The organism is Luteibacter sp. 329MFSha (assembly GCF_900111665.1).
GTDB lineage: Bacteria > Pseudomonadota > Gammaproteobacteria > Xanthomonadales > Rhodanobacteraceae > Luteibacter.
This window is the reverse complement of sequence record NZ_FOJE01000001.1, coordinates 2,337,091-2,394,761: the sequence shown is the minus strand read 5'-3', so window position 1 is coordinate 2,394,761 and position 57,671 is coordinate 2,337,091. Positions and strand designations below refer to the sequence as shown.

At 67.2% G+C, this 57,671-nt stretch carries 45 protein-coding genes and 1 pseudogene (1 of these 46 running past the window's edge); 30 read left to right on the top strand and 16 right to left on the bottom strand.

Annotated features, from left to right (window positions below):
• On the bottom strand, positions 1 to 87 hold the 5' end (the start) of the coding sequence (locus BMW54_RS10800; protein WP_090055283.1) for a hypothetical protein. Its footprint begins 186 nt before the window's first position; only the first 87 of its 273 coding nucleotides appear in the window; its start codon is at positions 85 to 87; its stop codon lies off the left edge, out of view.
• A gap of 105 nt (positions 88 to 192) precedes the next feature.
• Here BMW54_RS10800 and wrbA point away from each other — a divergent pair, with 105 nt between their 5' ends.
• Entirely contained in the window at positions 193 to 792 is a 600-nt protein-coding gene (gene wrbA, locus BMW54_RS10795) for an NAD(P)H:quinone oxidoreductase (RefSeq protein WP_090055281.1), read from the top strand.
• Between the two features lie 4 nt (positions 793 to 796).
• On the opposite strand, the gene BMW54_RS10790 is transcribed toward wrbA, so the two are convergent.
• Positions 797 to 1,327, bottom strand: coding sequence for a helix-turn-helix domain-containing protein (locus BMW54_RS10790; RefSeq protein ID WP_217642625.1), 531 nt, complete (start codon positions 1,325 to 1,327; stop codon positions 797 to 799).
• Between the two features lie 244 nt (positions 1,328 to 1,571).
• On the opposite strand from BMW54_RS10790, the gene BMW54_RS10785 reads away from it, so the two are divergent.
• From BMW54_RS10785 to BMW54_RS10760, 6 genes are all read left to right on the top strand, one after another.
• Positions 1,572 to 3,596 (top strand): PAS domain-containing sensor histidine kinase, encoded by a 2,025-nt coding sequence (locus tag BMW54_RS10785; RefSeq protein WP_139206083.1) that lies wholly within the window; start codon positions 1,572 to 1,574, stop codon positions 3,594 to 3,596.
• Entirely contained in the window at positions 3,593 to 4,231 is a 639-nt protein-coding gene (locus BMW54_RS10780) for a response regulator transcription factor (RefSeq protein WP_090055276.1), read from the top strand. The genes BMW54_RS10785 and BMW54_RS10780 overlap by 4 nt, the downstream gene beginning before the upstream one ends.
• 108 nt (positions 4,232 to 4,339) lie before the next feature.
• Complete coding sequence (locus BMW54_RS10775; RefSeq protein ID WP_090055275.1) at positions 4,340 to 4,717, top strand: response regulator transcription factor; 378 nt, start codon at positions 4,340 to 4,342, stop codon at positions 4,715 to 4,717.
• 47 nt (positions 4,718 to 4,764) lie between these two features.
• Positions 4,765 to 5,538 (top strand): YdcF family protein, encoded by a 774-nt coding sequence (locus BMW54_RS10770; RefSeq protein ID WP_090055273.1) that lies wholly within the window; start codon positions 4,765 to 4,767, stop codon positions 5,536 to 5,538.
• A 60-nt stretch (positions 5,539 to 5,598) separates the two neighbouring features.
• On the top strand, positions 5,599 to 6,120 hold the full coding sequence (locus BMW54_RS10765; RefSeq protein WP_090055271.1) for a hypothetical protein: 522 nt from the start codon (positions 5,599 to 5,601) through the stop codon (positions 6,118 to 6,120).
• 340 nt (positions 6,121 to 6,460) lie between these two features.
• Positions 6,461 to 7,339 (top strand): EamA family transporter, encoded by an 879-nt coding sequence (locus BMW54_RS10760; RefSeq protein WP_090055270.1) that lies wholly within the window; start codon positions 6,461 to 6,463, stop codon positions 7,337 to 7,339.
• Positions 7,340 to 7,370: 31 nt separating this feature from the next.
• Here BMW54_RS10760 and BMW54_RS10755 read toward each other — a convergent pair whose 3' ends face one another.
• Positions 7,371 to 10,301: an autotransporter family protein gene (locus BMW54_RS10755; protein WP_139206082.1), complete on the bottom strand. Its 2,931-nt coding sequence runs from the start codon at positions 10,299 to 10,301 to the stop codon at positions 7,371 to 7,373.
• A 320-nt stretch (positions 10,302 to 10,621) separates the two neighbouring features.
• Here BMW54_RS10755 and BMW54_RS10750 point away from each other — a divergent pair, with 320 nt between their 5' ends.
• The 4 genes from BMW54_RS10750 to ligD all read left to right on the top strand — a co-directional run bounded on the left by BMW54_RS10750 (position 10,622) and on the right by ligD (position 14,908).
• Positions 10,622 to 10,867, top strand: a complete 246-nt coding sequence (locus tag BMW54_RS10750; RefSeq protein ID WP_090055267.1) for a hypothetical protein — start codon at positions 10,622 to 10,624, stop codon at positions 10,865 to 10,867.
• 177 nt (positions 10,868 to 11,044) lie between these two features.
• Positions 11,045 to 12,949 carry a CocE/NonD family hydrolase gene (locus tag BMW54_RS10745; protein ID WP_090055265.1) on the top strand — a complete coding sequence of 635 codons (1,905 nt, stop codon included), beginning with the start codon at positions 11,045 to 11,047 and terminating at the stop codon, positions 12,947 to 12,949.
• 147 nt (positions 12,950 to 13,096) lie between these two features.
• The gene (locus tag BMW54_RS10740) at positions 13,097 to 14,032 is read left to right on the top strand and encodes a non-homologous end joining protein Ku (protein ID WP_090055264.1); all 936 of its coding nucleotides are present in this window, start codon (positions 13,097 to 13,099) and stop codon (positions 14,030 to 14,032) included.
• Positions 14,033 to 14,035: 3 nt separating this feature from the next.
• Positions 14,036 to 14,908 (top strand): non-homologous end-joining DNA ligase, encoded by an 873-nt coding sequence (gene ligD, locus BMW54_RS10735; RefSeq protein ID WP_090055262.1) that lies wholly within the window; start codon positions 14,036 to 14,038, stop codon positions 14,906 to 14,908.
• Between the two features lie 233 nt (positions 14,909 to 15,141).
• Here ligD and BMW54_RS10730 read toward each other — a convergent pair whose 3' ends face one another.
• The 4 genes from BMW54_RS10730 to BMW54_RS10715 all read right to left on the bottom strand — a co-directional run bounded on the left by BMW54_RS10730 (position 15,142) and on the right by BMW54_RS10715 (position 19,810).
• Positions 15,142 to 16,362, bottom strand: coding sequence for an AGE family epimerase/isomerase (locus BMW54_RS10730; protein WP_090055261.1), 1,221 nt, complete (start codon positions 16,360 to 16,362; stop codon positions 15,142 to 15,144).
• Entirely contained in the window at positions 16,359 to 17,339 is a 981-nt protein-coding gene (locus tag BMW54_RS10725) for a carbohydrate kinase family protein (RefSeq protein WP_090055259.1), read from the bottom strand. The genes BMW54_RS10730 and BMW54_RS10725 overlap by 4 nt, the downstream gene beginning before the upstream one ends.
• A gap of 81 nt (positions 17,340 to 17,420) precedes the next feature.
• Positions 17,421 to 18,650, bottom strand: a complete 1,230-nt coding sequence (fucP, locus tag BMW54_RS10720) for an L-fucose:H+ symporter permease (protein ID WP_254779286.1) — start codon at positions 18,648 to 18,650, stop codon at positions 17,421 to 17,423.
• 110 nt (positions 18,651 to 18,760) lie between these two features.
• Positions 18,761 to 19,810 (bottom strand): LacI family DNA-binding transcriptional regulator, encoded by a 1,050-nt coding sequence (locus BMW54_RS10715; RefSeq protein WP_090055256.1) that lies wholly within the window; start codon positions 19,808 to 19,810, stop codon positions 18,761 to 18,763.
• A gap of 169 nt (positions 19,811 to 19,979) precedes the next feature.
• On the opposite strand from BMW54_RS10715, the gene BMW54_RS10710 reads away from it, so the two are divergent.
• The 6 genes from BMW54_RS10710 (at position 19,980) to BMW54_RS10685 (ending at position 28,376) form a co-directional block, all read left to right on the top strand.
• Complete coding sequence (locus BMW54_RS10710; protein ID WP_090055254.1) at positions 19,980 to 22,325, top strand: GH92 family glycosyl hydrolase; 2,346 nt, start codon at positions 19,980 to 19,982, stop codon at positions 22,323 to 22,325.
• A 219-nt stretch (positions 22,326 to 22,544) separates the two neighbouring features.
• Positions 22,545 to 24,341 (top strand): sensor histidine kinase, encoded by a 1,797-nt coding sequence (locus BMW54_RS10705; protein WP_090055252.1) that lies wholly within the window; start codon positions 22,545 to 22,547, stop codon positions 24,339 to 24,341.
• A complete protein-coding gene (locus BMW54_RS10700) occupies positions 24,338 to 24,784 on the top strand; it encodes a response regulator (protein WP_090055250.1) in 447 nt (148 codons plus the stop codon). The genes BMW54_RS10705 and BMW54_RS10700 overlap by 4 nt, the downstream gene beginning before the upstream one ends.
• Positions 24,785 to 24,803: 19 nt before the next feature.
• Entirely contained in the window at positions 24,804 to 26,369 is a 1,566-nt protein-coding gene (locus BMW54_RS10695; RefSeq protein ID WP_254779207.1) for a hybrid sensor histidine kinase/response regulator, read from the top strand.
• A gap of 116 nt (positions 26,370 to 26,485) precedes the next feature.
• The gene (locus tag BMW54_RS10690; protein ID WP_090055245.1) at positions 26,486 to 26,851 is read left to right on the top strand and encodes a hypothetical protein; all 366 of its coding nucleotides are present in this window, start codon (positions 26,486 to 26,488) and stop codon (positions 26,849 to 26,851) included.
• Between the two features lie 184 nt (positions 26,852 to 27,035).
• Entirely contained in the window at positions 27,036 to 28,376 is a 1,341-nt protein-coding gene (locus BMW54_RS10685; protein ID WP_090055244.1) for an NHL repeat-containing protein, read from the top strand.
• A gap of 127 nt (positions 28,377 to 28,503) precedes the next feature.
• Here BMW54_RS10685 and BMW54_RS10680 read toward each other — a convergent pair whose 3' ends face one another.
• Together BMW54_RS10680 and BMW54_RS10675 are read right to left on the bottom strand one after the other, a co-directional pair.
• Positions 28,504 to 29,904 carry a sigma-54-dependent transcriptional regulator gene (locus BMW54_RS10680; RefSeq protein WP_090055242.1) on the bottom strand — a complete coding sequence of 467 codons (1,401 nt, stop codon included), beginning with the start codon at positions 29,902 to 29,904 and terminating at the stop codon, positions 28,504 to 28,506.
• A 67-nt stretch (positions 29,905 to 29,971) separates the two neighbouring features.
• Entirely contained in the window at positions 29,972 to 31,594 is a 1,623-nt protein-coding gene (locus BMW54_RS10675; protein ID WP_090055240.1) for a sensor histidine kinase, read from the bottom strand.
• 291 nt (positions 31,595 to 31,885) lie between these two features.
• On the opposite strand from BMW54_RS10675, the gene sucC reads away from it, so the two are divergent.
• The 7 genes and pseudogenes from sucC (at position 31,886) to BMW54_RS10640 (ending at position 39,737) form a co-directional block, all read left to right on the top strand.
• A complete protein-coding gene (sucC, locus tag BMW54_RS10670) occupies positions 31,886 to 33,046 on the top strand; it encodes an ADP-forming succinate--CoA ligase subunit beta (protein ID WP_090055239.1) in 1,161 nt (386 codons plus the stop codon).
• A 13-nt stretch (positions 33,047 to 33,059) separates the two neighbouring features.
• Positions 33,060 to 33,932 (top strand): succinate--CoA ligase subunit alpha, encoded by an 873-nt coding sequence (sucD, locus tag BMW54_RS10665; RefSeq protein ID WP_090055237.1) that lies wholly within the window; start codon positions 33,060 to 33,062, stop codon positions 33,930 to 33,932.
• Positions 33,933 to 34,077: 145 nt separating this feature from the next.
• A complete protein-coding gene (locus BMW54_RS10660; protein WP_090055235.1) occupies positions 34,078 to 34,521 on the top strand; it encodes an SRPBCC family protein in 444 nt (147 codons plus the stop codon).
• Positions 34,522 to 34,720: 199 nt separating this feature from the next.
• A complete protein-coding gene (locus BMW54_RS18520; protein ID WP_139206081.1) occupies positions 34,721 to 35,518 on the top strand; it encodes a hypothetical protein in 798 nt (265 codons plus the stop codon).
• A pseudogene (locus tag BMW54_RS19030) lies at positions 35,519 to 35,632 on the top strand (polyketide cyclase); the annotation flags it as partial.
• A gap of 126 nt (positions 35,633 to 35,758) precedes the next feature.
• On the top strand, positions 35,759 to 36,322 hold the full coding sequence (locus BMW54_RS10645; protein WP_090055232.1) for a hypothetical protein: 564 nt from the start codon (positions 35,759 to 35,761) through the stop codon (positions 36,320 to 36,322).
• Between the two features lie 406 nt (positions 36,323 to 36,728).
• Positions 36,729 to 39,737 (top strand): TonB-dependent receptor, encoded by a 3,009-nt coding sequence (locus BMW54_RS10640; RefSeq protein ID WP_090055230.1) that lies wholly within the window; start codon positions 36,729 to 36,731, stop codon positions 39,735 to 39,737.
• Positions 39,738 to 39,886: 149 nt separating this feature from the next.
• Here the strand turns inward: BMW54_RS10640 and BMW54_RS10635 are convergent, their stop codons facing one another.
• The 6 genes from BMW54_RS10635 to BMW54_RS10610 form a co-directional block, all read right to left on the bottom strand.
• The gene (locus tag BMW54_RS10635) at positions 39,887 to 41,011 is read right to left on the bottom strand and encodes an NAD(P)/FAD-dependent oxidoreductase (RefSeq protein ID WP_090055229.1); all 1,125 of its coding nucleotides are present in this window, start codon (positions 41,009 to 41,011) and stop codon (positions 39,887 to 39,889) included.
• A 28-nt stretch (positions 41,012 to 41,039) separates the two neighbouring features.
• Positions 41,040 to 41,693 (bottom strand): L,D-transpeptidase family protein, encoded by a 654-nt coding sequence (locus BMW54_RS10630; protein ID WP_254779284.1) that lies wholly within the window; start codon positions 41,691 to 41,693, stop codon positions 41,040 to 41,042.
• Between the two features lie 113 nt (positions 41,694 to 41,806).
• Positions 41,807 to 42,649: a MurR/RpiR family transcriptional regulator gene (locus BMW54_RS10625; RefSeq protein ID WP_090055226.1), complete on the bottom strand. Its 843-nt coding sequence runs from the start codon at positions 42,647 to 42,649 to the stop codon at positions 41,807 to 41,809.
• Positions 42,650 to 42,661: 12 nt separating this feature from the next.
• Positions 42,662 to 43,753: a dipeptide epimerase gene (locus tag BMW54_RS10620; protein WP_090055224.1), complete on the bottom strand. Its 1,092-nt coding sequence runs from the start codon at positions 43,751 to 43,753 to the stop codon at positions 42,662 to 42,664.
• An 18-nt stretch (positions 43,754 to 43,771) separates the two neighbouring features.
• A complete protein-coding gene (locus BMW54_RS10615; RefSeq protein ID WP_090055222.1) occupies positions 43,772 to 45,163 on the bottom strand; it encodes a C40 family peptidase in 1,392 nt (463 codons plus the stop codon).
• Positions 45,164 to 45,175: 12 nt separating this feature from the next.
• A complete protein-coding gene (locus BMW54_RS10610) occupies positions 45,176 to 46,324 on the bottom strand; it encodes a DUF819 family protein (protein ID WP_090055221.1) in 1,149 nt (382 codons plus the stop codon).
• Between the two features lie 274 nt (positions 46,325 to 46,598).
• Between BMW54_RS10610 and BMW54_RS10605 the strand changes: the two genes are divergently transcribed.
• The 4 genes from BMW54_RS10605 (at position 46,599) to BMW54_RS10590 (ending at position 54,669) form a co-directional block, all read left to right on the top strand.
• Positions 46,599 to 48,011, top strand: coding sequence for a transglutaminase-like domain-containing protein (locus tag BMW54_RS10605; RefSeq protein ID WP_254779205.1), 1,413 nt, complete (start codon positions 46,599 to 46,601; stop codon positions 48,009 to 48,011).
• Between the two features lie 48 nt (positions 48,012 to 48,059).
• Positions 48,060 to 51,053 (top strand): TonB-dependent receptor, encoded by a 2,994-nt coding sequence (locus BMW54_RS10600; protein ID WP_090055219.1) that lies wholly within the window; start codon positions 48,060 to 48,062, stop codon positions 51,051 to 51,053.
• Between the two features lie 34 nt (positions 51,054 to 51,087).
• Positions 51,088 to 52,899 carry a membrane dipeptidase gene (locus BMW54_RS19120; protein WP_090055218.1) on the top strand — a complete coding sequence of 604 codons (1,812 nt, stop codon included), beginning with the start codon at positions 51,088 to 51,090 and terminating at the stop codon, positions 52,897 to 52,899.
• Positions 52,900 to 53,052: 153 nt separating this feature from the next.
• Positions 53,053 to 54,669 carry an NAD+ synthase gene (locus BMW54_RS10590; protein ID WP_090055216.1) on the top strand — a complete coding sequence of 539 codons (1,617 nt, stop codon included), beginning with the start codon at positions 53,053 to 53,055 and terminating at the stop codon, positions 54,667 to 54,669.
• Between the two features lie 344 nt (positions 54,670 to 55,013).
• Here the strand turns inward: BMW54_RS10590 and BMW54_RS10585 are convergent, their stop codons facing one another.
• Positions 55,014 to 55,841, bottom strand: coding sequence for an outer membrane protein assembly factor BamD (locus BMW54_RS10585; RefSeq protein ID WP_090055215.1), 828 nt, complete (start codon positions 55,839 to 55,841; stop codon positions 55,014 to 55,016).
• A gap of 69 nt (positions 55,842 to 55,910) precedes the next feature.
• Here BMW54_RS10585 and rluD point away from each other — a divergent pair, with 69 nt between their 5' ends.
• Both rluD and pgeF read left to right on the top strand, forming a co-directional pair.
• The gene (rluD, locus tag BMW54_RS10580) at positions 55,911 to 56,885 is read left to right on the top strand and encodes a 23S rRNA pseudouridine(1911/1915/1917) synthase RluD (RefSeq protein ID WP_090055213.1); all 975 of its coding nucleotides are present in this window, start codon (positions 55,911 to 55,913) and stop codon (positions 56,883 to 56,885) included.
• Position 56,886: 1 nt separating this feature from the next.
• A complete protein-coding gene (pgeF, locus tag BMW54_RS10575; protein ID WP_090055211.1) occupies positions 56,887 to 57,627 on the top strand; it encodes a peptidoglycan editing factor PgeF in 741 nt (246 codons plus the stop codon).
• The last annotated feature ends 44 nt before the right edge of the window (positions 57,628 to 57,671 follow it).

Below are 57,671 nucleotides of genomic sequence, written 5' to 3'. Positions count from 1 at the left end.
GGCTTCGCGCAACACGTGCCAGGCGTGCGACTTGCGCGGGGTCCCCTCGATCGGGGAACGAATATCGACAATCCGGGCGTATGACATGCAACTAACCTCGAGTGACGGCGGTGGATCGCCCACACGTGCTCTAGACGACAAACGTGCCTAACTTTCCTGTCCTTACCCTTTCCGATACGGAGTGACCGTCCCATGGCCAAAGTCCTCGTTCTGTATTACTCGTCGTACGGCCACATCGAGACCATGGCCCATGCCGTCGCCGATGGTGCGCGCGATGCCGGCGCCACCGTCGATGTGAAGCGTGTCCCGGAGACCGCGCCCGACGAGGTCGTGCGCAATGCCCATTTCAAGACCGACCAGTCCGCACCCGTCGCCCGCGTCGAGGAACTCGAAAACTACGACGCGATCATCGTCGGAACCGGTACCCGCTTCGGTCGCATGACGTCGCAGATGGCGGCGTTCTTCGACCAGGCGGGCCCGTTGTGGCAGCGTGGCGCGCTCAACGGAAAACTCGGTGGCGCTTTCAGTTCGACGGCGACCCAGCACGGCGGCCAGGAGACCACCCTGTTCTCGATCATCACGAACCTGTTCCATCTGGGCATGATCCCCGTCGGTCTGCCGTACAGCTTCACGGGCCTCACCAAGATGGATGAGATCACGGGCGGAACGCCTTACGGCGCAACCACCCTCGCCGGTACCGATGGATCCCGGCAGCCCAGCGAGAACGAACTCGCCGGCGCCAGGTTCCAGGGCAAGCACATCGCCGAAGTGGCCGCGAAGCTCTTCGGCTGATCCGTCAGGCTTCCTGCCAGCGCGACCGCCGCCAGTGGCTGGGGCTCTGCCCCACCAGGCGGCGGAACAGGTTGCACAGGTGCGCCTGGTCGGAAAGGCCGCAGGCCAGGGCGATCTGGCTCAGCGGTTCGCGGGTCTGCAGCATCAGGGTCTGCGCGCGCTCCACGCGGCGACGCATGATGTACGCATGCGGGGGATCGCCGAAGGAGTCCTTGAAGGCGCGGCAGAAGTAGCTGCTGGACAGGCCGGCGATGGACGCCAGCTGGTCGATCGTGATCGAGAAGCCGAGGTTCTCGTCCACGTGCGCCGCCACGCGGCGCGCCTGCCAGGGCGCCAGGCCCGCGCCGACCCGGCGGCGGGGGGCGGCGGGCGGGAGGGCGGGGGAGGCGGCCGGCTCACGTTCCAGCAGCGCGGCCGCACGGGCGACGCAGGCACGGGTCGTGGCGAGGTCGGATTCGGCCGCGGTCAGGGCCTGCTCGAGCAGGCGCGTGACGCTGGATTCATCGTCGACGGTGGGAAGGGGGAAGGAGGCCATGCCGTGCATGGCATCGGAGGCGCGGGCGCTCCCCGTTCCGGCATAAGCATTCGTTTCGTATCGCATCGCGTCTGCTCCACGGAGGGTGGCTCATGGGCGGGTTTGCCCATGTCGGCAGACTATTCGCGAAGAGGGGGTGGGCTGAATTCTACATAGGATGAGGGCAGGCCATACCAAAGGATTAATGGAGGGTTTGTATATTTCTTGTAGCGACCAGCCGTAACGGTCAAAAACCATCACCGGCGTGCAAGACTCTCGCTACGCGAAACCGGAACACTTCGTGCCGATTCCGTACAAGACACCCATCGACCGGACCCACATGACGATGTCGCGATTCCGGCACATGCAGAGCCAGGCGTACGTCCCCGCCACCCGCCCACGGCGGCTGGCGTCCGGCCTGCTGATGGGCGCCAGCGGCCTGCTCGCGCTGGCCGTCTTTCTCGTGGACACCTTCACGCCCCTGCAGAGCGCCGTGGCGGTCGTCTACGTGGTCGTCGTGCTGCTCGTCGCGGCCAGCGGCAGCCGCCGCGCCATCCTGGGCGCGACCATCGGTTGCCTCCTGCTCACCACGATCGCGTACGTGCGCGTCCACGGCATGCCGGCCCTCGACGCGCCGATGCTGCGCTGCGCCGTCAGCCTGGGAGCCATTGGCAGCACGGGCTGGCTCTCCCTGCGCAACCGCGAGCGTCTGATCACCATCGCCGGCCAGGCCCGCCTGATCGAGCTCACCCATGATTCGATCTTCGTCCGCGACATGGACGACGTGATCGTGCTCTGGAACGGCGGTGCCGAACAGCTCTACGGCTGGACCGCGCAGGAAGCCCTGGGTCGGCGCGCGAGCGACCTGCTGGGCACGGCGTTCCCCGGCGACCGGGTGGAGGCCGACGCCGCCCTGTTCGGGGCCGGACGCTGGGAAGGCGAGGTGTTCCAGCGCCATCGCGACGGCCGCATCGTGATCGTGGAAGCGCGCTGCGCCCTGTTGCGCGACGAACTCGGCAAGCCGCGCATGATCCTCGAAGCGGGTACCGACGTCACGGAACGGCGCGCTGCCGCGGCGGCCCTCGCCGAGAGCGAGCGCCGTTACCGCAGCATGTTCGAGACCGCCCGGTTCTCCTTCTGGGAGGAAGACTACTCGCGCGTGATGGATCGCGTGGACGAACTGCGCGCGCAGGGCGTCACCGACATGGCCCGCTACATCGAGGCGCATCCCGAGTTCGTGGCGGAGGCCTGCGCCCTGACCTACGTGACCGACGTCAACGCGGCCACCGTGCGCATGCTCGGCGCCCGCCGGCGCGAGGACCTGATCGGTCCGCTCGATCGCATCCTGCCGGCGTCCGAGCGCACGTTCGCGGGCGTGCTGCTGAAGATCCTCGAAGGCGGCGGCGTCGCCGAGGGCGAAACCCATCTGATCAACCTGCGCGGGGAGCGGCTCACGGTGCTCTTCGCGCTGAACATGCCGCTGGGCCCGACCCGCTACGACCGCGTGCTGGTCAGCGTCGTCGACATCACCGACCGCAAGCGCACCGAGCGCGCGCTGATCGCCATGCAGGCCGAGCTGGCGCAGGCGGCGCGCGTCACGGCGCTGGGCGAGATGAGCGCTTCGATCGCCCACGAGGTGAACCAGCCGCTGGCGGCCATCGTCACGCATGGCGAGGCCAGCCTGCGCTGGCTGCGCCGCCCGCAACCGGACATCGGCGAGGCCTGCGAGGCCATCGACCGCGTGGTGCGCGACGCGCGGCGCGCGAGCGAAGTGGTGCACCGCGTGCGCAGTCTCGCGAGCAAGGAGCCGCGCCAGCACGTGCGCTTCGATCTCGCCGCGCTGGTGGAAGAATGCGCGCAGCTGCTCGATGGCGACATCGCGCTGCATCGCATCGCCCTGCGCGTCGACATCGCCCGCGACGCGCCGCTTCCCCATGGCGACCGCGTACAGCTGCAACAGGTGGTGGTCAACCTGATGGCCAACGCCATCCGGGCGATGTCCGAGGTCGCCGGCAAGCGCCTCCTGACGGTGCGCGCCCGCGCCGACGCCGTCGACGGCCTGCTGGTGGAAGTGGAAGACAGCGGCACCGGCATCCCCGAGCACATCGCCCCGCACCTGTTCGATGCGTTCGTCACCACGCGCGGCGACGGCATGGGCATGGGGCTCGCGATCTGTCGTTCCACGGTAGAATCCCACGGCGGTCGCCTGTGGGCGACCAATCGTCCCGGTGGCGGGGCGACCTTTCATTTCACGTTACCGCTGACGGAGGCGGAGGAGGCCCGCGCATGACTGGCGTACCCGTCGCCAACGCCGCTCGCACACCCATCGTCTGCATCGTCGACGACGATGCCTCCGTGCGCGAAGCGCTCGCCTCCCTGTTCCGTTCCGTGGGTCTCACCGTCGCGGCGTTCGGAAGCACGGCCGATTTTCTCGCGCGCGAGAACGCCGACGCGCCCGGTTGCCTCGTGCTCGACGTGCGCCTGCCCGGCGTGAGTGGCCTCGATTTCCAGGCCCAGCTCGCCGCCATGGAAAACCGTCTGCCAGTGATCTTCATGACCGGCCATGGCGACATTCCGATGTCGGTGCGCGCGATGAAGGCCGGCGCGCTCGATTTCCTGGCGAAGCCGTTTCGCGACCAGGACATGCTCGACGCCGTCACCAGCGCGATCGAGCGCGATGCGGCGGATCGTCGCGGGGCCGATGCGCTCGCAACGCTGCGCAGCGCCTATGCCTCTCTCACGCCGCGCGAGCGGGAGGTCATGACCCACGTCACGGCCGGTCTCATGAACAAGCAAGTGGGCGGCCTGCTGGGGCTTTCCGAGATCACGGTGAAGATCCACCGTGGCAACGTCATGCGCAAAATGGGCGCGAAATCCCTCGCGGAACTGGTGAAACAGGCGGAAGCGCTCGCCGCGAACCCTTGATACCAGCGGCCCCGCGCGCACCGCAAACCTCCGTATGATTCCCATCCCCCATCCGGGGGCGCACTGTATCGACGGCAGGTCGGGCACATACCCGGCGAGGAATTCAGGTTGGCCGCTAACAGGATCGTGGCGATCGTGGACGACGACGAGGCCGTGCGGACGGCCACCGTCAGTCTGGTGCGTTCGCTGGGACACAAGGTACGGAGTTTTGCTTCGGCCGAGGAGTTCCTCAGCCATGGCGACGACGAAGGTGTCGATTGCCTGGTGACCGACGTCCACATGCCCGGCATGGACGGCTTCGTCCTGTACAACCGCCTGGTGGAGCGCGGTCGCACCTATCCGGTCGTGTTCGTCACGGGATTCCTCGACGAAAGCACGCGCGCGAACATCCTCGCCGCGGGCGCCTTTTGCTACCTCGGCAAACCCTTCAGTGGCGACCAGCTGGTCGACTGCCTGCAAAGGGCGCTTGGGGAGGCGCCGCACTAGCGCGAGCGGCGGCCTTTTGTCACCGGGGTTTGCTACGCTCCGGCCCCATGACCCTGACCCTCTTCCTGATCCTCATCGTCATCGGCCTCGTCCTCTTCGCGCGGCGCCGCATCCGGGGAGGCATGGTCCTCTCGCTGCTCGCGCTGGCGTGGCTGTTCTTTGCCGGCTGCGGGCCGCTCACGGGAATGCTCCTCGGTCATCTTCAATCCGGTTTCGCACCCGACGTCGCGCAGTGGGGGCGGAAGAACGCGATCATCCTGCTTGGCGCGGGGACGGTGCGCAGCGGGGCCGGCGCGGTGGAGCCCAGCCTCTACGCCAACGGACGCATCCTGCGCGCGGCGGAACTCTACCGGGCCTGCAAGGCGACCGGGGCGGAGTGCAAGGTGGAGGTGAGCGGCGGCGATGCGATGAAGCTCAAGCAGGCGGAAGCCGACGTCTACGCCATCACGCTCGACCGCCTGGGGCTGCCGCGCGAGGATCTGATCCTCGAGGCCAACAGCATGAACACGTTCCAGAACGCGCAGAACAGCAAGCCGCTGTTGATGGCGTATGGCGCGGACAAGGTGGTGATCGTTTCGTCGGGCGTGCACCTGAAGCGCGCGCTGCTTTACTTCGCGCACTTCGGCATCCGTGGCGAGCCGGTGCGGGCCGATTATGTCAACGCGCGTTACGACTGGCTGCCGAGCTCGGAAAACCTCTCGTTCGCGGACTTCGCGATCCACGAATACGTCGGCGTGTGGCGCTACCACTTCTACAACGCCATGGGCTGGAACGCGCCGAAGATTCCTGAAGATAACGCAACCACGCAGACACCTCGCTAACAATTGGCGTTTTATGCTGTTCAACCGTCCAGCACGGACCTTTCAATCAAGGAGTCGCCCGTGAAGTCACGCCCCATCCTCGCCGCCCTGCTGGCCGCCGCTTCCGTCATGCCGGTCGCCGCGTTCGCGCAGCAGGCCGCGCCCGCTCCGGCCGCGAATCCCGCCAGCCAGATCCCGGCGTCGGACAAACAGGCGATCCAGAACTACAACCTGACCGAAGACGTGTTCAACCGCATCGTGAAGGTGTCGCAGGAAGCCAAGGCCCAGGGCATCCGCCCGAAGGATGCCAAGACCGACTTCTCGAAGATCCACTCGCTCGACGATCTCGCCAAGCAGGTGACCGATTCCGATCCGCGCATCGAGCCGCTGATCAAGAAGAACGGCTTCACGCCACGTGAGTTCCTGCTCGCGAACCTCGCGGTCACCAATGCGGCGATCGCGTCTGAAGCGAAGAACAATCCGCAGATGGCCGCCTATGTCGACCAGTCGAAGGTCAACAAGCAGAACGTCGCGTTCTACGAAGCGCACAAGGCGCAGATCAACGCGCTGATGAACGAAGACGCCCAGGGCGGCGCGCAGTAAGCCCCCACCGGTCCGCTCCTGAGTTGGAGCGGCCCTGGCCGCGACAGCTTGTCGCGAAAGCGCAACAGGCCCTACCCCGCGAAAGGTTGGTAGAGCGGACTCGGCCCGCTCCTGAATCGTGGGAGCGGACCTGGCCGCGACAGCTTCTCGCGAAAGCGCAACAGGCCCTACCCCGCGAACGGTTGGTAGAGCGGACCCGGCCCGCTCCTGAATCGTGGGAGCGGACCTGGCCGCGACAGCTTCTCGCGAAAGCGCAACAGGCCCTGTAGCTTCCGGCCCCAAAACATGTCGCGGCCAGGGCCGCTCCTACAGGGTCGGCGAGGTGTGTAAAGTCGCCTCCATGACCCCTTCCCGCACCACCCCCTGGCTCCCCGCGCTCGCCGTCCTTGGTTCCGTCACCTCGCTGTGCATCGGCACTTCGTTCGCGAAGAAGCTCTTCCCGCTCATCGGTGCGGAAGGCACGTCGGCCCTGCGCGTCGGGTTTTCCGCGCTCGTTCTTCTGGCTTTTTGGCGGCCATGGCGCTGGCCATTGACGCGCCGCGATGCCGCGTCCGTGATTCGCTACGGCCTCACGCTCGGCGCGATGAACCTGATGTTCTACCTCGCGTTGCGGACGATTCCGTTCGGCATCGCCGTGGCGATCGAATTCAGCGGACCGCTCGCCGTCGCCATGTGGTCGTCGCGCCGGCCCGTCGATTTCGTCTGGCTCGCGTCCGCCATCGTCGGCCTCGCGATGCTTCTCCCGCTGGGGCACGGCAGCACGCTCGATCCGACCGGTGTCGCGTTCGCCCTCGGCGCCGCGTTCTGCTGGGCGCTCTACATCATCTTCGGCAAGCAGGCCGGCCATCTGCACGCCGGCCACTCCGTATCGCTCGGCCTCGTCGCCGCGAGCCTGATCGTCGTGCCCTATGGCGTCGCCCACGCCGGCGCGAGCCTGCTCGATCCCGCCATCCTCGCTGCCGGCCTCGGCGTCGCCATCGTGTCCAGCGCGATCCCCATGTCGCTGGAAATGATGGCCCTCAAGCGCTTGCCGAGCGAAACCTTCGGGATCATGGTCAGCCTGGAACCGGCCGTGGCCTCGTTCCTCGCCATGCTGCTCCTGGGCGAGCACCTCACCGCTTACCAGTGGCTGGCCATCGGTTTCATCGTGCTGGCATCGATCGGCAGCACGGTGACGGCGCGGAGGTCATCCGCGCCGTCGGTGGAACTTGCCGGCTGAAACGCGGCTCGCGTGTAGCGAGCCGGTACGGTTACCAGGTGCGACGGATACCGAAGGTGCCGGCGACACGGCGGTAGTTCCGCGCGCCGAAACGTGTTTCGACATCGCCCCAGAAGCGCCAGCCGCTGTGGCGGAGGAACGTGACGCCGAGCTTCAGCGCGTACGCGTTGCGCGGGACGCCGCCGGTGAACGTTTCGCCACCAAGCTGCGTCGCATCGAGGCGGCCCAGTCGACGCAGCCAGTTCGCTGTGAGGTACGGCGAGGCCACATGTCCGCCGGGCGTTTGCCAGCGAGCGGCGCTGCGCAATCCGATGCGGCCGGTGACGCCGCTGGCGTGTCTCGGACTCACGCGCGCCCCATTGTCTTCGGTATGGACTCCGCCGTTGAGGCGGGTCGCGACGATCTGCGCCTGTGGCTCGATGTACGCGTCGGTGTCCTTCGTCAGCGTCGCGCGCCACCGGTGACCGCCTTCGATGCTGCCACTTACGGTGTTGCTGTCGTAGTTCTCAACCGGAAGCCCGCTGCCTTCGACCCGTTCGTTGAAGCGCGCGAACCGGGTCCAGCCGCGGATGTAGCTGCCGGCCTCGGTGCGCAGTCCACCGTAGATGCCGCCGGCGGCGCCGCGCACACGGCCCTTGGCGGTGTAGCCGGTCACGAGCGAGGTACCGCTGGTGTTCGCCTGACCGACAGCTCCCATGACGCCGACGTACGCCTGAGTGGACTCGCCGCCGCGCCATACGTCGGCGCCGAGCGTCAGTTCGTTCGACGCCGTGGTCGTGGTGATCTGGTCGCGGAAATCGAAGGTGGTGTGGTTGCGCTCGAAGCGCGCCCACGCCGCGCCACGTGACACATCGGGCTCATCGTCTTCGCCCGCGCCGGGGCCTGCCTGGAACATTTCGAGCACCGCGGTCTGGTTCGCTCGATAGGTGCCCGTCTCGGGGCGGAGGAGGGGGACACTGGGCGGCACGACCGGCGGCGCGATCGGGTCGTCGTCATCGCCTTCTTCAGGGTCGACGACCTGCTCCGGGACGGCGGAACGCAGGTACCAGTTACCGTCATCCGGCTGGCTCACCGAGCCCTTGTGCAGGAAGTATTCGTTCGAGCCGCCCACGACGCGCCCGGCGAGGGTGAAGGTGCCATCGGATGCGCCATCGACGCGCACGACGGGAATGCCTTCAGCGTTGTAGGCGCCGCTACCGCCGAGGGGCGCGATCGCGAGGCGCGTCGTTCCCGATGTGTTGCCCTGGACGTGGACGAGATCCGATGAGGACGTGTCGTCGCCGAGCCACGTGCGCAGATGGATCAGGCCGTTGCGTCCTTCGTAGTTGCCGGTGATGGTCAGCGTGGAAACGCTGCCCGCGCCGGGCGAAGCGAACGCCACCACGCCGTTGTCGTTGCGGAGCGCGCCGATCACGCTGTCCCCGGTGACGCGCCAGGTGCCGCCGTTTTCGACATCGACGTTACGGACGATGGCGGTCGCGCCGGACCAGACCGCGCCGTGGCGGATGGCGACGGACGCCTTCGTCTCATCGGAGGGCGGCCTCGGGTCGTCGGAGAAGCGGATGTCCCCGAAGGCCTGTGCGGTATCGTCGAGCACGATGGTGAACGGCTTGGTCGACGTGGGATCGATGTCGGCGAAGGCACCGTTGCCGCCCTTCAGGACGGCATCGCCGCCGATGCGGACGAGGCTCGGGTCGAGCAGGCCGAGCGCCGCGAACTGTCCGCTCGCGATGCTGCCGCCCTTGACCGTGAGCTTGCCGCCGGTGAGGACGAGTGCACCGTAGGCGTCTTTGCCGGTCACATGCACGCGGGTGTCGGAGACGCTGACCTCGCCGGCCGCGCTGTACAGTCCATGCCCGTTGGCGCCCGTCGTCTCGATGGACGAGCCCGCGAGAACGATGCGGCCACCCGTTTCCGCTCGTGCACCGTGGGCAAACGAGCCCGCGGTGGTGATGTCGACGGCGGTCGCCTGGAACATCGGAGACATGCCGGGCGCCGCGGCGCCCTTGGCAAGCATGCCGTACGACGAGGCTCCGGTGGTCTTGATCGTGACCCGGTCGACTTCGGCGAAGGCGCCCCGGTTGTCGATCCCGGGCGCCGATTTGCCGGAGGTCTCGATGGTGGTCTGGGCGAGGCGGACCGGCCCGGAGCCATCGTAGATGCCGACTGCGGAGGCTCGCTCGCCGAGGGTGGAGAGGTGGCTGCCCTCGACGGTGACGAGGCCCGCGCCGGAATTGACGTTGATGGCGTGGGCGTCAGTTCCTTCGGTGCCGATGCTCGTATCGATGGCGACGGCCTGCGCGCCACTTTCGACGTAGATACCGTGGCTTTCGTCGCCCTTGGTCATGATGGTGGCGGCATTGGCGCGCAGACCCGTGCCGTCGCCGCTGCCGACCATGCCCGATGCGTTACCTCCGGACGTGGCGATCGCCGTGCCGTCGATCGTCGCGGTGGCTCCGTCCGTGGCGTCGATGCCGTGTGCGGCATAGCCGGCGGTGACGATGCTTCCTTTCGCGAATCCCGCGATGGCGTCGGAGAGCCGGGCGCCCGTGGCGCCGCCCTCGCGGGTCACGATGTCGACATGATCGAAGAGCGAGGGCCGGTTGCTTCCGGTGTTGGCGAGCTTCACCGCGTAGGCGCCGACGCCCTCGGTGGTCAGCGTGGCGTTCGACAGCGAGAGGTAGCTACCGGCACCCGTGATGTTGATGGCATAGGCGTCCTTGCCGGACGTGGTGAAGCGGACATCGTCCGCCGAGGCCGTGCCGCCGCCCCGGATGATGAGGACGGACTCGGAATCGCCGGACGTCGTGTAGTCGCCGGGATCGATGAGGAGATCGTCGCCGGCGTCGACGATGAAGGGCGGCAGCGCCGCGGTGTCGTCGCCGGCGACGCCGGCGGGTGCAAAAAAAGCCGCCATGCAGGCGGCGAGGAAACGGCGGGGAAGGGGGGTGGGGGTATTCAAAAGACAGTCGCTCCATGGCTGGCGGCAGGGGGCGGGGTGCCCGACTGCAACTTCCGGCTGACAGGGTAGGGACTGGCTTCGGAGAGGGGAACGCGATTATTCTGAAAATGTCTGCGAACGCTGTCTGCGCTGCGCCGTCGGACACCGATGTTCCACCCTGCACGTCGCAGCCTTGGGGAATGGCCCGTCCACGGAGGGGTCTTTCAGAGGGGGTGCGTGTTCTTTCTGTCGGCAAGTGCGCCGATTGTCGTGGAAGCTGCGTCGTTTCGGCGCTATGCTCCGCTGCGCTTGCCCAATACATAACAATGAGGAGCCCTACCATGAAGATTGTTTCGATCACTGCCCTGGCTTTCGTCGCTGCCGCCCTGCTGTCGGGCTGCAACAAGTCGGAAGACGCCGCCCCGGCGCCGGCCGCCGCTTCGACCGCCGCCGCGACCGACACGGCTGCGCCGGCCGCTACCGCCGCCGCTCCGGCCGACGCGACCCCGGCTCCGGCCGCGACCGCTCCGGCTGCCGCCGGCACGGCTGCTCCGGCTCCGGCTTCGACCGCCGCTTCGGGTCAGTAAGTCGTTCGACGGCCGCCTCCGGGCGGCCGCCGGATGCGAAGGACACCGCTGCCCCGGCAGCGGTGTTTTTTTTGGCCGTCCGAAAGCGCGTGCGCCGGATGGCGTGGGCCATGGCCCTTCCGGCGGGGATGCGGCACGCTAGGGCGGTTCCTTCGTCCCACTGCCACAGGAATCTCCATGCCGCACCGTCCGCTGTTGCCCCTGCTCGCGCTGTCCCTTGCCATCGGCTCCGCCGTCGCCGTTGCCCAGACGGCACCGATGACGCCCGACATCCCCGCGAAGTTCGACGCCCCGACCACCGCCAACGACTACGTCAAGCGCGTGGTCGAGATCCCCATGCGCGACGGGGTGAAACTGCATACGGTGATCGTCATTCCGAAGAACGCGAAGCACGCGCCGATCCTGCTGACGCGCACGCCGTACAACGCGGATGGCCGCGCGGCCCGCAGCGACTCCCCCACGATGCGCGACCTCCTGCCCCAGGGCGACGAGGTGTTCGTCGACGCCGGCTACATCCGCGTGTTCCAGGACGTGCGCGGCAAATACGGTTCCGAGGGCGACTACGTCATGACCCGGCCGCTGCGCGGGCCGCTCAACGACACGGCGACCGACCACTCCACCGACGCGTGGGACACGATCGACTGGCTGACGAAGAACCTGCCCGAATCCAACGGCAAGGTCGGCATGATCGGCTCCTCGTACGAGGGTTTCACCGTCGTCATGGCACTGATCGACCCGCACCCGGCCCTCAAGGTCGCCGCGCCGGAGAGCCCGATGGTCGACGGCTGGATGGGCGACGACTGGTTCCATTACGGCGCCTTCCGCCAGACCAACTTCGATTACATCGCCGGCCAGAACGCCAAGCGAGGCAAGGGGGCGGCCATTCCGCGCGCAGGTTACGACGACTACGCGAACTTCCTGCAGGCCGGCTCCGCGGGCGACTATGCCCGGGCCGCGGGCCTCGACCAGCTGCCGTACTGGCGCAAGCTGAGCGAGCACCCGGCTTACGACGCGTACTGGGAGGAGCAGGCGCTCGACCGCGAGATGGCGAAGCATCCCCTGAAGGTGCCCACGATGTGGCTGCAGGGCCTGTGGGACCAGGAAGACATGTGGGGCGCCATCCACAGCTACGCGGCGGTGGAACCGAAGGACAAGGGTAACGACAAGAACTACCTGGTCATGGGCCCGTGGCGCCACAGCCAGGTGAATTACGGAGCGGCCTCGCTCGGTGCCCTGAACTTCGATGGCGACACTGCGCTGCAGTTCCGCCGCGACGTGCTTCTGCCGTTCTTCAATCAATACCTGGTGGACGGCGCGCCGAAGGCGAACACGCCGCCCGTGCTGATCTACGACACCGGCGGCAATCATTGGGACCGCTACACCTCGTGGCCGCAGGCCAAGGAAAGCCGTCCGCTGTACCTTGGTGCCAACGGAAAGTTGTCGTTTGAGGCCCCCACCGAGGGGGCCGCCCGATTCGACGAGTACGTCTCGGACCCGGCGAAGCCAGTGCCGTATGTGCCCCGCCCGGTGCACTTCGGCGACCGCCAGTCGTGGACGACCTGGCTGGTCCAGGACCAGCGCTTCGTCGACGGCCGTCCGGACGTCCTTACCTACGTCTCCGAGCCGCTCACGGCGCCGCTGAAGCTGGCGGGCGCGCCGCAGGTGAATCTGTACGCCTCGACGAGCGGCACGGACAGCGACTGGGTGGTGAAGCTGATCGACGTCTATCCGCCTTCGGATGCCTCGGAGCCGACGATGGGCGGCTACGAACTCTCGATCTCGATGGACATCTTCCGCGGCCGCTATCGCGAGAGTTTCTCGGCGCCGAAGGCCCTGACGCCGAATACCCCGCTGCAGTACCGTTTCGGCCTGCCCACCGTGAACCACACCTTCGAGCCCGGCCATCGGGTGATGGTGCAGGTGCAGTCGTCGTGGTTCCCGCTGTACGACCGCAACCCGCAGACCTACGTGCCGAACATCTTCTTCGCGAAGCCCGAGGACTACCGGAAGGCGACGCAGCAGGTGTGGCACGCGCCGGGCACGGCCAGCCGCATCGAACTGCCGGTGGTAGAAGCGAAGTAGCGGGCACTGCGTTTGCTCCTGTGGGAGCGGCCTTGGCCGCGATGGGTGCTTGCCGCCAGCACCCATCGCGGCCAAGGCCGCTCCCACACAAGCCCTCCACGCCGCCGCCCCTATCCTCGCGACACACCCCGCGTCGAGGACCACCCCATGGCTCGCCCGATCTGGACCGGAACGCTGTCGTTCGGTCTGCTCAACGTCCCCATTCGCCTGATGTCCGGCGAGCGCCGCAACGACATCCATTTCCGCATGCTCGACCAGCGGAGCAACACGCCCGTGCGCTACGAGCGCGTCAACGCGGAGACGGGTGAAGAGGTGCCCTGGAAGGACATCGTCAAGGCGTTCGAATACCAGAAGGGCAGCTACGTGGTGCTCGAGGAAGAGGACATCAAGAACGCCGCGAGCGACGCGCACGAGACCGTCGAGATCGACAGCTTCGTCGATGGGGCGGACATCTCGCCGCAGTATTTCGAAAAGCCGTACGTGCTGCTTCCGTCGAAGAAGGCGGAGAAGGGCTACGTGCTGCTGCGCGAGACGCTGAAGAAGACCGGGAAGGTCGGCATCGCGCGCGTGGTGATCCGCACGAAGGAATACCTCGCGGCCGTGATGCCGCAGGGCGACGCGCTGCTGCTGAACATCCTGCGCTACCAGTCCGAGGTGGTCGACGCTTCCGATTACGAGTTGCCCGACAAGGCGGCGTCCGACTACCGCATCACGTCGCGCGAGATGGAGATGGCGACGGAACTCATCGAATCGATGTCGGGCAAGTGGAAGCCCGAGAGCTACCATGACGAATTCCGCGCGAAGCTTCGCGCCGCGATCGAGAAGCGGCTCAAGAGCAAGGGCGTCACCACCACGGTGGAGGAAGACGAGCGGACGCCGGAGAACGCGACGACCAACGTCGTCGACTTCATGGCGCTGCTGAAGAAGAGCCTCGGCGCGAAGACGCGTACACCCGCGGCGAAGGCCGCCCCCGCGAAGAAAACGGCGACGAAGAAGACGGCGACGAAGAAAGCCGCCGCCAAGAAGGCGCCGGCGAAGAAGACGGCGTCACGCAAGGCGCCCGCGAAGCGCCGGGCGGGCTGAGTCGTGACGGGCCTCGTCGTCGGCGGCGTCACCATCACGCATCCCGAAAGGGAGGTGTTCGGCGATGGCGGCCCGACCAAGGGCGATGTGGCCGCCTATTACGAGGCGGTCGCCGCATGGATGCTTCCGGAGCTGCGCGACAGGCCACTCTCGGTGGTGCGCTGTCCGCAGGGTTCGACCGGGCAGTGCTTCTTCCAGAAGCACCATGCCGAGTCGCTCGGGCCGGACGTCAAGGCCGTCACGCTCGACGAGAAGGATGGCGAATCGGCACAGTACATCTACGTCGACGACGTGCGGGGCGTGCTCGAGCTGGTGCAGATGAACACGCTCGAGTTCCATCCCTGGGGCGCGCGCGTCGACGATCCCGATAAGCCGGATCGCCTGATCTTCGACCTCGATCCGGCGCAGGGCGTGGCCTGGAAGGCGGTGGTCGCCGGTGCGCGCGAGATTCGCGAGCGGCTGTCCGCCGCGGGCCTGGAGAGTTTCGTGCGCAGCTCGGGCGGCAAGGGTCTGCACGTCGTCGCGCCCTTCCGGCGCGGACCGTCGTGGGCGGCGGTGAAAGCGTTCTGCGAGTCGCTGGCGGACGATCTCGTGGCGGAGTCGCCCACGCGCTACATCGCGGAGGCGAGCAAGGCGAAGCGCGAGGGAATGATCTTCATCGACTGGCTGCGCAACACGCGAGGTGCGACGAGCGTGACGGGGTGGTCGCTACGCGCGCGCCCCGGCGCGCCCGTGGCTATGCCGCTGCGTTGGGAGGAGATCGCACGACTGAAGACGGGCGGCGCGTTCGATATGAAGAAGGCGCTGAAGCGCGCCAAGACGCTGAAGGCGGATCCGTGGGAGGGGATCGCTTCATTGAAGCAAGCGCTGCCGTAGCCCACCGTCGAGCCTCACGTCATACCGGCGTACGCCGGTATCCACCGCGGTGCGATCGGCCCATGCGTGGAATCGGCATCGGCTTTATGCGCACGAGGCCGCTGCACCCTCGGGGACCGACGCCGTGGATCCCGGCGTACGCCGGGATGACGGTGAGGGCGCAGGGACCGTGAAGGCATAAAAAAAGCCTCCGTCCCTTTCCGGGAGCGGAGGCTTTCTTCGTCTGGCGTTCCTTACTTCTTCTGCATGCGCCGCAGTGACGCCATCACTTCGTAGCACGCGCCCATGGTGTGGTAGTCCGTCTTGCCGGCGGGGCTCTTCTCGTCGTCGTACTTCGTGTTGTCGCGATGCAGGATGCGATACCACGCGCCGTACTTATGGTCGACGAAGTGTTCCCAGCTGTACGCCCAGATCTTCTCGTACCACTCGTCGTACTTGGCCTCGCCGGTGGATTCGAACAGCAGCTGCGCGGCGCCGAGCGATTCGGCCTGCACCCAGAAATACTTGTCGTCGTCGCACACGTCGCCCTCGGGCGAGAAGCCGTACGCGATGCCGCCGTATTCCTTGTCCCAGGCCTTGTCGAGCGCCTCGTCGAAGAGGTGCTTCGCCGTCGGCACGAGCCACGCCTTATGCTTCGGCGTGCCCTTGGTGTAGCGCTCGAGCATCATGAGCAGCTTCGCCCACTCGGTCTGGTGGCCGGGCTGGAAGCCCCACGGGCGGAACAGGTGCTTCGGGTTGTCGAGGTTGTATTCCCAGTCGATCGTCCAGTTCTCGTGGTAGTGCTCCCACACGAGCTTCTGCGGCGTCAGGCCGGCCTGGCGCTGCGTCATGTTCTCGGCGAGCACGAGCGCGCGGTCGAGGAAGCGATCGTCCTTCGTGGCTTCCCACGCGGCGATCATCGCCTCGGTCATGTGCATGTTCGCGTTCTGGCCGCGATAACCGGTGAAGTTCCAGTCCTTGTCGGCCTCGTCGCGGTACAGGCCGTACGACGGCTCCCAGTAGCGCTTCTCGAGTAGATCCCAGATCTCGTTCTGCCAGCCCTTGGCTTCGTCGAAACCGACCTTCACGCCGCAAGAGTAGGCGAGCAGCATGAACGCCAGGCCGTAGCAGTGGTTCATCTGGTCGTCGCGCTTGCCGTCGGCGATCGTCCACGCATAGCCGCCCGTTTCGGGGTTCAGGTGAACCTCGCGCAGGTACTTGATGCCATGCATGGTGAGTTCCTTGTCTTCGGGCTTGCCGAACTCGAGGAACGCCATGGCGTGGTTGAACACGAAGCGCGTGCTGGACACGAGGTGACGGTGGGTGCGGTCGTAGACCGAGCCATCGTCCTTGTAGTACTGGAAGAAGCCGCCGGCCGGATCGACCTCGTTGGGCTTGTAGAACGCCATCGTCTTCGCGACGTGGTCGCGCAGGACGTTCACGTCGTGGAAATCGGGGAGGGGAACGGTCGTCATGCGTGCGTCTCCATGAAGGCCTTGACTTCGGCCTGGTCGGGGATGGCGGTGAACGAGCCCTTGCGCGTGGCCGTGATGGCGCCACAGGCGGCGGCGAAACGGATCAGGTCGACGAGGCGACCTTCGTCCGCGATGAGCGTATCGAAGCGTGCGGGCGTGACGCCCTCGGCGGAAAGACGCGCGAGCAGGCCGCCCACGAAGGCGTCGCCGGCGGCGGTCGTGTCGACGGCGTCGACGCGATAACCCGCGAGCGTGCCGCGCGCGCCGCGCGAGAACCAGCGCATCGGCTCGGCGCCGTCGGTGACGAGCAGAAGGCGGGCGTTGCCCTTCCACAGGCGGTCCAGCACGGCGTCATCGGAACCCGCGCCCGCGTGGATGAACGCGAATTCCTCGGCGCTGAGCTTGATGACGTCGGCCTCGTGCAGTGTTTCCCACAGACGCGGCAGCGGTGCCTCGTCCTTCGGCCACAGCGCGGGGCGCAGGTTCATGTCGAAGCTGACCAGCGCGCCGGCGGCGCGCGCGCGGCGCATGCCCTCGACCGTGGTTTGCGCGATGGCGGCTTCGGTCAGCGAGTTGGAGCAGACGTGGAAGATCGCCAGATCGTCGAACGCGGACGCGCGGAAGTGTTCCGGACGGAACAGCAGGTCGGCGGCGGGCGGACGGTAGAAGCTGAAGCTGCGGTCGCCCTTCTCGTCGTGCGCGACGAACGCGAGCGCGGTGCGCGCCTCGTCCGTGCGGGCCACGTCGTCCGTGCCGACACCGAGGTCGGTCAGGCTCTTCAGCAGGAAGTCGCCGAACATGTCGCGTGCGAGCATGCCGGCGAAGCGGGCGTTACCACCCAGGCGGGCCGCGGCGACCGCGACGTTGGCCGGCGCGCCACCGGCGAAGGGAACGAAGGCGGGAGGCTGACCGGCGCCGCCCTGGGGCTGTGCGTGGAAATCGATCAGCGCCTCGCCGAAGCAGAGGATGGAAGACATGCGTACGGCCTGTCCTTGGGGGCGAGGTGGATGGGAAAACGCGACGGCCGGCCTTGCCGGCCGGCCGTCGAGAGGACGAGGTCAGCGCGTGGCGACCGGGAGGTTGCGGATCTTCGAGCCGCTGATGCCGTAGAACACGATGTAGGCGTAGCAGATCAGCGGGATGAAGAACGCGTGCTGCAGGCCGATGCCGTCGGCGATGATGCCCTGGATCCAGGGGATCAGCGCGCCGCCGACGATGGCCATGATGAGCAGGGACGAGGCCTTGCCGGTCAGCGGACCCATGCGCTCGATGCCCAGCGAGAAGATCGTCGGGAACATGATCGAGTTGAACAGGCCGATGACGACGATGCTGTACACCGCGACGGTGCCGGTCGTGACCATCGTGGTGATGACCAGCAGCATGTTGATCAGCGCGAACACGGCCAGCAGCTTGCGCGGCGAGAACTTGGCGAGCAGGGCGGAGCCGATGAAGCGGCCCACCATCGCGCCGCCCCAGTAGAACGCCACGTGGCTGGCGGCGACTTCACCCGACATGTTGCCGATCTCGGGCAGCTGCAGGTAGTTGATCATGAAGCTGCCGATCGACACTTCGCCGCCGACGTAGAAGAAGATGCCGAGCACGCCGAAGAACACGTGCGGGGTCTTCAGGGCGTCCATCAGCGAGTGATGGCTGTCGTCGGCTTTCTCGGTCGTCTCTTCGAGCGCCGGCAGGTTGAACAGGTACACGCCGATGGCGAGCAGCACGAGCACGATGGCCAGGCCGATGTACGGACCCTGCACCGAAGCGGCTTCGTGCGCGCGGTAGGTGACCTGCTCGGCCGCCGAGAGCTTCTCGACGTCGGCGCTCGACTTCACGGCGTTGGACAGGATCAGGACGCCGCCGAAGAACGGGGCGAGGAACGTGCCGAACGAGTTCAGCGCCTGGGCGAGGGTGAGGCGGCTGGACGCCGTCTTCTCGGGACCCAGCAGGGCGACGTACGGGTTGGCGGCGACCTGCAGCACGGTGATGCCCGTGGCCAGGATGAACAGCGCGCCGAGGAAGAAGGCGTACACGCGCAGACCCGCCGCCGGCCAGAACAGGGCGGCGCCGATGCCCGTGACGATGAGGCCGAGGACGATGCCCTTCTTGTAGCCGACGGCGGCGACGATCTTGCCCGCTGGCAGCGACATGATGAAGTAGGCGCCGAAGAAGGTGAGCTGGATGAGCAGCGCCTGCGCGTAGTTGAGCTCGAAAACCGCCTTCAGGTGGGGAATCAGGATGTCATTGAGACACGTGATGAATCCCCACATGAAGAAGATCGTCGACATGACGCCGAGCGCGAGGGGAAAGTAGGTGTAGCGGTTGTCACCCGCGTTCGTCGAGGACGAGCTGGGCGATGGCGTATATCCGGTGGCCATGGGTTGCTCCAAGTGTCGGTTCAGGGGGAGGACGGCGGGCAGCTGCTTTCGCGGACGACGAGCCGAACCGGCGCGATCGTATAAGCAGTGTCCGTGTCGGGATTGGAAAGTCTGTCGAGGATCAGTTCGGCGCTGCGCCGTCCGAGTCCACGCGGATCCACCGCGATGGTGGTCAGGGGCGGCACGCACACCGAGGCTTCGGCGACGTCGTCGAAGCCGGTCAGGGCGAAATCCTCACCCGGGCGGCGGCCCCGCTTGGTCAGGCCAAGCATAAGCCCGAGCGCCACCGCGTCGTTGTAACAAACCGCCGCCGTGGGGGCCGGGTCGCGGGCGAACAGCGCGCCGGTCTGGCGCGCGGCCTCCAGGCGCGTCGGCGCGCTCTCGACGAGCCAGGCGGGATCCACGGGCAGGCCGGCGTCGCGCATCGCGCCCGCGTAGCCGCGGCGGCGCTGCTCCACCGAACTGGACTCCCGGTGGCCGCCGAAGAACGCGATGCGCTGGTGGCCGAGTGCGATGAGATGTTCCGTAGCCAGCCTGGCGCCGTGCTCGTTGTCCATCTCGAGAGTGTCCCAACGATGGGTGCCGTCGTCGTCGGGCAGCTCGCGGTTGAACACGAGCAGGGGCGTGTGCATGCCGACCGCGGTCAGCACCTGCTCGCCTTCGCTGCCTTCGGCGGGGGAGAGGATGATGCCGGCGGGGCCGTGCTCGATCAGGGAATTGAGCACGGCCTGCTGGCGGGCCGGCGATTCGCCGGTATTGCCCAGCAGGGTGACGTAACCGGCCCGGGCCAGGGCCTCGTCGGCGCCGGCCGCGAATTCCGCGAAGAAGGGGTTGCCCAGGTCGTTGATGACCAGGCCGATGCTGGAGGACGTCCGCCGGCGCAAATTCGCGGCCGCGCGGTTATAAACGTAACCCTGGCGCTTCAGTTCGGCCTCCACCCGGGCACGGGTGGCGGAGTTCACCAGCGGGCTGCCTCGCAGCACCAGCGAGACCGTCGCCCGCGATACGTCGCAACCCTGGGCGATATCGGCCAGGGTCACCTTGCGGCGCTGCGGGGTAGTCCTCGGCATCTGAACTCCTTCAAACGATCTAAACCGGGCGATCATCGCGCGGCGGGCTTTGGGATGCATCACGCACTGCAACATGCGCGATGGCGCTATCTTTGCTACGTTCGACCTGTTTGTCACGATCCAAATGCTCGTGACCGCCCGAAACGTGCTGACCTGAGGGGATCCACCGATGTCGAGAACCACCCGCCTTCGTCGCGGCCTGCTGGCCACCGCCCTGACCCTCGCCCTGCCGGCCCTGGCCCTGGCGGCCTCCAGCGACAAGGGCAGCGCCTACGCGGCGGTCGACCCGATGATCGGCACGGGCGGTGATGGCCATACCTTCCCCGGTGCGACGGTGCCCTTCGGCATGGTGCAGCTGTCGCCGGACACAGCCATGCCGGACGTGAAGCACGGGTACAAGTGGGCCGCCGGCTACCAGTACGGCGACTCGAGCCTGCTCGGTTTCTCCCATACGCACTTCTCCGGCAGTGGCCATTCCGACCTGGGCGACGTGCTCGTCATGCCGATCGCCGGCGACGTGAAGCTGGACCCCGGTTCCCCCGACCAGCCCGGTAGCGGCTATCGCTCGCGGTTCGACCACAAGACCGAGAAGGCCGAGGCAGGTTACTACGCCGTCACGCTGGCCGACTACGACGTGCGGGCGGAGCTGACCGCGGGCACCCGCGTGGGCTGGCATCGTTACACCTTCCCGAAGGGCAAGCCGGCGCACCTCCTGCTCGACCTGCGTCCCAGCATCTACGACTACGACGGCAAGGTGCTGTGGTCCACGCTTCGCGTCCGCGAGGACGGCACCGTAACCGGCGGCCGCACCACGCGCGGCTGGGCGCCGGGCCGCCAGCTCTACTTCGCCATGCGCTTCAACCAGCCGCTGGCCTCGCGCAGCCTGAAGAACCGCGAGGAGAAGATCCCGTACCGCGGCTTCTCCGGCCCGGGCAACCGCGCCGAGGACACCGACGGCATCAGCGGGCGCGCGCTGGAAGGCGTGTTCGACTTCGGCGACCTCGCCAAGCCGCTCGTGGTCAAGGTCGCGATCTCGACCGTGAGCGAGGACAACGCGATCGCCAACCTCGACAAGGACGGCGCAGGCTTCGATTTCGATGCCCGCCGCGCCGAGGCCCGCCAGGCCTGGGAGAAGAACCTCTCGGTGGTCGACGTGCAGGCCCCCGCGCAGACGCGCAAGACCTTCTACACCGCGCTCTATCACGCGATGCTCTCGCCGACCCTGTCGATGGACGTCAACGGCCAGTACCGCGGCCCGGACAACCAGGTGCACACGGCCAAGGGCTTCGATTTCTATTCCACGTGGTCGCTGTGGGACGTCTACCGCGCCCAGCAGCCGCTCATGACCCTGCTCGAGCCGCAGAAGAGCAACGACTTCGTCAGGTCGCTGATCGCCGCCCAGCAGGCCAGCCCGTTCGGCATCCTGCCGATCTGGGCCTATGGCGGCATGGAAACCTGGTGCATGGTCGGCTACCACGCCGTGCCGGTGATCGCCGATGCCTATATGAAGGGCATTCGCGGCTACGACGCCGATGCCGCGCTGAACGCGATGGTCAAGAGCGCCACCTACGGGCCGTACGGCGGCCTCGACGACTACATGAAGCTCGGCTACGTCGCGATCGACCGGACGCCGGAAGCGGCCTCCAAGACCGTCGAATACGCCTTCGACGACTGGTCGCTGGCGCAGATGGCCAAGGCCATGGGCAAGGACGATGTGGCCGCCACCTTCATGAAGCGCGCGGGCTACTGGAAGAACAGCTTCGACACGAAGACCGGCTTCCTCCGCGCCCGCAAGAGCGACGGCAGCTACCGCGAACCGTTCGATCCGTCGTCGGCCGCGTACGGCAGCGATTACACCGAGGGCAACGCGTGGCAGTACTCCTGGTACGTGCCGCAGGACGTCGCCGGCCTGATCGAGGCGCTGGGCGGTAAGGACGCCTTCGTGAAGAAGCTCGATTCCGTGTTCGACGCCAAGGTCGATCCGAAGTCGTTCGCGCACGTGGAGGACATCACCGGCCTGATCGGCTGGTACGCGCACGGCAACGAGCCGAGCCACCAGGTGGCCTACATGTACGACTATGCCGGCCAGCCCTGGAAGGCGCAGGAGCGCCTCAAGCACATCATGGAGACCCAGTACACGCCGACGCCGACGGGCCTGGTGGGCAACGACGATCTCGGCCAGATGTCGGCCTGGTACATCTTCACCTCCCTGGGCTTCTACCCGGTGGCGCCGGGCAGCAACCAGTACGTGATCGGCCGGCCGTTCGTGGAGAAGGCCACCCTGAACCTCGCCGGCGGCAAGCGTTTCACGGTCTCGGCCGACCACCTGGACGCGAAGCACCCGTACGTCGGCAAGGTCACCCTCAACGGCAAGCCGCTGGACCGCACCTTCATCCGTCACGAGGAAATCGTGGCCGGCGGCGAACTGCATTTCTCCATGCAGGAGGCGCCGAACAAGCAGTGGGGCACGGGCAACGGTGCGGCGCCGTACTCCATGAGCGACAAGGCGAACTGAGGCGCTCCTTGCCGTCACGGGTCCTTCACGCCCGTTTCGGCATTAAGCACGCCTCCAATCGGACGGGTACGCCGCTCATCTACCTGGAAACAGGTGGAAAAGCGGCGTACCCGTCGTCGTGTCCGAGGTACGTGCCATGAAATTCCAGCGCTGTGCGGCGCTTCACGTTTACAATGAATGTCCTTACAGGGCAGGAATCGTCGCGGGGATGGCCAGGGCATGATCGAACGCATCGGATTGCGCTGGCGACTCGTCGGCCTGCTGGCCGCCGTGCTCGTGATCGTGGCCCTGCCGTACATCGTCACCCGTTCGGCGGCCGAGGACGCCCTCGACTCGCGCGACTGGGTGACCCACACCTCCGAGGTGAAGGCGAGCGTGTATCGCGTGGCGGCCTCCCTCCGCAGCAGCGAAGCGGCGGTCTACGCACGCATCGCCGGCGCGTCCGACGATCCCGATCTCGACCAGCGTGCGCACGCGCCGCGACAGGTCGTTCCCGGGCTGGTGGCCTCGCTCCGCGAGATGACCCGCGACAACCCCGAGCAGATCGCGCGTATCGGCGCGCTCGAATCCATCGCCAGCGGCCGCATGGCGCTGACCGACCAGGCGCTGCAGCGGCTGAAGGCCGGCGACAAGAACGGCGCCTTCGCGTCCATGGAGGACGCGCGCCAGCTGTTCCCGGTGCGCGAGCAGATCAAGGAGATCGTCGACGAGGAGACCCGGCTCCTCGACACCCGCCGCGCCAGGGCGTCGAGCCTCGCCACCAACAACCGGCTGGTGCTGCTGGTGTCGGCGCTCGCGCAGATCGCGCTGCTCGGCATCGTGGTGGTGGTCTCCGAACGACAGATCGCGATCCGCCTGCGCGCCGAATCGCGCGTGGCGGATGCGGTGCAGCGATCCCAGCTGATCGTGCAGGCGGTGCGCGAGCCGATCGCGATGCTGGACAAGAACCTGCGCACGCTGCTCGCCAATGCCGCGTTCGCCGAGCTGTACGGTTTCGACCAGGAGCGCGACCAGCGCGTGCCGCTCGACCAGATCGGCGACGGCGCGTGGAAGGATTCGGCGCTGCTCCAGCGACTGGTCGACGTGGTGGCGCGCGATCGCGAGCTATGGGACTACGAGCTCACGCAGCGCACCATGGATGGCGTGGACCGCTTCGTGGTCATCAACGCCCGGCGCATCGAGCAGCCGGATAGCGACGATCCGGCGTTGCTGCTCACGGTCAGCGACATCACCGCGCGCGCGCTCGTCGAGCAGAAGGTCAACGAGCTCAACCGCCAGCTCGAAGGCAAGGTCGAGCAGATTTCCGACGTGAACCGCGAGCTGGAGGCCTTCAGCTACTCCGTCTCGCACGATCTTCGCGCTCCGCTGCGCCACATCTCGGGTTTCGCCGGCAAGCTGGAGTCGCAGCTCGGCGACAAGGCCGACGACCGCGTGCGCCACTACATCGATGTGATCAGCAGCTCGTCGCGCCGCATGGCGCAGCTGATCGACGACCTCCTCGTGTTCTCGCGCCTCGGCCGCGGCGCGCTGCGCCTGCAGCCGGTCGACATGCAGTCGCTGGTGGAGGAGGCCAGGGCCCTGGTTGAGTCCGACACCGGTGGCCGCCATATCGAGTGGAAGGTCTCGCCGCTGCCCATCGTGATCGGCGACGAGAACATGCTCCGCACCGTGTGGCAGAACCTGCTGGGCAACGCGGTGAAGTACACCTCCAGCCGCGATCGCGCGCTGATCGAGGTGGAGCTCGCGCGTACCCCGGCGGGCGATTACGAGTTCTCCGTCCGCGACAACGGCGCGGGCTTCGACATGCAGTACGCGGGCAAGCTGTTCGGCGTGTTCCAGCGGCTGCACCGTGCCTCCGAGTTCCCCGGCAACGGCATCGGCCTTGCCAACGTAAGACGTATCATCGCTCGCCATGGAGGGCGTACCTGGGCCGAAGGCGAAACCGGCGTCGGCGCCACCTTCCACTTTTCATTACCGGCCTCGGACGTTCCGGGCGCCAGATTGGGTGATTCATGAACCAGCGCGACCTGCGCACGATCCTCCTCGTCGAAGACTCGATGGCCGACGCCGAAATGGCCATCGACGCGCTGCGCGAGGCCAACCTGGCCAACCCGGTGGTACACGTCGAAGACGGTGTCGACTGCCTCGACTGGCTGCACCGCCGCGGTGCCTACGCGGACCGCACCGAGGGCGACCCGGCCGTGATCCTGCTCGACATCAAGATGCCGCGCATGGACGGCCTCGAGGTGCTCAAGCAACTGCGCTCCGAGGACAAGTGGAAGCGCCTTCCGGTGGTCATCCTGTCGTCCTCGCGCGAGGAGAGCGACCTGGCACGCAGCTGGGACCTCGGCGTCAACGCCTATGTGCTGAAGCCCGTCGACGTGCAGCAGTTCTTCACCGCGGTGCAGACCCTCGGTCATTTCTGGGCGGTGCTCAACCAGCGCCCGGACGGCGAATAACCCGGAGCGACGTCGGAACATGGCTGGGATGGGCGGGCAAGGCCAGAAAGTCAGGATCCTGCAGGTCGAGGACAATCCGCTCGACGCCGAGCTCGTGCTCGGCGAGCTGGAAGACGACGGCATCGACTTCGAAGTGAGGCTCGTGGAAGACGAGGCGGCCTACGCCGCCGCGCTCGACGAGTTTGAACCCGACATCGTGCTGTCCGACCTCAGCCTGCCGGCCTTCAGCGGCGAGCGTGCGCTGCAGGTACTGCGCGAGCGCCGGTCCGACATCCCGTTCATCTTCATCTCGGCCACGCTGGGCGAAGAGGCCGCGATCGAAGCGCTGCGCAACGGCGCCACCGATTACATCCTCAAGCAGAACACCGCGCGCCTGGCGAGCGCGGTGCGTCGCGCGCTCCGCGAAGCCGACGAGCAACGTGCCCGCCAGCGCGCCGAGCAGGAACTCATCCGCGCCCAGCGTTTCGAGAGCCTCGCGCTGCTCGCCGGTGGACTCAGCCACGACCTGCGCAACCTGCTGCAACCGCTGTTGCTCGCGGGCGACACGCTCGAAGACTACGCGGACGATCCGCGGCTCTCGCGCCTGGGCGCGCTCGTGCGCGACTGCGGCCGCCGTGGCCTGGAAATGGTCTCGTCGATGCTCTCGTTCGCGCGTGGCGCCCGCCGCGCGGAGCAGGTGAAGCTCGGCGCGCTGCTAGAGGCGCTCAACCTGCTCCTGCAGGGCAGCGTTCCGCGCACGGTGCGCATGGAAGTCGACGTCATCGACCCGGACGTGGCGTTCGAAGGCAACCACACCGAGCTGCAGCAATGCCTGCTGAACCTCAGCCTCAATGCCATGCAGGCGATGCCGGACGGCGGCGTGCTGCGCATCGAGACGGATGTCGTCACGCTCGCCGACGATTTCTTCGCCGACGGCGAGGACTCGGCGGCTGGCCGCTACATTCGCCTGTCGGTCATCGACACGGGGCAGGGCATGCCGCCGGACGTGCTGCAGCGCCTCTTCGAACCGTTCTTCACCACGAAGGAAGCCGGCACCGGCCTCGGCCTGCTCTCGTGCAAGCGCATCGTCGCCAGCCATGGCGGACTCATGCGCGTGCGCAGCGTGGTGGGCGAGGGCACGGCATTCCACCTCTACCTGCCGTTGAAGGCGGAGGAGGGCGAGCACCTCGATCCGCAGGTGATGGATGCGAGCCTGCAGGGCGAGGCCGAGCGCGTGCTCGTCGTCGTCGAGGAGGCGGTGCAGCTGTCGCTGCTGGTCGACACGCTCGATGCGTACGGCTATCAGGCCGGCGCGAGCCAGAGCGGCACGGCCGCGCTGCAATGGATCGAAGCGCACGGCGTACCCGACCTTGTCGTCATGGACGCCGACATGAATCTGTTCACCGGCGTGCGCACGCTGGCCGCGCTGCTCGAGCATGGTTACAGCCGCGCGGTGCTGCTGCTGGCGCGCCCGGACGCGCCGCCGAACTTCGACGAACTGCCGCAGCTGGATCACCTCTACGTGATCGACAAGCCCGTGCAGTCGCGCGTGCTGCTGCGCAAGGTGCGCGAGGCCCTGGAAGCGAGCGACGTTCCGAAAGCCTGAGGCGTCCCGAGGGCCGCGCCCTCGCGCGGCCGCAGAAAGTCGCGATTTTCCGATTTCTTCCATAGCCCGTTCGACGATGCCCATTTAGCGTTGCGTTTTCGCAACGGAGCATCGCCATGGATCTCGACATCACCGAGCGCTGGCATCGCCGCCTCGTCTTCGCCTGCCTGTTCGTGCTCGCCACGCTCATGCACCTCCTCGTCGCGCTGCTCACGCTCGGCGCCCGCACCTCGTGCGCTTGGCCACCCTGTCACGATGCATGGGTGTTCCGCGCCTGGTCGTGGTTGTGGAGCGCGCCGATCTTCGTCACACCGTGGGCACGCCTGCCGATCGAGGAGATAGAGTTCGCGTGGACGCCGGGGCTCGTCGCGATGACGGTCGCGAATTCGGTGTTGGCCGTGGGGCTACTCGTCATCGCAGGTGCGGCGATGTGGCATGTCGTGCGGGTGATTCGGGGGCGCGTCCACTCCCCCGATGCGTGAGAGTGTCGCGGGATGTAACGTTCGAACCGTTCACCGGTCGCCGTTTCGCGGCGATCGTTATGCGCTTCCATTCGCTTGTGGCGTATCCGGTTGAACGGTCGGCCGAATCGCTGCGGCGCACGCTGGACCATCGCGCCCGATCCGGCGCTACCATCGGTGCATCGTCGGTCGCAAGGAAGCGAACATGAAGAAGAGCAAGTCTTTCCGCTCCGGGGCGGCGTCGGAAGCTCGCGCCGCCGGCCATATCGAACAACAGTTCGTCATGCCGGTTCCCAACTCCAGGGCCATGAGGAATGCTCCGGTCGTGTGCTCGTCGGCCGACGGTCGGCTGTACGTGGCCGACGCCGAGGCGTCCGAGCGAACGGCGGTCTACGTCGCACGCATGAAGACCGATGGATCACTGGATCCGCCGTTTGGATCGTTCGATGGGCTCGCGATCGTGTCTCTCGACATCTCCGGGGGCGGAGTGACGGCGCTCTTGCCAACGAGCGATGGTGGGGTCATCGCCGTGGTGCGGGCAGGCACGAATATCGATCTGAGTATCGGGTTGGTCCGCTTCCGGTCGGACGGCACGCTCGATCCGACCTTCGGCCAGGGCGGGAAGATCGTTCATCGTATCCCTCCGCCCGCCGCGCGGGATGGCGAGAAGGTGGCGGCTGGCCCGGTTTCTGCCAAAGTCGCGGCATACGACCAGGGGTTTTATTGTCTGATCGCTTCAGACGGGCCCTTCTACGCCGTGATCCGTTGCACGGCCGACGGCCAGCTGGATACGGCCTTCGCCGGAATGGGGTATCTGACGAACGGTGCATTCTTCAGTGACGAATGGGGTGCGTACGACATGGTGGTCGCTCCCGATGGAAGGGTAACGCTGGTCGGGCAGCACAACGATCACGCCGCACCGGTCCGCATCGTTTTCTGGCGCCTCCTGGCGGACGGCCAGCCAGACATCACTTTCGGAGAGGCCGGATACGCGTATTTCGGCGCCGCCGATATCGATATCGGTGGCGACGCGCTGGAGAGGGCGGTACTCGTGAGCCTCGAACGGCTTGACGATGGCGGTCTTCTGGCTGGAGGGTATGTGCGACGGACGCGGGGCGGGAGCGCGTCCTACAGATCCGGGCTTCTGCTTCGTCTGGATTCGGACGGTCGTCCTTCGCCCGACTTCAACAACGGGCGATGGAAGGTCGTGGCGAATCGGAACGACGCCACCGTCGATCTCGCTTTCGGACGCGTGGCCGTCGATCCGGATGGGAGGTTGTATGCGGGTGGCGCCGTTGCCCGACCGGCTTCAGGCAGCGAGTTATGGTTGGGCCGTTTTCAGGAGGATGGGGCTCTGGATCCAGGGTTCGCCAACGACGGCATCGCGACGTTCAAGGGCGGCGAGTCGCACGTGAACTACATGACGCATCTTTCCGTCGATGTCGCAAGGAAGGTCCTTTGCGGATCGGCGGGCGGCCCGGACCATCAGGTCAATTCGATGAAGGCGTTCGTGTCCGTGATCAGTAGCCGAGGACGTCGCTCTTGATGCTCGTGGGCGTCGCACAAGAGCGCCCACGAGCCATCGAGTTCGTCGGGCAATCCGTCGCGAGCACCCTTCGCGCGCTAGCGCGCTTCCCACAGTGGCGTGGCTTCGATCACTGCACAGGCGTCGATCAATCGATGCCGAGCTTCTTCAGCTTGTAGCGCAGCGCGCGGAAGGTGATGCCGAGTTTCTTGGCGGTCGCGGTCTTGTTGTAGCGCGATTCTTCGAGCGCCTTGATGATCGTGTCGCGCTCGATGTTGGAGATGTAATCCTCCAGCGAGCCATCGGTGGCGGCGACGCGCGCGGCTTGCGGCGCCTGCGCCGTGGCTTCGGCGAGAACCGGCTGTGCCGGTGCGCTCGTGGCGGCCGGGGCGCGCTGCGGCAGCATCAGGTCGTCGGCTTCGATGGTGTCGCCTTCGCACATCGCCATCGCGCGTTCGAGGATGTTCTCCAGCTCGCGCACGTTGCCCGGGAAGTGGTAGGCCTCGAGCGCCGCGAGGGCTTCGGGCTTGAGCTTCCCCGGCGCACCGCCGGATTCGGTCGCGAGCTGGCGCAGCACGAATTCCGCCAGGCGGGGCACGTCGCCGCGGCGTTCGCGCAGCGGCGGCACGCGCAGTTCGATGACGTTGATGCGGTAGAAGAGATCCTGGCGGAAAAGACCCTGCTCGACGAGCGCGGCGAGGTTCTTGTGCGTGGCGGACAGGATGCGTACGTCGACCGGGATTTCGTCGCGTCCCCCGATCGGGCGCACGGCCTTTTCCTGGATGGCGCGCAGCAGCTTCACCTGCATGTGCAGGGGCAGCTCGGCGACTTCGTCGAGGAAGAGCGTGCCGCCCTGCGCCGCCTGGAAGAGGCCTTCCTTGTCGGCGTGGGCGCCGGTGAAGCTGCCCTTGCGGTGGCCGAAGAACTCGCTTTCCATCAACTCGGACGGGATGGCGCCGCAGTTGACCGGCACGAAGGCACCGGCCGAACGGGGACCCAGTTCGTGGATCAGGCGCGCGACCAGCTCCTTGCCCACGCCGGATTCGCCGGCGATGTAGACCGGCGCCTGGTTGCGGGCGAGCTTGGCGATCTTGCCGCGGACTTCGGTCATCGCCGGGGAGTCGCCAATGAGCCGGTCGGCGCCGGGCGAGGCCTTGGCTCCGGCATCGGCCTTGCGTTCCTCGGACAGGCGCAGCGCCGTGCGCACGAGGCGGCGCAGCAGGTGGATGTCCACCGGCTTGGAGACGAAGTCGAAGGCGCCGGCCTTCAGCGCGTTCACCGCCGCGTCGACGTTGCCGTACGCGGTGATCATCGCCACGGGCATGTCCGGGAAATTCGACGCGATGAGCTCGATGATCTCCTGGCCGCTGCCATCGGGCAGGCGCATGTCGGTGAAGCACAGGTCGTATCGCCGTGCCGCCAGTGCGCTCCGCGCTTCGTTGACGCTCCCCACGGCGTCGACGTCGAGTTCCATTCGACCGAGTGTGATGGTCAGCAACTCGCGGATGTCCCGCTCGTCGTCGATGACCAGAACGGTCTGCTTGCTCATTGGGTCCGAGAGGTTCGGTGAAGGGTCCAAATGTACCCGCCCGACGGGCGGACGCATAGGGCGGCCGTCACGCGCTGGCCGCCACGGGTGCCGACGCGGCGGTGCGCGCGGGCGGCGTCAGGCTGATGCGGAAGCAGCTGCCGCCGCCCGCGACGCGCACGTATTCGAGCGCGGCCTGGTTCGCCTCGGCCATCTGGCGGGCGAGGTAAAGGCCCAGTCCCGTGCCGTATTCGTGCGTGGTGAAGAAGGGCTCGAAGATCTGCGCGGCCACCTTCGGCGGGATGCCGGGGCCGCGGTCGATCACCTCGAGGATGGGAATGCCGGCATCCGAATGCCGCGCCACCAGCATCACGCGGGCTGGCTCGCCGGGCAGGCGGCCGTAGCGCAGGGCGTTCTGCACGAGGTTCCAGATCACCTGCTGCAGGTGTTGAGGATCGGCGACGGCGGCGACCGGCTCGCTGCCGGACACGGCCCGGAGGATGTCCGCACCGAGGTCGTTGCCCTGGCGGTATTCGGTGACGAAGTGATGCACCCAGCGGCCGAGGTCGAGGGTCTCCGGTCGCGAGCGTTCGCGGCGCGAGAGCTGCAGGATGTTCTCGATGATCTCGTTGAGGCGCGAGCAGTGGTTGTTGATGATCTCGACCATCCGCAGGTCGGCGTCGTTGAGGTCGGTCGACTCCGCCAGCAGCTGCGCCGAGTAATGGATCGCCGCCAGCGGATTGCGGATTTCGTGGGCGATGGACGCGGAAAGCCGCCCGAGCGAACTCAGCGTGAGCTCCTCGGCGCGTCGCGAGACGAGCGACGTGTCGTCGAGGAAGATCAGTACGTGGGAATCGTCGTTCGGCGCGAGGCGCGAGAAGCGCGGCACCACTTCGGGCGTGCCGTCGGCCAGCATCGTGGCGCTCTCGTCGAGCTTGCCCGAGGTGCGCCAGTGGTACAGGCGCCGCGACAGCTCGGGCGCGAGCGTGCCGAGGTCGCGCTGGTCGGCGGACGGGTTGCCCATCAGCATCCACGCGGACTCGTTGAGCTGGTGGATGCGGTTGCCTTCGTCCACCAGCAGCACGCCGGTCTTCATGCGGCGGATGATCAGTTCGTTGACCTGCGACAGGTTGGCCAGGTCGATGCCGCGCTGCTCCGCCAGGGCCTCCGAGGCGCGGATGTTGCGCCCCAGGACGTAGCAGAGCGAGGCGCAGGCGAAGTACGCCGCGCCGAAGAGGCCGTACTCGGCGTACTCGCGATCGGAGGTGCCCGAGTCCACGAAATCGAAGACGGAATGGCCGAGCATGCCCAGCGTGGCGAGCGCGGCGAAGAACATCGACAGCCGGAACGGCAGCAGCAGGGCACCCGTGGCGATGTTGACGGCGAGCATCATCGCCACGCCCATCCGCACGTCGTGCATGAGGACCAGCGCGCAGAGCGCGGCGAGGATGTCGAGGGTCAGTCCGACCGAGACCGTGAGCACCGGCCGGTGCAGCGTCTGCCGGGTGCGGGCCACCATCACCAGGGCCGCCAGCAGGTAGGCCATCGCGAAGAGTCGGGCGATCAGAGGCTCGGGGAGGGCGGGCCACTCCATGTGGCCGGGGCGGAAGGCCAGAGCGGTGTAGACGGCGGCCTGGCCCAGCCGGAAGTAATTGAAAAAGAAGAGTTCGTGGCGGGGCGCCCCCTGGCGCGCGCTGGCTCGTGCCGTCATCGTCGTCGCGGGCGTGGACACCTTGCTGCTTCTCCGCCGATGGCCCCCCGAGGGCCGTGGATGACCGCCAGTATAGGGGGCCTTGGCACCCCGGCAAGCCGTCCGGGCGACGCTCCCGGCCCGTCCCTCCGCGGCCCGATGCGGCACCGCCCCTTTCCATCCGGGGCGCCTTCCGGGAAAATACGCGGCCGTATTGCGTGAATCGCGCGCATTCGACCGTTTCCCCCTCCCCGTGCAGGCCTCACGGCCGGCACGCTTTCACACGCTTCTCCCGTTCGCTCGAGGTATCGAATGAATTTCCACGAGTACCAGGCTAAAGAACTGTTCGCGAAGTACGGCATCGCCGTGCCGCCGGGCAAGGTTGCCAACTCTCCCGACGCCGCCGTCGACGCCGCCAAGCACCTGGGCGGTACGCAGTGGATGGTCAAGGCCCAGATCCATGCCGGTGGCCGCGGCAAGGCCGGTGGCGTCAAGTTCTGCCGCAGCCTCGACGACGTCCGCGCCGCCGCCAAGGGCATGCTCGGCACGAACATGGAAACCTACCAGTCGGCCGGCCGCGCGCTGCCCGTGAACCTGGTCCTGGTCACCGACGCGACCGACATCGCGAAGGAACTGTATCTCTCGATCCTCACCGATCGCGACACCAAGTCGATCTCGTTCATCGCCTCGAAGCACGGCGGCGTCGACATCGAGCAGGTCGCGCACGACACGCCGGAAGACATCCACACGATCGTCGTGGATTACGTCGAAGGTCTGCAGCCGTACCAGTGCCGCGACCTCGGGTTCAAGATGGACCTGAATCCGAAGCAGGTCGGCCAGCTCGTCAAGATCATGCTGGGCCTGTACAAGCTCTTCAACGAGAAGGACCTCTCGCTGGTCGAGCTGAACCCGCTCGCGATCCTCGAAGACGGCAACCTCGCCGCCCTCGACGGCAAGGTGAACTCCGACGACAACGCCGAGTTCCGTCACGCCGATCTGGCCGCCATGCGCGACCTCACGCAGGAAGACGCCGCCGAAGCGGCCGCCGTCCAGCACAACCTCAACTACGTCACGATGGACGGCACGATCGGCTGCATGGTCAACGGCGCCGGTCTCGCGATGGCGACGATGGACGTGATCAAGCTGGCGGGCGGCGAGCCGGCCAACTTCCTCGACGTCGGCGGCGGCGCCACGAAGGAGCGCGTCACCGAGGCGTTCAAGCTCATCCTCTCGTCCGACAAGGTCAAGGCCATCCTGGTCAACATCTTCGGCGGCATCGTGCGTTGCGACCTGATCGCCGAAGGCATCATCGCGGCCGTGAAGGAAGTGGGCCTGAAGATTCCGGTGGTGGTGCGCCTGCAGGGCACCAATGTCGAGAAGGGCCGCGAACTGCTGGCCAACTCGGGCCTGGCGATCACGCCGGCCGACGATCTCAACGACGCGGCCCAGAAAGCCGTGGCTGCCGCGGGCTGAGGAGCGAAGCAACATGAGCGTCCTGATCAACAAGAACACCAAGGTCCTCGTCCAGGGCTTCACCGGACAGCAGGGTACCTTCCACGCCGAGCAGGCGATCGATTACGGCACCCAAATCGTCGGTGGCGTGACCCCGGGCAAGGGCGGCACCGAGCACATCGGCAAGCCGGTCTTCAACACGGTGCGTGACGCGGTCGACCAGACCGGCGCCGACGCCTCGGTCATCTTCGTGCCGCCGCCGTTCGCGGCCGACTCGATCCTCGAAGCCATCGACGGCGGCATCAAGGTCATCGTCGCGATCACGGAAGGCATCCCCGTGCTCGACATGATGCGCGTGAAGAACGTGCTGAAGTCGCACCCGGACGTCGTCCTGGTCGGTCCGAACTGCCCCGGCGTCATCACCCCGGGTGAGTGCAAGATCGGCATCATGCCGGGCCACATCCACAAGCCGGGCAAGGTCGGCATCGTTTCGCGCTCGGGCACGCTCACGTATGAAGCGGTGTTCCAGACCACGAACGAAGGCCTCGGCCAGTCCACCTGCATCGGCATCGGTGGCGACCCGATCAACGGCCTGAACTTCATCGACTGCCTGAAGCTCTTCCAGGACGATCCGCAGACCGAGGGCATCATCATGGTCGGCGAGATCGGCGGCAGCGCCGAGGAAGACGCGGCCGAGTTCATCTCGCAGTACGTCAAGAAGCCGGTCGTGTCGTTCATCGCCGGTGCGTCGGCCCCTCCGGGCAAGCGCATGGGCCATGCCGGCGCCATCATCTCGGGCGGCAAGGGCACGGCGGAAGCCAAGTTCGCCGCGCTGGAGAAGGCGGGCGTGACCACGGTCAAGTCCCCGGCCGACCTCGGCAAGACCCTCGCCGGTCTGATGAAGTAATCGCGTTTCCCGCCACGGCGGGGCGTGTGCGACACGAAAAGCCGCGGCCTCCGGGTCGCGGCTTTTTCTTTTCCGGGCATGTCGATTCGGGGCGAGGTCGTTCGTCGTGGACAATGAGGGCTCCTCCTCGCCGAAGGAACATCCCATGTCCGGCACCGTCCGCCTGCTCCGCGTCTTCACCGCCCCCGCCGAGCGCGTCTACCGCGCCTTCCTCGATCCGGCCGCGAACGCCAAGTGGCTGCCGCCGGATGGCTTCACCTGCACCGTGCACGAACTGGACGCGAAGGTCGGCGGCAGGTACCGCATGACCTTCACCAACTTCTCGACGGGCGGCGGCCACAGCTTCGGCGGCACGTACCTCGAACTCGTGCCCAACGAGCGTATCGTGCACGACGACCGCTTCGACGATCCGAACCTGCCGGGCACGATGAAGACGACCATCACGTTGCGCGCGGTGTCGTGCGGCACGGAAATCGACATCGTGCAGGAAGGCATCCCCGACATGATCCCGCCCGAGCAGTGCTATCTCGGCTGGCAGGAATCGCTGACGCTGCTGGAGCGGTTGGTGGAGGTGACGATTCTGGCGTAGGGCACAGTCGCGGCACGATTCGGAGAGCGTCGCCGAGAACCGCGGCCCGGGCCGCGGTTTCTCCTACACACCGAAACCGTGCCTTTTCAGAATCGTCGTGTTCTCACGTCGCGATGCGCCACCCAGACTCCTTCGTGCGGCAACCGTCGAGGCGAACGTCGTCCGACGCAATCGGCCGCCGACGCATAAGGAGATGGACATGCATCAGGTAGTTTCCACACGTCACCCGAGCATAAGCCTTCGCGGCATAGCCCTCGGTCTGCTCACGCTTTGCGCGCTTCCCGCGACGGCCCACGCCGCAGGTCGAGTCGTGCTCGAACTGCGACCCGCGACGCGCACCTCCGCCGACGGCTGGATCACCGTCGTGGCGAGGAACGTCGGGGACGAGTCGGTTCCGATCATGCGCCTCGACACACCTTTCGCTCGCAAGACCGGGACGCTGCCTGGCGCGGCCCTCGACGTGGTCGACGCGGATGGTAACGAGGTGCGCTATCGAGGAGGGTGGGACTACTTTGGCCGGCTTACCATGGATCACTTCACCGAACTAAGACCGGGCGAACAGTGGGAGAACGATATCGATGTCGGGCATGAGTACGAAGTGCGGCCGGGCGGCACGTATCGCGTTCGTTACCGCCTGCGCCTGGACCATGAACCGGACGTCGACGTCGTGCCCGCGGCACTTCGCGAAACCTTCCGTCGTCCTGCGCAGGCGCTGGCGGAATCCAACGAGCTCACGCTTCACATCGTGGGGGACCCGACCGCAATGCCGACAATTTCGAGTACTTCGTCATGGATACCCGCCCATACGATCCGTGACATTCGCCATGCGTGGGACCGCCGCCGACCGTCGTGGCCGGCGGCGTATCGCGGAAGTACGGTGGGTGGCAAGCACCCATTCGCCCGCGAGCGGGCTCCCACCGCACCTTGCCATGCCGACGCGGGCACCCGTTCGCTCGCGAGCGCTCCCGTCCGGAGGCTAGCGGTGTCGCACGGATAAGACATCGCGCAGGAAGGCATCCCAGAGATGATCCCGCCCGAGCAGTGCTATCTCGGCTGGCAGGAATCGCTGATGCTGCTGCAGCGGTTGGTGGAGGTGACGATTCCGGAGTGATCCGGGACCGTCTCGCCGCGGCATGTCGGAATCCTCCGATTTCCTCCGCTTGCGGCGATTGCTAGGTTGGGGGCATCACGAGGGCGGTCCTCGTGGTGTCGCCGCCAGCCATCGAGGAACGATCCCATGTCATCGAGGTACCGCACGTCATGTTTCGTTGCTTTCGCCTGCCTGGGTGCGATCGCGCCCATCGAATCTGGTCGCGCGGCATCGCGCGTGGAGGTAACGCTCGGTGTCCCGGAACCTCGCGACGCGACACATCCTGCCGTCATCACGCTCGTGCTGCGCAACGCGGGCGACGCACCCGTCTCGGTTCTGAACTGGCAGACGCCTTTCGTGGAGGCCAACGGTCGGCTCGCCAACCCGCAGTTCGAGGTGAAGGACGCGGAGGGAGCGCCGTTGAGATACACCGGGTTCAACCTGAAGTTCGTCGGCCCCGAGATGACTTCGTACATGCTGATGATGCCTGGCGAGACCCGGCGGAAAGACGTGGACCTCATCGACGAATACGACTTCTCCGCAGGCGGCGATTTCACGGTCAGCTATGAGCTATCGCTGGATATACCACCGGATCCACGGATGACAACCGAGATGGAACGGCGTGCTTACTTCGCACCGTCGCAGGAGCGCGTCGTTGCCAACCCTGTCACGATCCATGTCGATGCCGCCCAGGCTGGCCGGCGCGACTGAGTCGGTCACGGCAGGCCGACCATCGGGAACATCGCGATTCCCGTGATGAGACATCTAGACGTCCAAATGCTTGACATGGCCATATTGGGTCGTGTTACGGTGACGCATCGCAGCAAAACGAGGGGCCGTCCATGCGTCACCTTCACGTAGCCGGTTCTCTTCACGCGCGCGCCGCTGGCGCCGCGCCGCGATGTTGTTGTCGCCGCTGATCCGGCGGCCTACGCGTTCGGCCGGTCGCTTCCGGCCATGAACGCCTCCGACTGAATTCCTTCGGTTTTCGACGCCTCGCAGGCGTGACGGGCGGTTGCGTCCGTGCTCCGGCAAAGCCACTGCGGTCGATCCACCGCCCACATGGGGAGGGCGGTGCGGTCGGGGCTTGCCTTCCTGTTCGATTTCAAGGGTTTCCATGCGCAAGACGTCGTTGCAGCGGTCGCTGTTGGCCACCGCTTTGTTTTCTGCCCTGTCCGGCGGCGCCATCGCGCAGTCCACCACGGGCTCCATCTATGGCCAGGTGCAGGCGGGGGAAGGGGATGTCGTCCGGGTCGTGAACGACACGGGCCTCACGCGAGAGGTGCCGGTCGATGCGCGCGGCCGCTACTCGGCGTCGCAGCTGCCGCTCGGTACCTACACGGTCTCGGTGATCCGTGGCGGGGCGGCGGTGCGGAGCCGGGAGAACGTGGCGCTCAGGGTCGGCTCGGGCGTGGAGGTATCGTTCGCGCCGGAGGCGGCGCAGGATCTCGGCGCGGTGAGTGTCTCGGCCAACGCGTTGCCGACGATCGACGTCTCGACCGTGGATTCGCGCACGGTGGTGACGGCGCAGCAGCTCGCGAAGCTGCCCCTGGGGCGCAACTCGGAAGCCATCGCCTTGCTGGCGCCGGGGGCGGTGGACAACAGTGGCAGCTACAAGAGCGCGACGGGCAATTCGCTCGTCTCCTTCGGCGGATCCGCCGCCAGCGAGAACGCGTACTACGTCAACGGTTTCAACACGACCGATCCGTTGCGCGGGTTCGGTGGCGTGTCGCTGCCCTACGGCGCGATCGAGCAGCAGGAGGTCTACACCGGCGGCTACAGCGCGCAGTACGGTCGCTCGGACGGCGGCGTGATCAACGTCGTCGGCAAGCGCGGCACGAACGAGTGGCACGCAGGCGCTCAGATCATCTGGGAACCGAACGGGCTGCGCGCGCGGGAGAAGGACAGCCACTACACCAACGGACTGCCGCCGCAGCCGAAGGCCGGTGACCTCTACGCGGCGAACCGCGGCAACACGGTGACCTCGACGACGGCGAGCCTCTACGCGGGCGGCCCGCTGATCAAGGACAAGTTGTTCCTGTTCGCGGCGGCGGAAGTCGAGCGACAGACCGGCGACGTGATCAGCAACGTCACCCTGCCGCAGTCGCCGGATCGCTCGTATCGTTACCAGCTGCCGCGCTGGTACGGCAAGCTCGACTGGAACATCACCGACAGCAACATCATCGAGGTGACCGGGGCATCGGACAAGACGGAGCGCTCGGGCACGATCTACGATTACGACTACGCCAATCACCGGCGTGGCGCGCGGATCGCCGGCGCCAACAACGAGAAGTTCGGTGGCGACGTCTACACCGCGAAGTACACCGGCTACATCACTGACAACCTGACGATCAGCGCGCAGTACGGCAAGATGAAAACGGTGAACTACGTGTCGCCGTCGGGCTACAACCCCGATGCCGTGTACATCGCCGGTCAGGATTTCCAGAACCCCGCTTACACCGGTGGCGTGGCGTTGCAGAACGGGCAGACGGTGTCCACGCTGGCGAATCCGAACCGTGGCAACGAGACGACGAACACGCGCTTCGACATCCATTACACGCTGGGCGATCACACGATCACGGCGGGTATCGACAACCAGCAGGCGCGCGCGCGGGATCAGGGTACATCGAGCTCCGGCCCGGGCTACATCTGGACGTACAACCAGTCGTCTCCCGATCTGCCTATCTCGACGGGCCTCGGCGTCGACGCGCCCGGCAACTACCCGGGCGGCGAGGACGGCTACTACGTGGTGCGCGGCGTCTCGTCGAGCCTGGCGACGGTGCGCTCCAGCCAGCGCGCGCAGTACATCGAGGACGCCTGGCAGGTCACCGATCGCTGGCTCGTGACGCTCGGCCTTCGCAACGACCAGTTCACCAACTACAACGCGAACAGCCAGGCGTTCATCAAGCAGACGCGTCCGCAATGGGCGCCGCGCATCGGCGCGGCGTGGGACGTGTTCGGCGATGCGACGTTCAAGGTCTACGGCAACGCGGGCCGCTACTACCTCGGCCTGCCTCTCAATCCCGCGCTCAATGCCGCCGGCGGCGCGCTGGGCACCTCGCAGTACTTCACCTATACGGGCATCGCGCCGGATGGCCAGCCCACCGGGCTGACCGCCATCGCGCCGGGCGTGCCGGTGTCCGCCAACAACAACTTCGGCCAGCTGCCCGATCCGAAGACGGTCGCTGCGCGTGGCATGAAGGCGGAGAACCAGGACGAGTACATCCTCGGCTTCACGAAGACGCTCGGCAGCGACTGGGTCTATGGCGCGAAGGTCACCGTGCGCAAGCTGCGCGACGCCATCGACGACTACTGCGACATCGACCGCATCGTGGAGAAGGGGCAGTCGCTGGGCCTGGACATCGATACGAACCAGGTGAACAGTTGCTACCTCTTCAATCCGGGTCGCGCGAACACGTTCACGCTGCTCGACACCGCGGGCAATCACGTCCAGGTGCCGATCACGAACAAGGAGCTCGGCTTCCAGGGACTGAAGCGCAAGTATTACGCGCTCGAGCTGCTCATGGAGCACCCGTTCGACGGCACGTGGTATGCGCGCGCGACCTACGTTTTCTCGCGCAGCTACGGCAACACCGAAGGCCAGCTGCGTTCGGACCTGAACCAGACCGCGGCGTCGACCAGCGAGGACTGGGACAACGCGGCGATCATGGAACACACCAACGGTCCGCAGAGCAACGACCACAAGCACCAGTTCAAGGTCTTCGGTTACTGGCAGATCGCGCCGGAGTGGCTGGCGTCGGCGAACGTCAGCCTCGTTTCCGGTACGCCGCGCCATTGCCTGGGCTACTACGGTCCGGATCGCGAGGATCCCGCCGGTTATCAGGGCGACTACCACTTCTGCGACGGCGAGCCGTCGCCGCCGGGTGCGCAGGGACGTCTGCCGTGGATCCGCCAGATCGACCTGGGCGTGACGTGGCGGCCGGCCTTCGGGGAAGGCAAGCTCGCGTTCAGCGCCAACGTGTTCAACGCGCTCAACGAGCGCCGCGCGCTGCAGAAGTATCCGTACTCGGAAGCGGGCCCGGGCCTTCCGGAACCGGCGTACGGGGTGATCACCGCGCGGCAGGAGCCGCGGTACGGGCGGCTGAGTGTGTCGTACGATCTTTGAGGGATGGTCGGCCTCGCGTCGGCCATGCGCTCTCGCGGGGTCGAATCGCCGATACGATCGGCTCCCACCCTTCGGTAGGAAGGTGAGGTGGGAGCCGATCGCATCGGCGATCCCGCGGCAGCGGGCATCGTGCGCTTGTAGCGGCGCGCTCAGCGGGCGAGGCGCGCCGGGCTGAGCATCGCCGCCGTGATGCCTTCGTCCGCGAGGTGCGACGGTATCGGCTTGTCGAGGACGAGCGCCGCGCAGGCCTCGGCCATCGCGGCGCTGGTCTGGATGCCGTAGCCGCCCTGCGCCGCGAGCCAGAAGAACCCGGGCGCGTCCGGTGCGAAGCCGCCGACGAGATCGCCGTCCGCCACGAAGCTGCGAAGCCCCGCCCATGTGCGCGTCGGGCGGCGGATCGTCATCGTCGTGGCTTCCTCGATGCGATGGATGCCTAGCGCGATGTCGTATTCCTCCGGCTGCACGTCGTGTGGATGCGTGGGATCGGCATTGGCGGCGGAGCCGAGCATGAGCCCGGCATCCGGCTTGAAGTAGAACGTTTCGTCGATGTCGACCACGAACGGGAACGCGCTCGCGTCGAGCCCCTGCGGCGCCTCGAACAGAAAGGCCGAGCGGCGGCGCGGTTCGAGGCCGATCGGCGCGACGCCGGCCATCGACGCGATCGTGTCGGCCCACGCGCCCGCGGCATTCACGACCACCGGCGCGCGCCATTGCCCGTTGACGACCCAGTCGTCGTCGTCGCGGCGGATCGACTGCACCGGCGTGTCGACGTGGAGCGCGACGCCAGCGGCCTTGGCGCCGCGCAGGAAGCCCTGGTGCAGTTCGTTGACGTCGATGTCCGCCGAGTCGGGTTCCAGGAACGCGATGGCGGCGGCTTCGCGCCGGAGCACGGGCACGCGTGCCGCGATGGCCTCGGCGTTGAGCAGGGTGAGCGACGGCGTGAACGCGCGCACGGCTTCGTATTCGGCGAGCACGCGTGCCGCCTGCGCGGCGCTGCCGACGATCATCGCGCCGCGCGGCTGCAGGATCGGGTGGCCGGCGAAGCCCCGCGGCGGATGCTCGAGGAAGGGGCGCGTGGCGCGGCTGAGCGCGCGCACCTGGGGCGAGCCGTAGCTCTCGCTGAAGTGCGCGGCGGAACGCCCGGTGGTGTGGAATCCGGCGAACGGCTCGCGCTCGAGCACGGCGACCCGCGCCTCCGGCGCGAGGAACCATGCCACCGAGGCGCCGGCGATACCCGCGCCGATGACGATCACGTCGAGCTGCTTCTGCTTCATACCTCGTCCTTGGTCGATCGCGCCGCGTTCATGGGCTCGGCAGGTTCCAGGCGTCGCGCAGACGTGCGTATTCGGTCTTCGGCAGCAGTACGAAGACGGGCTTCTTCGACGGATCGAGCCAGGCGAGCAGCCGCTCCATCGTCGCGTCCGTCATCGCGGTGCAGCCCGCGGTGGGCGAGGTCGGCGACTTCCACAGGTGGGCGAAGATGCAGCTGCCGGCGCCCTTGCGTCCGTCGGGGTTGTGCTCGATCACGAAACCGATGCGATAGGCGCGGTCGCCATCGAAATGCAGGTCGCGGCGCATCGCCTCGGTCGCGCCGCCGACCGCCGCGGCGCCGACCTTCTTCTCGTCGACGAGCTGGTTGTAGTACGGCGAGCCGTCGACGTCGACGCAGAAATCGGACGCGGTCAGCCCGCGGTACGGGAGCGCCGTCGGATTCGTTTCGGCATAACCGAACGCTTCACCGATGCGGAACACGCCCGCCGGGCTGCGGCCGTCGCCTTCCTTCTTCACCGGACCGTCGTGCTGCGGGGGACTGAGGCCGACGCCCCAGGCGCTGCCGTGGCGGCCGATCGTCACGTCCGACGCCTGTCCTTGCTCCTTCCACTGCGTGCCGTCGCGCACATAGGTGCGCAACGTGCCGTGGTCGACGTTCCAGCCGTCGGTCGTGACCACGATCATCTGCCGCGATACGGACCACGCGGCGGGGGCCTCGAACGCGCCGGGCGACGAGGCGAACAGGGTGGCGACGAGGCCGAGCAGGCGAAGGAGACGAAGCGGCGGCATGGGCGTTCCTAGGACTCCAGCATCTGCTGGATGCGGTCGAGGTTCTGCACGAGCCGCGCGTGACGCGCCTCGTCGTGCTCGCACAGGTGCACGAACACGGTATCCAGAAGCTGCTGCACGGTGGACTGGTAGATCAGCGACTGCACGTACGAGGCGTCGTCGTAGGCGGCCACGGCGAGGCCCACGTCGGCCAGCGCGCGGACGGGATTGGAGGTATGCCGCGTCACGGTGATCACGCGGCCGCGCTGCTCACGGAAGTAGCGCGCGATCTTGACCAGCGCGGGATGCTTGCCATGTTCGGTGAACACGACCAGCGCATCGCCCGGCTGGCAGAGGGCGACCTGCGCCGCCATGCGGCCCACGTCGGCGTGCCGGATCGCCGTGATGCCGAGCAGCGACAGCCGCATCGCGAAGCCGCGCGCATGCAGGTCGTCCTCGCCGAGCCCGATGAGGTACACCTTGCCGGCCGCGGCGAGCGCGTTCGACAGCTCCTGCATCGTGTCGCGGCCATTGAGGAGCCGGGTGGCCTCCTCGGCCTGCGCCTTGCGTTCCCAGAGCATGGCGCCGAGCAGGTCGTCCTCGGGGCGCTCGCCCGAGGGGGCGGCGGTCGCGGTGTCCTCGCTGCGGGCGATGGTCTCGCCGACGGAGTACTTGAGGTCGGGGTAACCCCGGAAGCCCAGCTTCTGCGTGAACTTGACCACGCTCGACTGGCTGATGCCGAGGGCGTTGGCGAGCTGCTGGGACGAGTAATCGCGCAGCAGATGCGCGTTCTCGAGGATGAAATCGGCGATACGCCGCTCCACCGCGGACATGCGGTCGCGTTCGGAGCGGATCTTCACCAGGGGCGACATGGACGCTCCTCGTTACAGGGGTTCGAGGCCGCGGATCTCGCGGATGCCGAGGCCGGGTGCGTCGCTGACCGAGATCTCCGATTCGTTGAAGTGGACGCCTCCGTCGACCGGATCGTACGCGCACAGCGACGGACCATCGAGGTCGACCTTGGTGATGACGTCGGACTTGGCGACCGCCACGTGCACGGCGGCCGCCACGCTGATGCTGGATTCCAGCATGCAGCCGATCATGCAGTCGATGCCGTAGAGGCCGGCGATGTCCGCGATGCGGATGGCGTTCGAGATGCCGCCGGTCTTCATCAGCTTGATGTTGATGATGTCGGCGGCGCGCATGCGGATGAGGTCCATCACTTCCGCGGGACCGAACACGCTCTCGTCCGCCATGATCGGGGTATGCACGCGCTCGGTGACGTAGCGCATGCCTTCCAGGTCGCGCGCCTTGACGGGCTGCTCCACCAGTTCCAGGCGCACGCCGGCGTCTTCCAGCGTGTTCAGCGCGTACACGGCTTCCTTGGCCGTCCAGCCCTGGTTGGCGTCGAGCCGGAGCAGGGCGCGGTTTTCGACGGCGGCGTAGATGGCGCGCACGCGTTCGATGTCCACGCCGATGTCCTTGCCGACCTTGATCTTCAGCGATTCGAAGCCGCGTTCGACGGCGGCGATCGAGTCGGCCACCATCTTGTCGATGTAGTCGACGCTGATCGTGATGTCCGTGGTGATGACCGGATCGCCGCCGCCGAGCAGCTTGTACAGCGGCGCGTCGTAGAGCTGGCCCCACAGGTCGTAGAGCGCGATTTCCACCGCGGCCTTCGCGCTCGTGTTCTTTTCGAGCGCGCCTTGGACGAGCCGCGTGAGGCGGTTCAGATCGGCCACGTCCTGCCCGATCAGGCGTGGAGCGATGTAGTGGCGGATGGCGTCGACGATCGAACCATGCGTGTCGCCGGTGATCACCGCCGTGGCGGGGGCTTCGCCGTAGCCGATGCGGCCGTCGTCGGTATGCACCATGACGACGATGTCCTCGACGGTTTCGACGGTACGCAGGGCGGTCTTGAACGGCGTCTTCAGCGGTACGCGCAGCATGCCGAAGCGGATGTCGGTGATCTTCATGGAGTCTCGCCTGGCGGTTTAGCGGATGCGCACGATGCTGGTCATGCGGTCGACGAAGGTGGCGTCGTCGCTGAACATCATGGGCAGGAGCGGCGTCACCGACACCTCGTTGAGCACGACGCGTCGCAGGCTGCCGTCCGGCTGCTTCCAGCTCATGCCGCCGACGTCGTGGATCACATAGGGCTGCCCGTCGACCTTGCCGATCACCATCATGACGTGCCCGGGAATGTAGACGAGGTCGCCGACCTCGAGCGCCATGGCGGCCTTCAGGCGCGCCTCGTGGCTGTCCTTGTCCGTATACAGCGTATGCGTGAGGCCGGGGCTGATGCTCTGGTCGCGCGTGTTGCGCGGCATCTGCACGCCCATGCTGCGATAGACGTCGGACACGAAACCGCTGCAGTCGCGGCCGTTGTACGCATGGCCCCAGCCATAGCGCTCGCCGAGGAACCGGAACGCCTGGCGCACGACGTTCGCGCGGGTGAGCGGGAGGTAGTCGGGGGCCGAATCCTGGTTGCGTTGGAGGAGGGCCGGGTGGAACGACAGCGCACCCTGCGCGTCGCGCACCGGCAGGCTCAGCACCCACGAGGTGTACGGGCTCTGGCCGTTCACCGGCTGGTCCGGCGGCGCCGTCGTATCCAGCGGCACGCGCGTGCCCATGTCGAGCTGTAGCTCCGACACCGCGGGCGCTTCGGGCGTGTAGACGGTCTTCGGCTTCGCGCCGGTGATGACGCGATAGGGCGTGGCATCCGCATGGGCGAAGATCGCGGCGGCGTCGCGGTAAGCGATGCCGTCGCTGCGAACCCACGCCGCATAGCGCGCGCTCACCACGAACGTCCATTGGCCGTCCTTGCTGGTGTGCACGGCGACGACCGGATCGCCCGGAAAAAGCGTGCTTTCCTGGAAGCGATCGATGTCGGTGTCGCCGGCACGGCTGAAGACGCGACGGTCGGTCGGATAGCCGCGCAGGGCCGCCCGACGGACCGCCATGCCGTAACGTGGCGTCACCTGCGCCGGCACGGCGTCGAGCGCGGCGTTGCCGAGAATCGCGTCGATGGTCGACGCATCCACCGGCTTGCCCTCGGCGTCGAACAGCGGCTTCGTCGGCCGTGTGGTGAGCTTGCCGATCCAGCCGGTGACCTGCGCGCGCGGTAGCGTCGCGGGAAGGTGGCGGATGTCGTGCATCGAGGGGTCGAGCCGTGCGACGCGTTCGTTGAGCGCGGCGATGGCGGCGCGATCGAGGACGAGCTTGTCCGCGTCGGCCAGCCGCGCCACCCAGAAGTCGGGCGAAAGCTGCGCGTCGCTGACGCCGGGGATGCCCGAGGCCGGCACCGGCATGTCGACGGCCGCGGCGGGCGTGCCGATGGCCAGTGCGAGCAGCGCGACAAGCAGGGTTTGGCGAAGCAGGGGCATGATTGTTCCTGATCAGGTGGCCAGCTGCGAAAGCACCGCGGCCACGACGAGACCGAAGCCGGTTCCGAGGATATAACCGAGCAGCGCGAGCAGGATGCCCACCGGCACCAGCGAGCGCGAGTACGTGGCGGCCAGCACCGGAGTCGCGGCTACCCCGCCGATGTGCGCGAGCGACGAGATGCCGCACAGGTACAGATCGAAGTGGAACACCCGCGCGGCGAGGCAGAGCAGCACCGCATGGACCCCGATCACCGTCACGCCCGCCAGCAGGTACAGCGGGGCGGCGGCGATTCCGGCGAAGCTGCTCTGCGAGGCGAGCACCGCCACCACCGAGATCAGCAACGCGCTGGAAACGGCCTGCGCGCCGGGCAGGCGGGCAAGCGGCGTGTGCGCGGCGACGAGGCCCGCGACGGTGGCGATCAGGATCGTCCAGGTGGTCGGCGAGATCATGCTGCCCACGGGCAGCCGGCTGCCAAGCGCGGCGGATAGCACGGACACCAGCACCGCGAGGCCGAGCCAGAGCAGGACGCTGTCGCCGGTGGCGGGTACGCGTGGCGCCGTCTCGGCGACCGCCATGTCCGCGCTCGACGTCGCGCGGGTCCAGCGGTTGAAGGCCGGCGCGAGGCGCGCGACCGCGAAGAGCACCACCACCCACATCGAGTAACAGAGCGCGTCGGTGAGCAGGGTGGTGGCGAGCGACGTGTCGGACATGCCGATCGCCTGCTTCACCGCGATCATGTTCGCGGTGCCGCCCATCCAGCTTCCCGACAGCGAGGCCAGCGGCTTCCAGCCGTCGCCCGGCATCCAGTGCCGGTAGAGCAGGAAGGTGAGGACGAACGCGGCGAACAGACTGATGGACGTGCAGACGAAGACGCCAAGCACGCGCGGTCCCAGCGCGAGGATGGCGCGCAGGTCGCAGTTGATCATCAGCAGGAACAGCAGCGCGGGCACCATGCGCGACACCAGGGTGTCCTGCGCGAGATGGATGTCGGGGCTGGCCGTCCAGAGGCCAGCGACGGACAGCGCCGTGACGGTCAGGTACGTGAGGACGATGGGCGGCAGCACATCGAACACCTTCCAGCCGAAACGCCGTTCGATCGCTGGCCAGAAACCGGCGGCAAGCAGCATGACGGCCAGGTAAGGCCATACCGACTGGATCACGCGTCCCTCCCCGGGGTTGTGTCGCGACGGCCGCCAGGAATAGCTATTCCTGAAGAGTTGGCCTGAAGCATAAATTATTGACCGTCGTTTGCAAGCATGTTACACAGCCCTGACGCACGTCCACCCACCACGGTCGCATCGGGGATACCGAACGGTGAAAGCGGCTTTACGATGTTCGATCCGACGTGCCGCGTTCGCGGCGGTTGTGCTGACGGCGACATCGGTCGCGAGCACCCTTTCGGCAGCCGATTCCCGAACGCCTGCCACCGAAGGGGTGGGAGCCGATCGTATCGGCGATGCCCCGTCGAAAGCGATCGACGCCGGGCAATTCACGCAAGCCGAGGCCGCCATTGCAAAGGCGCTTGCCGATCCGCGAATCACCCCCACCCAGCGCACCTCCCTCGAGTTCCAGCGCGAGCGCATGCGCCGCATCCTGATCGACTTCACGCTGGACGCCGAGGCCGTGAAGGCGCGCCTCCGAAAACAGATTCCCGATCTGACCGACGCGGAATTCGCGACATGGGATGCCGCGGGCCTGCTCGAGAAGCAGGTGATCGACGGGCGCACGCTGTACTTCAAGCGCGCGCCGGCGAACCTGTTCCGCCTGAGCGCGGATGCCCGTGCGCGCCGCAAGGAGCAGACGCCGTTCAACGACGGTCCGAACGAGGTCCTCAACGACCACCACCGCGCGGTGCGTGCGGCGGCCCTCGCCGAACATACGACGAGCGTGCTCCCGCGTCGCGAGGAAGTGACCCAGATCGTCACGGTGAAAGCCGACGCGGTTCCCGCGGGCGAGACGATCCACGCATGGATTCCGTATCCCCGCGCGATTCACGGCCAGCAGGAAGACATCCGGCTCGTCGGCAGCGAACCGGCGGAGGCGACCATCGCGCCCGAGTCGGCGTGGCAGCGCACGGTCTACCTCGAGAAGCAGGCGGTCGCCGGCAAGCCGACCACATTCTCGATCACCTACGACGTGACGCTCTACGCGCGCTACGTGGACATCGACCCCGCGAAGGTGACGCGCGCCGCGATCACGCCGGCTCTCGCGCCTTACGTGGCCGAGCGCGCGCCGCACGTCGTGTTCACCGACGCGATGCGCGCGTACTCGAAGCGCGTGGTCGGCGACGAGACCGATCCGTACCGCATCGTGCAGAAGCTGTTCGCCGCCGTCGACACGATCCCCTGGGCCGGCGCGCGCGAATACTCGACGATCCCGAACATCGGCGACTACACGCTGCATGCCGGTCACGGCGACTGCGGCGAGCAGACGCTCCTGCTCATCACGCTGCTTCGCCTCAACGGCATTCCGGCCCGCTGGCAGTCGGGCTGGATTTTCTCCGACGGCACGTACAACAACATCCATGACTGGGGGCAGGTCTATCTCGCCCCGTACGGCTGGGTGCCGATGGACGTGACCTTCGGCCGTCTCACCGGCACGAAGCCGGGCGACGACAAGCTCGAGGGCTTCTATCTCGGTGGCCTCGACGCCTACCGCATCGCGTTCAACGACGACTGGTCGCAGCCGTTCACGCCGGCCAAGACGTCGTTCCGTTCCGACACCGTCGACTCGCAACGCGGCGAGGTCGAGTGGAAGGGCGGAAACCTCTACTTCGATCAGTGGGACTACGACTTCCGGTGGCACCGCGTCGACACACCGCGTGGGGGCGGTGACCCGACCCGCTAGCCGGTCAACGCACGACAACCCGAAACGTCATCTTATGGGAGTGGGGAGATGGGGGAGATCAAGACGAACCGGCGCGCATGGCGTCACGGCGCCTTGTGCATGGCCATCGGCATGGGCCTCGCGATGTCCGGCGCGGCCGTCGCCGCCAATACCGACGGTTCGATCGTGGGCCGCACGAAGGCCGGGGCCACCGTCACCGTCCGCGACCCGTCGACGGGCCTGACGCGCACGGTCACCGCCGGCGACGACGGCACCTACCGCTTTCCTTTCCTGCCGGTCGGACACTATCGGCTGGAGAGCAGCAAGGACGGCCAGGCCGTGGCCGAACCCGCCGAGGTCAACGTGAGCCTCGGTACCGCCACCACGGTTAACCTCGTGGAGCGCGGCTCGGCGACCACCAACCTCGAAGGCGTGCAGGTCAGCGCGCCGGTGGTGATCTCCGCCGTCGACGTCAGCTCGACCGAAACCGCCACGAACATCAGCCGCGAGGAGATCCGCCGCCTGCCGGTGGATCAGAACGTGGCGTCCGTCGCGCTGCTGGCGCCGGGCGTGAACAAGGGCAACGCCAGCTTCGGCGGCATCTCGTTCGGCGGCTCGTCCGTGGCCGAGAACTCGTTCTACGTGAACGGACTGAACGTCACCGACTTCTACAACCGCAACGGGTTCTCGGAGGCGCCGTTCGCGTTCTACCAGGAGTTCCAGGTGAAGACCGGCGGTTACTCGGTCGAGTTCGGCCGCACGACCGGTGGCGTGGTCAACGCCGTCACGCGCTCGGGCACGAACGAATTCAAGACCGGCGCGGAGATGACCTTCGAGCCGAGCGCCTGGCAGGCGACCACGAAGAACCATTACTGGAACGGCGAGCGCTACATCACCTCGTCGGAGGACAACTACTCGCGCACGAAGATGAACGTGTACGCGTCCGGTCCGATCGTGAAGGACAAGCTGTTCTTCTTCGCGATGTACGAGGCCCGTGGCTACACGCCGCAGAACACGGACAACCTGGGCACCGTGCTGACGCAGAACGACACGGACTCCGGTTTCTGGGGTGCCAAGGTCGACTGGCACATCGACGACAAGAACCTGCTCGAGTTCATGGCCTTCTCGGACAAGAACAAGAACCTCGGTTCCGTCTACAACTACGACTACGACACGCACACCAAGAGCGCCCGCAAGGACGTGATCACCAGCAACACGGGTGGGCGAAACTGGAACGGCACCTTCACCAGCTACCTCGTCGACGACCTGTCGATGAAGCTCATGTACGGGCGGAACGAGCGCGAGGATTTCACGCGCGCCCAGTCCGACATCGACTGCAACCCGGTGGCGAGGGCATCGGCCGTGCCGGGCCCGGGCGTGCCGCTCGGATGCAGCACCAGCACCGCGGTGGAGAAACGCAACGACACCCGCAAGCAGGGTCGCGCCGATTTCGAGTGGACGCTCGGCGACCACGTCGTGCGCTTCGGCTACGACCACGAGGTGGACACGTCGATCTACTCGCGCCGGTATCCGGGTCCGGGTTCGTACTACTACAACATCTACGCCACCACGCCCGGCGCGACGATCGAGAACGGCGGCGTGGTGCCCGCCGGATACAACGCCTACGTCCGCGCGCGGCGCTACGAGATCGCCGGCACCTTCGAGACGACGAACAACGCGTACTACGTCGAGGACAACTGGAACATCACGCCGGACTTCCTGCTCAACGCGGGCCTGCGCCGGGACGCCTTCGACAACAAGACGGGCGAAGGCGCCTCGTACATCAAGATGGACGACATGATCGCGCCGCGCCTTGGCTTCTCATGGGACCTCAAGGGCGACGGCACGATGAAGGTGTTCGGCAACCTGGGCCGCTATTACCTCCCCGTCGCCAACGTGATCAACATCAAGCAGGCCGGCGGCCTGCTCGACCAGCGCACCTATTACGCGTTCGACGGCTACCAGGTGCTGGACCGCAACGGCTCGCCGTACGCGATGCCGATCCTCGGCCCACAGATCGGACCGGTCGACGACTCGCAGGGCGACGGCACCGTCGGCGACCTGCGCGCCGAGGTCGACCGGCACATGGATTCGGTCTACCAGGACGAGGCCATCCTCGGTTTCCAGCAGGCGATCACGGATACCTGGTCGTGGGGCGTCAGCGGCACGTATCGCAAGCTGCACAACGCCATCGACGACATGGAGATCAGCGCGACGCCGCAGTGTGGCGGCGACGGCTACATCGGCTACGTGATGGGCAACCCGGGACGCAAGCTCACCGTCTACGGCGACACGAACTGCGACGGCACGCCCGACGGCTACATCGACATCGACACGTCGAAGGCCGGCTGGGCCCTTTACGACGCCGACGGCAACTACCTCGGGCAGCGCGGCTGGAAGAAGCCGCGCCGCACGTTCGGGTCGCTGGAGTTCCAGGTCGACCGCGCGTGGGACGAGAAGTGGATGTTCAATGCGTCGTACGTGCTCTCGTGGAGCCGCGGCAACGCCGAAGGCCCGGTGAACTCCGACACCAACTTCGACGACACGGGCCGTACCGAGAACTTCGACGACCCGTGGGTGAACCTGTCGGGAGGCTACCTGCCGAACGATCATCGCCACCAGTTCAAGCTGCGCGGCACGTACGCGATCACGCCGCAGTGGCAGGTGGGCGCGGATCTCACGGCGCTTTCGGGCAGCCCGATCACCGGCTATGGCGTCGGCAACCCGTTCGATGCGACGGTGTACCACAGCTACTTCATCTGCGTGGACAACTGCGCCGACCCGGTCTCCGAGAACCGCGTGTACGAGCGCTCGCCGCGTGGCGACAAGCGCACGCCGTGGACGTTCAACCTCAACGCGAGCATCACGTACCTGTTGCCGATCGACGAGAAGAACAACCTGCGCGTGAAGTTCGCGGTGTATAACCTCCTCAATCAGCAGCGCACGCTGGGCGTCGACCAGGACCTGCAGACGTCGGTGGGCGGTCTCAATCCGACCTACCTGCAGCCGCAGCGCTTCCAGTCGCCGCGCTTCGGGCAGCTGACGGTGTCGATCGATTTCTGACGGTGGCCCCGGTCACCGTCCCGAAGGGAGGATCATGAAGACGCTTTTCGCCACGATGCTTCTCCTGGCACCGGTCGTCCATGCCCAGGACCATCCGCTCACGCTCGACACCCACGTCGACATCCCGCTGTCGTATATGGAGGATCCGAAGTTCGACGCGGGCAAGGACGGTCCGCTCAAGGTCGACCTGCCGAAGATGCGTCGCGGCGGCCTCGATGCGGCCTTCTTCGTGATCTACGTGGAGCAGGGGCCGCTCACGCCCGCCGGTTACGCGAAGGCTGTCGCCCAGGCGGCCCGCAAGTACGACGCGATCGACCGGATGCTGAAGACGTATCCGGACCAGATCCGGCTGGCGCTGACGCCTGACGACGTGCGAGCCAACAAGGCGGCGGGTCGATTGTCGGCGATGATCGGCATCGAGAACGGGTATTCGCTGGGTCACGACATCCGGCGGCTGGATGCCGCCTATGCGCGCGGCGCCCGCTACATCGGACTCGCGCATGTGGGCAACAACGATCTGTGCGGGAGCTCGCTGCCGAAGAAGGAGCTCGGCGACCGGCCGGACAGCAATGTCGGTTTGACTGGATTCGGGCGCGAGGTCGTCCGCCGCGCGAACGCGCTGGGCATGATGGTCGACGTCTCGCACTCGTCGGACGCCTGCGTCCGCGAAGTGCTCGCGCTGTCGACCGCGCCGGTGATCGCCTCGCACTCCTCGGCGCGCGCCGTGACGGATCATCCGCGCAATCTTCCGGACGACCTCCTGCGGGCCATCGCGGCGAAGGGCGGTGTCGTCCAGGCGGTCGCGTACAAGGAGTTCCTGAAGAAGGACCCGTCACGCGAGCAGGCCGAGAAAGTCCTCCAGGTGAGCGTCGCGAAGGCGGCGGGCGACACCGGATACGACAGCGAGAAGCACGATTACCTGCCCGCGTACGCCGAGGGCATGAAGGCGATCCAGCGCGAGCATCCGCTCGCCACGCTGGACGATTTCCTCGATCACATCGAGCACATGGTCAAGGTCGCCGGTATCGACCACGTGGGCATCGCGTCGGACTTCGACGGTGGGGGCGAGGTGACCGGGTGGATGAACGCTTCGCAGACCGCCAACGTCACGGCGGGGCTCAGGCGCCGCGGCTTCTCCGACGCGGACATCGTGAAACTGTGGTCGGGAAACCTGCTTCGCGTCTGGGCGGCCGACGCCGCGGCGCCACCGCCCAAACTGTCGCCGGCGCGTACCGTCGCGGAGGCGGGGCTGACGGACATTCGCAGTCTCGTCCCGGGCATCGACGAAGACATGCGTTATGCCGGGTCCGACAATTTCACGGGTGGCGTGGTCGACGGGTACCGCGCACCGAAGTGCCTCCTGCGCACCGGCGCGGCCGAAGCGCTCGCCCGCGTGGAACGCACGTTGCGCGAGGAGGGCTACGGTCTTCGCGTATGGGACTGCTACCGGCCCGCGCGCGCCGTCGCGGCGTTCGTCCGCTGGGCGGGGAACCTGGCCGACACGTCGACGAAAGCCGCGCATTATCCGAACCTCGGCAAGGAGGCCTTGCTGGGCGAGTACATCGCACCGGTCTCCGGTCACAGCCGCGGCGCGACCGTCGACCTCACGCTGATGCGCTGCCACGCCGATGCGTGTGCGCCACTCGACATGGGAACCCCGTTCGACTTCTTCGACCCGCGCGCCCACACCGACGCCCCGGGCATCGACGCGGCGCAGCGCGCGAACCGTCAGCGACTGCTCCGCGCGATGGCCGCGCAGGGCTTCGTGAACTACCCGCAGGAATGGTGGCACTTCTCGTTGCCCTCGGCTGCCGGCGACGCGTTGTACGACGTGCCGGTGCAGTAGGGGAGGCCTGATCGCCGATACGATCGGCTCCCACCCCTTCGGTAGGAGGGCTGCTACCGAAGGGTGGGAGCCGATCGTATCGGCGATCGGGGAGCCGCCCCGATCCACCCAGGGCGTTATCATGGGCGATCCCCCGCGACCGCACGGCTTCCCATGTCCATCTTCCGCTTCGCCCTGGCCCAGTTCGACTTTCCCGTAGGCGCCACCGCGGACAACGCGAAGCGCGTCAAGGCGCTGGCCGATGAAGCCCGCGATCGCCTTGGCGCCTCGCTGATCGCCTTCCCCGAGCTGACGATCTCCGGTTATCCGCCGGAAGACCTGCTCCAGCGGCCGAGCTTCCTCGAGGCCTGCGGCAGGGAACTGACCGACCTGGCGCCGCAGGTGACGGGCATCGCCGCGGTGGTGGGGCATCCGGCGTCGAAGGGCGTGGTGTACAACGCCGCGTCGCTCTTGCGCGAGGGTCGCGTGGAGTGGACGTACCACAAGCAGGCGCTGCCCAATTACACCGTCTTCGACGAGAAGCGTTATTTCGAGCACGGCGAGGCGACGCGCGTGTTCACGATCGAGGGCGTGCGCGTCGGCATGCTGATCTGCGAGGACATCTGGGAGGCCGAGCCGGCCGCCCACGCCGCCGACGCGGGCGCGGAGCTGATCCTCGTGATCAACGCGTCGCCGTACGACCGCCGGCAGGCCGCGACGCGCGAGGAACTCCTGCGCCGGCGCGCCACCGAGAACGGCGTGCCGATCGCCTATGTGAACCTCGTCGGCGGGCAGGACGACCTGCTCTTCGACGGCCATTCGCTGCTGGTGCAGGCCGACGGCGAGATCGCCGCCCGCGCGCCGTCGTTCGAAGACATGCTGCTGGCCGTGGAATTCGACACGGCGTCGAAGCGCCTGAAGGCCGTCGACTGGCCGGCTGCCGATACGCGTTCGCCGGAAGCGATCATGTACGCGGGCATCGTGCGCGGCATCCGCGATTACATCGGCAAGAACCGATTCTCCGGCGTGCTGCTGGGCCTCTCGGGCGGCATCGATTCCGCGCTCACGCTGGCGCTGGCCGTCGATGCGCTGGGCAAGGACAAGGTCACCGCGGTGATGATGCCCACCGAGTACACCTCGGACCTCTCGCTGCGCGAAGCGAAGGCGCAGGCCGAGCACCTCGGCGTGGAGTACCACGTGCTGCCGATCGAGGGCATCTACGAGGCGTTCACCGGCGCGCTCGCGCCGGTGTTCCAGGGTCGCGAGCCGGACATCACCGAAGAGAACCTCCAGTCCCGCACGCGCGGCGTGCTGCTGATGGCGATGTCGAACAAGACAGGCAGGCTGCTGCTGTCGACGGGTAACAAGAGCGAGATGGCGGTGGGCTACGCCACGCTCTACGGCGACATGTGCGGTGCGTACGCGCCGCTGAAGGACGTCTACAAGACCACCGTGTACGCCCTTTCGCGCTGGCGCGCCGCCATCGACGGCGCGATTCCGGTCGCCGTGATCGACCGCCCGCCGTCCGCCGAGCTCCGCCACGAGCAGACCGACCAGGATTCCCTGCCACCCTACGACGAGCTGGATGCAATCCTCGAGCACTTCATCGAGGGCGAGGCGTCCGCGGAAGACATCATCGCCGCGGGACACGACGACGCGACCGTGCGCCGCGTCATCCGGATGGTCTTCGTCAACGAGTTCAAGCGCCGCCAGTCCGCGCCGGGCCCGCGCGTCACCACGAAGGCCTTCGGCCGCGAGCGTCGCTATCCGATCACCTCCGGGTGGCGGTAAGGGGCTAGCGACGCCGTCATTCCGGCGAACGCCGGGATTCGTCGCGAAAACCGACTGCACCGCCGTGGGCCCCGGCGTGCGCCGGGGCGACGGTGAGGGGTGCTCGCGACGGCGTCATCCCGGCGAACGCCGGGATCCACGGCCTCGGTCCACGGGCGGGCCTTTCCGCGAAAACCGACCGCCTCGCCGTGGGCCCCGGCGTGCGCCGGGGCGACGGTGAGGGGTGCTTGCGATGGCGTCATCCCGGCGAACGCCGGGATCCACGGCCTCGGTCCACGGGCAGGGCGGCGCGCATGAAAAAGCCGGCTTTCGCCGGCTTTTTCGTCAAGCGTGTCGCGAGGGGCTCAATGGTGACCCGAGAACGGGATCGCCTTGCGCCAGACCGACGGGTGGTGCGGCCAGTTGGCGTCGGTCAGGTACGGGTGGTCCGGGTAGTTCAGGGCCAGCACCTGGCGGGTCTGGTCGGCCAGCGGCTGGCGGTCGAGGGCGATGTAGCTGCGCGTCAGGATCGCCAGGGCGTCGGCCGTGGCCGGCGACTGCTGGTAGTGCTCGATGACGTACTGGGCGCGGTTGGCCGAAGCGATGTACGCCTTGGTGCGCAGGTAGTACTCGGCGACGTTGATCTCGAAGCGGGCCAGCTGGTTGCGCAGGAAGATCATGCGCTGGCGGGCGTCCGTGGCGTAGGCGCTGTTCGGATAGCGGCGCGTCAGCTGGCTGAAATCGTCGAACGACGTCAGGTTGAAGCCCTGGTCGCGGCGGGTCGAGGCGCCGTCGCCACGCTGCAGGTAGCGCTCGATGATGCCGCCCGTACGGTCGAAATTGATCAGACCGCGCAGGTAATAGGCATAATCTGCATGCTTGTGGGTCGGAAACGTCTTGATGAAGCGGTTGATCGTCGAGTAAGCGTCGTCCGGCTTGTTGTCTTTGTACTGCGCGTAAGCCAGTTCGATCTGGGCCTGCTCGTTGATGTCACCCGACGGGAAGCGCGCGATCAGTCGCTCGTAGGCCTTCTCGGCCGCGGCGTAGTCGGAATGCTCCAGCGATTCATGGGCGTTGGCATAGAGCCGTTCGACCGGCATCGTGTCGATCGTCTCCTTCTTGCTGCGGAACATCGAGCAGGCGCTCATCGACAGGGCGAGGACGAGCAGAATGGTGATCTTGGTTGCACGCATTGAGAGAGTTCGGATGCTTGAGCGAAACGGCATGATAGCCGAAACCGGCCGCGGGCCGGGCGAGGCGGTATGACGACGGTACGACATGAGGCCACCGTGCCGGTAGCGGCGGCGGGTCGGCGTTTCGACCAGTCGCTGGCCGAGATGTTCCCCGATTACTCCCGATCCCGCCTCACGGGCTGGATCAAGGAGGGCAAGGTGTTGCTGGACGGCGCTCCGGCGGCCCCCCGGCACCTGCTGCGCGGGGGCGAGCGCGTGGAGCTGGAGGCCGAACTGGCCACCGAGGTGGACGCGCAGCCCGAGGACATCGCCCTCGACATCCGTTACGAGGACGACGACCTGATGGTGATCGACAAGCCCGTGGGGCTGGTCGTGCACCCCGGGGCCGGCAATCCGGCGGGGACGATGCTGAACGCGCTGCTGCACCACAGCCCGGCGCTGGCGGAACTTCCCCGCGGTGGCATCGTCCACCGCCTGGACAAGGACACCGCGGGCCTGATGGTCGTGGCCAAGAGCATCGCGGCCCATACGGCCCTGGTGGCCATGCTGGCGCGCCACGACGTCCACCGGCAGTACGAGGCCGTGGTGCTGGGCACCATGGTGGCGGGCGGCACGGTGGACCAGCCGATCGGCCGCCACCAGCACGACCGCCTGAAACAGGGCGTCCGCGACGTGGAGGATGGCGGCAAGGAGGCGGTGACCCATTACCGCGTCCGCGAGCGCTTCCGCGCGCACAGCGTCATCCAGTGCAACCTGGAAACGGGCCGGACCCACCAGATTCGCGTGCACATGGCGCACCTGGGCCACCCGCTCGTGGGCGACCAGCTCTACGGCAACGGCCTGCGGCTGCCGCGCGGCGCGAGCCAGGAGCTGATCGACGCCCTGCGCGGCTTCCGTCGCCAGGCGCTGCATGCCGAGAACCTGGCCTTCGAGCACCCGATCACGGGCGAGTACCTCAGCTTCGACTCGCCGCGCCCGGCGGATCAGGAAGCGCTGATCGAGGCGCTCCGGGCCGATACGGCGCTCCATCCCATCGAGGACTGACGTGACCGAGCCCTGGATCGTTCCCGACTGGAGCGCGCCCGAGAACATCGGTTCGGCGGTGTCGACGCGGCTTGGTCCGGGTGTCTCCGTCACGCCGTACGACCAGCTGAACCTCGGCCTGCGTTCCGGGGACGACCTCGCGGCGGTGATCGCCAATCGCGAGGCGCTGGCCCTGGCCCTGCACCTCCCGGAGCGGCCCCTCTGGCTGAGACAGGTCCACGGGACCGTCGTGGCGGATGCCATGACGCCGGGCGACGACGAGCCGGAGGCCGATGCGGCCGTGGCCCGCGGGCCCGGCAAGGCGCTGGCGATCCTCACGGCCGATTGCCTGCCGGTGCTTTTCGCCTCGGACGACGGCGGCACCATCGGCGCCGCTCATGCGGGCTGGCGCGGTCTCGCGGGCGGCGTGCTGGAGAACACGGTGGCGTGGATGGACGTGCCGCCGTCGACGATCCAGGCCTGGCTCGGCCCGGCCATCGGTGGGCCGTCGTACGAGGTGGGCGCCGAAGTGCGCGCCGCCTTCGTCGAGGCGGATCCCGGCGCGGAGGCCGCCTTCACCCCGACGCGGCCGGGCCACTGGCTGTGCGATCTGTACCTGCTGGCGCGCCGCAGGCTGGCGGCGGCCGGCGTCGGACGGGTGTCGGGCGGCGGATTCGACACGTTCCGCGATGCCCGGCTCTACTCGTACCGCCGGGACGGCGCGGCGAGCGGGCGGTTCGCGTCGCTCGTCTGGACGAAGTAGCCGGACGCGACCGCATCCGTAGGAGCGGACCTGGCCGCGATGGG

What these genes read in the sequence shown, in the direction of transcription:
- BMW54_RS10705 (WP_090055252.1), top strand. Translation starts at nt 22,545, where the DNA reads ATGATCGAACGCATCGGATTGCGCTGGCGACTCGTCGGCCTGCTGGCC.
- BMW54_RS10590 (WP_090055216.1), top strand. Translation starts at nt 53,053, where the DNA reads ATGTCCATCTTCCGCTTCGCCCTGGCCCAGTTCGACTTTCCCGTAGGC.
- BMW54_RS10695 (WP_254779207.1), top strand. Translation starts at nt 24,804, where the DNA reads ATGGCTGGGATGGGCGGGCAAGGCCAGAAAGTCAGGATCCTGCAGGTC.
- BMW54_RS10690 (WP_090055245.1), top strand. Translation starts at nt 26,486, where the DNA reads ATGGATCTCGACATCACCGAGCGCTGGCATCGCCGCCTCGTCTTCGCC.
- BMW54_RS10640 (WP_090055230.1), top strand. Translation starts at nt 36,729, where the DNA reads ATGCGCAAGACGTCGTTGCAGCGGTCGCTGTTGGCCACCGCTTTGTTT.
- BMW54_RS19120 (WP_090055218.1), top strand. Translation starts at nt 51,088, where the DNA reads ATGAAGACGCTTTTCGCCACGATGCTTCTCCTGGCACCGGTCGTCCAT.
- BMW54_RS10630 (WP_254779284.1), bottom strand. Translation starts at nt 41,693, where the DNA reads ATGATCGTGGTCACGACCGACGGCTGGAACGTCGACCACGGCACGTTG.
- wrbA (WP_090055281.1), top strand. Translation starts at nt 193, where the DNA reads ATGGCCAAAGTCCTCGTTCTGTATTACTCGTCGTACGGCCACATCGAG.
- fucP (WP_254779286.1), bottom strand. Translation starts at nt 18,650, where the DNA reads ATGTCGACGATCTTCTTCATGTGGGGATTCATCACGTGTCTCAATGAC.
- BMW54_RS10715 (WP_090055256.1), bottom strand. Translation starts at nt 19,810, where the DNA reads ATGCCGAGGACTACCCCGCAGCGCCGCAAGGTGACCCTGGCCGATATC.
- BMW54_RS10615 (WP_090055222.1), bottom strand. Translation starts at nt 45,163, where the DNA reads ATGCCCCTGCTTCGCCAAACCCTGCTTGTCGCGCTGCTCGCACTGGCC.
- BMW54_RS10635 (WP_090055229.1), bottom strand. Translation starts at nt 41,011, where the DNA reads ATGAAGCAGAAGCAGCTCGACGTGATCGTCATCGGCGCGGGTATCGCC.
- BMW54_RS10585 (WP_090055215.1), bottom strand. Translation starts at nt 55,841, where the DNA reads ATGCGTGCAACCAAGATCACCATTCTGCTCGTCCTCGCCCTGTCGATG.
- BMW54_RS10700 (WP_090055250.1), top strand. Translation starts at nt 24,338, where the DNA reads ATGAACCAGCGCGACCTGCGCACGATCCTCCTCGTCGAAGACTCGATG.
- sucC (WP_090055239.1), top strand. Translation starts at nt 31,886, where the DNA reads ATGAATTTCCACGAGTACCAGGCTAAAGAACTGTTCGCGAAGTACGGC.
- sucD (WP_090055237.1), top strand. Translation starts at nt 33,060, where the DNA reads ATGAGCGTCCTGATCAACAAGAACACCAAGGTCCTCGTCCAGGGCTTC.
- BMW54_RS18520 (WP_139206081.1), top strand. Translation starts at nt 34,721, where the DNA reads ATGCATCAGGTAGTTTCCACACGTCACCCGAGCATAAGCCTTCGCGGC.
- BMW54_RS10750 (WP_090055267.1), top strand. Translation starts at nt 10,622, where the DNA reads ATGAAGATTGTTTCGATCACTGCCCTGGCTTTCGTCGCTGCCGCCCTG.
- BMW54_RS10780 (WP_090055276.1), top strand. Translation starts at nt 3,593, where the DNA reads ATGACTGGCGTACCCGTCGCCAACGCCGCTCGCACACCCATCGTCTGC.
- BMW54_RS10680 (WP_090055242.1), bottom strand. Translation starts at nt 29,904, where the DNA reads ATGAGCAAGCAGACCGTTCTGGTCATCGACGACGAGCGGGACATCCGC.
- BMW54_RS10710 (WP_090055254.1), top strand. Translation starts at nt 19,980, where the DNA reads ATGTCGAGAACCACCCGCCTTCGTCGCGGCCTGCTGGCCACCGCCCTG.
- BMW54_RS10685 (WP_090055244.1), top strand. Translation starts at nt 27,036, where the DNA reads ATGAAGAAGAGCAAGTCTTTCCGCTCCGGGGCGGCGTCGGAAGCTCGC.
- rluD (WP_090055213.1), top strand. Translation starts at nt 55,911, where the DNA reads ATGACGACGGTACGACATGAGGCCACCGTGCCGGTAGCGGCGGCGGGT.
- BMW54_RS10645 (WP_090055232.1), top strand. Translation starts at nt 35,759, where the DNA reads ATGTCATCGAGGTACCGCACGTCATGTTTCGTTGCTTTCGCCTGCCTG.
- BMW54_RS10620 (WP_090055224.1), bottom strand. Translation starts at nt 43,753, where the DNA reads ATGAAGATCACCGACATCCGCTTCGGCATGCTGCGCGTACCGCTGAAG.
- BMW54_RS10740 (WP_090055264.1), top strand. Translation starts at nt 13,097, where the DNA reads ATGGCTCGCCCGATCTGGACCGGAACGCTGTCGTTCGGTCTGCTCAAC.
- BMW54_RS10660 (WP_090055235.1), top strand. Translation starts at nt 34,078, where the DNA reads ATGTCCGGCACCGTCCGCCTGCTCCGCGTCTTCACCGCCCCCGCCGAG.
- BMW54_RS10760 (WP_090055270.1), top strand. Translation starts at nt 6,461, where the DNA reads ATGACCCCTTCCCGCACCACCCCCTGGCTCCCCGCGCTCGCCGTCCTT.
- BMW54_RS10625 (WP_090055226.1), bottom strand. Translation starts at nt 42,649, where the DNA reads ATGTCGCCCCTGGTGAAGATCCGCTCCGAACGCGACCGCATGTCCGCG.
- BMW54_RS10745 (WP_090055265.1), top strand. Translation starts at nt 11,045, where the DNA reads ATGCCGCACCGTCCGCTGTTGCCCCTGCTCGCGCTGTCCCTTGCCATC.
- BMW54_RS10600 (WP_090055219.1), top strand. Translation starts at nt 48,060, where the DNA reads ATGGGGGAGATCAAGACGAACCGGCGCGCATGGCGTCACGGCGCCTTG.
- BMW54_RS10675 (WP_090055240.1), bottom strand. Translation starts at nt 31,594, where the DNA reads ATGACGGCACGAGCCAGCGCGCGCCAGGGGGCGCCCCGCCACGAACTC.
- BMW54_RS10730 (WP_090055261.1), bottom strand. Translation starts at nt 16,362, where the DNA reads ATGACGACCGTTCCCCTCCCCGATTTCCACGACGTGAACGTCCTGCGC.
- BMW54_RS10770 (WP_090055273.1), top strand. Translation starts at nt 4,765, where the DNA reads ATGACCCTGACCCTCTTCCTGATCCTCATCGTCATCGGCCTCGTCCTC.
- BMW54_RS10790 (WP_217642625.1), bottom strand. Translation starts at nt 1,327, where the DNA reads ATGGCCTCCTTCCCCCTTCCCACCGTCGACGATGAATCCAGCGTCACG.
- BMW54_RS10725 (WP_090055259.1), bottom strand. Translation starts at nt 17,339, where the DNA reads ATGTCTTCCATCCTCTGCTTCGGCGAGGCGCTGATCGATTTCCACGCA.